Consider the following 55,334-nt stretch of genomic DNA (forward strand, 5'->3'; position numbering starts at 1 on the left):
TTCGTGACCGCGCCCGAAATCCAGTGGATCCGCGATGATGCCAGCCTGGCGCAGCAATGCCGGGAATGGCGCACACAGCCGTACCTCGCGCTCGATACCGAGTTCATGCGCGTCGATACCTTCTATCCCGCGGCCGGTCTGGTGCAGGTGGGCGATGGCCGGCAGGAGTGGCTGATCGATCCGCTGCTGATCCAGGACTGGAGCCCGTTCGCCGAGCTGCTCGAAGACGAGCGGGTGGTGAAGGTGCTGCATGCCTGCAGCGAAGACCTCGAGGTGTTCCTGCGCCTCACCGGCAGCCTGCCGGTGCCGCTGTTCGATACGCAGTTGGCCGCCGCCTATCTCGGCATGGCCCATTCGATGGGCTACTCGAAGCTGGTGAAGGAGGTGCTGGATATCGACCTGCCCAAGGACGAGACCCGTTCCGACTGGTTGCAACGGCCGCTCACCGAGATGCAGATGCGCTACGCTGCCGACGACGTCCAGCACCTCGCCCAGGTCTACCTGGCCCTGGATTCGCGGCTGAGCGAGGAGAAACGCGCCTGGCTGCTGGAGGACGGCGCCGAACTGGTCGCCAACCTCTGCCGCGAGAGCGATCCGCGCGAGGCCTACCGCGAGGTCAAGCTGGGTTGGCGGCTGCGTCCGCAGCAACTGGCGGTGCTCCGCGAACTCTGCGCCTGGCGCGAGGAGCAGGCACGCCTGCGCAACCGGCCGCGCAACCACGTGCTGCGCGAACGTACCCTGTGGCCGCTGGCGCGCCTGTTGCCGAAGAACAAGACCGACCTGGCGGCGATCGAAGACATGCATCCGCGCACCGTGCGCCAGGACGGCGACTTCCTCATCGAACTGATCGCCCAGGCTTCGCGCCTGCCGCAGAGCGAATGGCCCGAGGCGCTGCCCGAGCCGCTGCCGCCGGAGGTCACTCCGCTGCTCAAGAGCCTGCGCGCCATCGGCCAGCGCGAAGCGGAGACCCTGGGCATGGCGCCCGAACTGATGCTGCGCAAGAAGATCCTCGAAGCATTGCTCAAGAGCGGCTATCCCGACGGTCCCTACGAACTGCCCGATTCCCTCCGCGGCTGGCGCCGCGAACGCATGGGCCAGGCCCTGCTGGATGCCCTGGAGAGCGCATGAAACGAATCTGTTCCGTCTACAAGAGCCCGCGCAAGAACGAGATGTACCTCTACGTCGACAAGCGCGAGGCGTTGAGCCGCGTGCCCGAGGCCCTGCTGGTGCCGTTCGGCGCGCCGCAACATGTCTTCGACCTGCTGCTCACCCCCGAGCGCCAACTGGCCCGCGAGGATGTCGCCAAGGTCCTGGAGAACATCGAGAAGCAGGGCTTCCACCTGCAGATGCCGCCGGGCGAAGAAGAGTACATCGAGCATCTCCCGGAAGAGTTGCTGCGCATGAACGACCCGCTCTGACGCGAGCCGTACCCCGCTGGCGCCGGCTTCCCGGCGCCACTTTCACGACGTGAAACCCGCTCTGTGCAAGGCTGTGCCTTCGGTGCATGATGTCCGCAAGATGTCGCACGATAGCGGAACCCCTGGCAGCGACCGTGGTCTACCAGCGCCAAACCTGCTGCTCTCGAGGGCTTCCCTCCAGGAGCCGTGATGCATGAAAGAACAATATTCTCCGGCCTGATCGCCAGCCCTTGTCCGGCTTGGCAGTGTGACCCATGCGCTTGCTGATTCTCGAACGTGACCACGCTCTCTATGCCGCGCTGCTGATGGCGGCCGACCCCAGCCTGAAGGTGGTGGCGGGGGACGACCCCCTGCAACTCATCGACGCCGCCAGCGAGTGCTCGATCTGGCTAGGCCAGCCCGACCTGGTGGCGCAGATGCTGCGCCAGGGCGTGCATCCGGTCTGGGTGCAGTCGACCTGGGCGGGCATTACGCCGCTGCTGGCCGCCGACCTGCCGAAGGACTACAGCCTGACACGCGCGGTAGGCATCTTCGGCCAGGTGATGAGCGAATACCTGCTGACCTACATGCTCGCCCACGAGCGCCAGTTCCTCGGTCGCCTGGCCAGCCAGGTCGGTTCGCAATGGGATAGCCGCACGCCTGGCGGGTTGCGTGGCCGGCAGGTGGTGATCGTGGGCACCGGGGAGATCGGCCAGGCGGTGGCGCATACCCTGTCCGGCTTCGGCATGGACCTGACCGGGGTGGCGAAGAATCCGCGTTCGCTGGTGCCGTTCAACCGCATGGGGTCGCTCGACGACCTCGGTCGCCTGGTGGAGACGGCCGACTACCTGATCAACCTGCTGCCCGACACCCCCGATACCCACGACATCTACGACCGTGCGCTGTTCGCCCGGCTCAAGCCCACGGCGCTGTTCATCAATGCCGGGCGTGGCGTCGCGGTGGTGGACGCCGACCTGGTGGCGGCGCTGGAGAACAACCAACTGGCCGGCGCGGTGATCGACGTCTGCCGCGAAGAGCCGCTGCCGGCCAATCACCTGTTCTGGCATACCCCGCGCCTCTTGCTGACCGGGCACACCGCCGCGCCTACCCTGCCGGGGGCGATGGTCGAACTGTTCCGCGACAACCTCGCGCGCTTCTGGGCAGGCACCGCCATGCGCGGCGAGGTGGACTTCGCTCGCGGCTACTGAGCCGCCTTTCCTCAGGCGGCGAGCGGGAGCAGCGGATTCACCTCGACGGTGATGTGCACCAGCTCCTCATGCTCGGCCAGGCGGCGCTTGAAATAGTCGGCGCTGCCTTCCTTCGTGGTCAGCAGACTCAGCAGGCAGGCGTACTTGCCCTGGCCGACCTGCCACAGGTGCAGGTCGAGCAGTTCCGCCGGCAGCGGGCTGCTGGCGATCGCCGCGCGGATTTCCGCAGCCACCGGCGCGTCCATCTGCGCATCCAGCAATACCCGGCTGCTCTGTCGGATCAGGCCGCATGCCCAGACACTGACCAGTACCGCGCCGACGATACCCATCAGCGGGTCCAGCCAGGCCGCGTTCCACAGCAGGCCGCCGGCCAGCGCGACGATCGCCAGCAGCGAGGTGGCGGCATCCGCCAGCACGTGCAGGTAGGCGGCGCGCAGATTCAGGTCGTGCCCGTGGGCATGATGGTCGTGGTCGTGGTCGTGGTCGTGGTCGTGGTCGTGGCGGTGGTGATGGTGCGAGTGGCCGTGCCCGTGCCCGTGATGGGCATGGCCGTCGCGCAGCAGCCAGGCGCAGGCGAGATTGACCAGCAGGCCGAGCGCGGCGACCAGCATCGCCTGCTGGTAGTGGATCGGGCTGGGGTCGAGCAGGCGTTCGACCGATTGGTAGAGCATCAGCCCGGCCACCAGCAGGAGTAGCAGGGCGCTGGTGTAGCTGCCGAGAACCTCGATCTTCCAGGTACCGAAGCTGAAGCGCGGGTCGTTGGCATAGCGCCGCGCGGCGCCGTAGGCGAGTACCGCAAGACCCAGGGCCAGGGCATGGGAGCTCATGTGCCAGCCGTCGGCGAGCAGGGCCATGGAGTTGAACAGCCAGCCGCCGGCGATTTCCGCGACCATCATGCAGGCGGTGAGCAATACCGCCCAGCGCGTGTTGCGCTCGGCCAGCGGGTTGCCCTGGTCGAACCGATGGGAATGGCGCAGGGGCTGGGTAGTCGGGGTTCCGGGCATTTGCTACTGTCCTGTCGAGACGACGAAAATATACTATACCCCAGTATATTACCTTGAGGAGAGAGCGGTGGCCCATACCATCCATGGGAAGAAGAAACTCCTGGCGCGGGTGCGCCGCATCGCCGGGCAGACCCGGGCGCTGGAGCAGGCGCTGGAGGAGGGCAGCGAATGCGCGGCGGTGCTGCAGCAGATCGCGGCGATCCGCGGTGCGGTGAACGGCCTGATGAACGAAGTGCTGGAGGGGCACATCCGTGAACATCTCGGCGCCGAGCAGGCGAGCGCGGAGCAGCGTCGCGAAGACCTGGAACTGGTGGTGACCGCGCTGCGTTCCTACCTGAAGTAGCCGTGTGCCGGCCGGTGCTTGGCCTGGAGGGGGCGGGGGACTAGACTATCGCGCCTTTTCACCAGCTCCCGATGCCATGGCCGCCAAAGTCGAACCCTTCTGGAAACGCAAGACCCTCGCCCAACTCGACCAGGACGAGTGGGAGTCGCTGTGCGACGGTTGCGGCCTGTGCTGCCTGCAGAAGCTCGAGGACGAGGACGACGGCAGCGTCTACTACACGCGTATCGCCTGCAAGCTGCTCGACCTGCAGAGCTGCCGCTGCACCAACTACGCCGAGCGCATCCGCTTCGTCCCCGACTGCATCCAGCTCACCCCGGCGCAGGCCGACGAGTTCCAGTGGTTGCCGCCGACCTGCGGCTATCGCCTGGTTGCCGAAGGCAAGGACCTGCCGCTCTGGCACCACCTGGTCTGCGGCGATCCGGAGCGGGTCCACAAGGAACGCATTTCCCAGTCCGGGCGCATGCTCAGCGAGACCCAGGTGGCCGAGGACGACTGGGAGGACTACCTGATCTTCCGCGCCGGCTGAGCTCGCGTCCGTCGCACTTCCCTATCTTGTGAAATGATATGTATTATCATTCGCATATTTACAAGGGACTTCCGTATCCGACGGAAGCGGGGAGGCGAGGTGTTGCAGCGGGTCAACGGCGCGGGGGGCGCCGCCGGAGGATGCACGGATGGATGAGCGCTTCCGTGGGTCCGTCTCGCATGCCTATCAGGCGTTCCATGGCGAGTTGCTGCGCTTCCTGCGCAAGCACCTGGGCAGTTCGGCGGACGCCGCCGACCTCGCCCAGGATACTTTCGCCCAGTGGCTGAAATGGCCGGGCCGGCAATCGGTCGAGCAGCCGCGCGCATTTCTTTTCCAGATCGCCCGCAACCTGTTGCGCGACCATTGGCGCCGGCAGCAGAGCCGCGGCCAGGATCTCGACCGGCCGGCGGCGAACGACGAACCCGCCGCTCTGGAAGGCGAGGCGGCCGGGCCGGGCGAGCGTTTCGAACAGCAGCAGCGCCTCAGCCACCTGGCGGCCGCGCTGGCCGAACTGCCGCCGCGGCGGCGCGAAGCGTTCGTCCTGCACAAGTTCGACGGCCTGTCCCAGGTCGAAGTGGCCGAGCGCATGGGAATTTCACTGAGCATGGTGGAAAAGCACATCGCCAGCGCCTTGCTGCACTGCAAGCGGCGGCTTGGCCAGGGAGGCGAAGGATGAAGCCGCTGGAACGACTGGAACCGCTGTTCGCAGACGAAACCGAAGAGGACATCGATCACCGCGCCGCCTACTGGTTCAGCCGGCGTCGTTCCGGGCATTTCAGCGCTGCCTGCCGGGCCGAGCTGGAGGATTGGCTACGCGCCGATCCGCGCCATCGCGAAGCGCTCGAGGGCATGGAGCGGCTCTGGCGCGAATTCGACGGCCTGCCGCGCCCGGCGCTGGACGATATTCCCGAGCCGGTGCCGGCCTGGCGCCTGCCACGGGCGCTGGCGGCGGCGTTCTTCGTGTTCTGCGCGCTGCTCGTCGCCACCCTGTTCTGGCGCGACCAGTCGCTCGGGCCGAACCTCGCCTACGGCACGGCGCCTGGCGAGCAGCGCGAGGTGGTCCTGGCGGACGGATCGAAGCTGTTCCTCGACGTCGATACCCAGGTGCAGGTGCGTTACGCCGAGCGCACCCGCGACGTGCTGTTGAAGAAAGGCCAGGTGTTCTTCGTGGTCAGCCACGATCCGACCCGGCCTTTCCGGGTCGGCAGCGGCGACAGCCGGGTCACCGTACTCGGTACCCAGTTCAGCGTCCGGCGCGACGCGCAGGCCCTCGCCGTGGCGGTGAAACAGGGGCGCGTGGCGTTGCAGCCGTCCCTGGAGAAGGATGCCGAGCATGTGCTGCTGGCTGGCGACAGCGCGCGCCTGGACCTCGCCGACCAACGCCTGGAACTCGGCCATGTGGCGCCGGAGCAGGTCGCCAGTTGGCGCGATGGGCAACTGGTGTTCCGCGACAAGCCGCTGGGCGAACTGGTGGAGGAACTGTCGCGCTATCGCGCCGCGCCGATCCGCCTGGGAGATCCCCGGCTTGCCGGCAAGCGGGTCTCCGGTACGGTGCGGATCGCCCGCCCCGACGATTTTCTCCTCGCCCTGCCGGCGCTATTGCCGGTGCGGGTGCAGCCGCAGGCTGGCGGCGAGGTGCTGATCCTGGCGCGCTGAGGCGCGACGCCAGCATTAATGAAAATATTTTTCATTCGCATATGTGGGTTTTTCTCCCTGCTGCGTCTTCTCTGCTGTCCGTCGCCTCTGCCGGCGACATCCAGCAGTCACTTGGGGAGAGTTCCAGCATGACCTTGCCTTTCACCTGCGCCGCCTGGCGCCCGCTGTGTTCCGCCGCCGTGCTCGGTGCCGCGTTGTGGGCCGCCGGCGCCAGCGCTGCCGAACGACGCTTCGACCTGCCGGCGCAGCCGCTGGCCGCCTCGCTGTCGCGCCTGGCGCAGCAGGCGCAGGTCCAGGTGCTGTTCGACGAGTCGCTCCTGCGGGGCCTGCGCGCTCCGGCGTTGAGCGGCAGCTACGGGGTGCGCGAGGCGCTGGAGCGGTTGCTGGTCGGTTCCGAGCTGGAGCTGGTGGAGGCGGGCGGCGGCTACGTGGTGCGCCGGCGCCAGGTCGACGCCTATAGCGACAACGCGCTGCAACTGGACGCGCAGACCATCGTCGGCAACGGTCGCGAAGTGGACGCCAGCAACGTCGGCCGTTCGACCCTGACCCGGCGGGATATCGAACGCCAGCAGGCGGACAACATCCCCAGCCTGCTGCAGACCCTGCCCGGAGTGACCATGGGCGGCTCGCCCAAGCCGGGCGGACAGACCACCAACATCTGGGGCCTGGGCGACGCCGAGGACGTGCCCTATACCCTGGACGGCGCGCAGAAGAGCGGCTTCGAGCGCTACCAGCAGGGCACCGTGTTCATCGAACCGGAAATGATCAAGCGCATCGAGGTGGAGAAGGGACCGCACTCGGTGTTCACCGGCAATGGCGGCTTCGGCGGCACCGTGCACATGGAGACCAAGGACGCGCCGGACCTGCTGCGCGAAGGCCGCGACGTCGGCGCCATGCTCAAGTACGGCTATCACTCCAACGACCAGCAGAAGATCTACTCCGGCGCCGTGTTCGGTCGCAGCGAAGACCGCCGCGTCGATGCCCTGCTCTATCTCAACGGTCGCGACGGCCGCGACATGAAGCTGGCCGACAACCTGCCGCTGTCGCCCACCGACTACCCGATCAACCCCAAGCGCCTGCCCAACAGCGCCCAGGACGAGAAGACCGGCCTGTTCAAGCTCAACCTGCACCCCACCGAGGAGCACGACCTGGGTTTCACCTACCTGCGCTCGAAAAGCTCGCGCTGGACGCCGTTCTCCGCCAGCAGCTACCCGACCCCGCCGAGCCAGTGGACCATCGACCGCTACGGCTACGAGCTGGGCCTGACCCGCCTGCTGGCCCACCGCGATACCACCGACACCACCTGGACCGGCAAGTACAACTACCATCCGCTGGACAACCCCTGGATCGACCTGCAACTGAGCTATTCCGACGCCCGCACCGAGCAACTCGACCGTCGCGAGGACACCGCCTTCTACCAGCTCGCCACCGGTGGCAAGCGGATGCGTACCGAGTACCAGGACAAGGTCCTGGAACTGCGCAACACCAGCCGTTTCGATACCGGAGCGCTACAGCACGAGCTGACCCTGGGCGCGGCGCTGCACAAGCACAAGCGCGACATCCTCATGCACATGCCGGGCAAGACCTACGAGACCCCGCGCTACAATTACGGCTGGCTGCAACCGGCATTCATGCCGGCCGGCAAGCAGGACACGCAGAGCTTCTACATCCAGGACGCGATCACCTACGGCAGCCTGACCGTCACCCCATCGATGCGCTTCGACAGCGTGCGCAACGACGGCCAGGCCAACCTGGCGCCGATCTACGACAATCCCAAGCTCGGCCATGACTATCGCGCCCAGACCTACTCCGGCTGGTCGCCGCGGCTGTCGGTGTTCTGGACCGCGACGCCGAACCTGGCGTTCTTCGCCGACTACACCGAGACCTGGCGAGCGCCGGTGATCGATGAGCAGTACGAAGTGCAGAACAGTTCGACCATCGGTGGCAGCAGCCGCGACCTGGACGCCGAGCGCATCCATGCGATCCGTGGCGGCAGCGTGATCAACCTGCCGGACCTGCTGGTCGCCGGCGACAGCCTGCAGATCCGCACCACGTTGTTCCAGAACCGCATCAAGGACGAGATATTCCGCACCCGCAGCGTCGGCTGCCGCCAGCAGTCGATCGACAACGGCAGTATCGGTGGTAGCTGCGGCGACATGCTGCCGCTGAGCAACTACCGCAACCTGCCGGGCCTGACCATCAAGGGCTTCGAGATCGAGAGCTTCTACGACAGCCAGCGGCTGTTCGCCAGCCTGTCCTACTCGTGGATGACCGGCAAGCACGATGGGGCCTACAGCAATCCCTGGGGACCGAACGTGTGGGCGCGCGACATCCCGCCGCCGAAATGGGTGGCCATGCTCGGCCTGAAGGTTCCGGAATGGGATGCCAAGCTCGGCTGGCAGGGCGAGTTCGTGCGCAAGACCGACCGCCTGCCCAGCGATCGCTACAGCGGCGGGATGGGTACCGGTTCCGGTGATATCTACTGGGATCACGCGGCCAACGACAGCTACGACACCCATCGGCTGTTCGCCGAGTGGGTCCCGGCCAAGCTGGGCCTGAAGGACACCCGCATCGACTTCACCGTGGACAACCTGTTCAACCGCTCCTATCGCCAGCCGCTGGGCGGCGACCTGGTCTACAGCCAGGGACGCAACGCCAAGATCAGCGTCACCCAGTTCTTCTGAGGGGCATCAGCGCACCGAACCGATGCGCCGGGTGTCCTCGGCATACCAGACGGCGAACACCCGGCCGACCAGGTCGGCGCGCGGTACGTAGCCCCAGTAGCGGCTGTCGTTGGAGTTGTCGCGGTTGTCGCCGAGCATGAAGTAGTGGCCGGCGGGGACGGTCCGCTCGACCATGCGCAGGGAGTCCGGCTGGCGCAGCGCCTGCTGCGCCAGGTAGGGCTCGGTCACCTGGTGGTCATTGACGTAGAGCCGGCCGCCATCGATCCGCACGCGATCGCCCGGTATCCCGGCGATGCGCTTCACATAGGCGATGCTGCGCTGCGGCGGGAAGCGGAACACCACCAGGTCGCCGACCTGCGGTTCGGCGAAGGCGTAGCGCGCGGCGTTGGCGAGGATGAAGTCGCCCTGTTGCAAGGTCGGTTCCATCGAGCGCGAAGGGATCTTGTACAGCGCCACGCCGAGGAGCCGTGCGCGCGGGTCGAGACTGGCGGTGCCGAACGGATTCGCCAGGTAGACGGCCAGCATGATCGCGGCGAGCAGGCCCATGGCGGGCCAGAAGCGTCGTTTCACGAAGGTTCCCTTTTTCGTGGCGGAAGGCCGGCGTCGCCGGCCCCCGCGGTCGTCATACCAGGCCGAGGACCTTGAGCAGGAAGGCGTATTCCAGCGCCACGTCCTTCAGGCCCTGGTAGCGGCCGCTCATGCCGCCGTGGCCGGCGCCGAGGTCGGTCTTGAGCAGCAGCAGGTTGGCGTCGGTCCTGGTCGCCCGCAGTTTCGCCACCCACTTGGCGGCTTCCCAGTACTGCACGCGGCTGTCGTTGTAGCCGGCGACCACCAGCAGGTGCGGGTAGTCCTGGGCCCTGACGTTCTCGTAGGGCGCGTAGGCGGCGATCCGCGCATGCACCTCGGGCTCCTGCGGGTTGCCCCACTCGTCGTATTCGGTGACGGTCAGCGGCAGGTCCGGATTGAGCATGCTGTTCAGCACGTCGACGAACGGCACCTCGGCGATCGCCGCGCCGAACAGTTGCGGGCGCTGGTTGAGCACCGCGCCGATCAACAGCCCGCCGGCGCTGCCGCCGCTGATGGCGAGGCCCTCGGGACGGCAGTAGCCCTGGGCGAGCAGGTGTTCGGCGCAGGCGATGAAGTCGTCGAAGCTGTTCTGCTTGTGTTCCAGCTTGCCGGCACGGTACCAGGCCTCGCCCAGTTCGCCGCCGCCACGGACATGGGCGATGGCGAAGACGAAGCCGCGTTCGAGCAGGCTCAGGCGGGCGTGGGAGAACCAGGGATCGAGGCTATGCCCGTAGGCGCCGTAGCCATACAGATAGAGCGGCGCGGGGCGCCCGGCGGCGATGCCGTCGAGGACTTCCTTGCGCGCCACCAGGCTGACCGGCACCTGCGTGCCGTCGCCGCTGCTGGCCCAGATGCGCCGGCTGGCGTAGGCGTCGGCGTCGAAGGGGCCTTCCACCGGGGTCTGCTTGAGGACGGTCTGCGTGCCATCGGCGAGGTTCAGCTGGCGTACCTGCGCCGGACGGTTCAGGGCCTCGTAGCGCAGTCGCACGCAGGGACTGTCGAATTCCAGGCTGTCCTGCACGTAGAGGCTGTAGGCGGCGTCCGGCAACTGCACGCGGTAGGCCGGCAGGCCTTGCGGTTGCACCTCGATCACCGGCAGGCCGCCGTCGCGCAGGCCGAGGATCACCGCTTCGGCGTTCAGGCTGACATCTTCCAGGGTCCGCTGCGGGTCGTGGGCCACGCGCAGTTGCCAGTGCTCGCGAGTCGGCCGCGACTCCTCGGCCTGGTAGAGGGCGAAGTTGATCCCCGCCTGGTTGCTGCGGATCAGCCACAGGCCCCGGCCATCGAGGCGACCGTGGTCGGGGTAGTATTCGTGGCCTTCCTCGCGCGGCGCCAGGCAACGGAACGTACCCTGCGGCTGGTCGGCGTCGAGCACCCAGGCCTCGCTGGTGGTCTTGCTGTTGAGCAGGAGGATCAGCTGGCGTTCCGAGCTGGAGCGGTAGCAGTGCAGGAAGAAGCGCCCGTCGCCTTCCTCGAACACCAGCTCGGCGCCGGCCTCGCCCAGGCGGTGGCGATAGAGCTTGTGCGGGCGGTGGGTGTCGTCCAGTTCGCCGAAGAACAGCGTGCGGTTGTCGTTGGCCCAGGTCAGGCTGCCGTCGCAGTCGTCGAAGGGCAGGGCCTGCACCGCGCCGCTGGCGAGGTCCTTGACGAACAGGCGGTAGATCTCGTCGCCGCTGGTGTCCAGGCTGTAGGCCAGCAGGCTCTGGTCGGGGCTGATGCTGAAGGCGCCGAGGGAGAGGAAGCCGCCGTCGGCCAACTGGTTGGGATCGAGCAACAGTTGCTCGGCGCCTTCGTCGACCGCCAGGCTACCGTCCGCCGGACGCGGGCAGCGGTAGTGGCGCGGGTATTCGTCGCCGGCGGTGGTGCGCTGGTAGTACAGCCACGGACCCCACGGACTGGGCAACGACAGGTCGGTCTCGCGGATGCGTCCCCTGATCTCCTCGAACAGGGTCTCGCGCAACCCGGCCTGGTCGGCCAGTTCCCTATCCAGGTAGGCGTTCTCGGCCTTCAGGTAGTCGAGCACCTCCGGGGCGTCGCGCTCTTCCAGCCAGGCGTAGGGGTCGCGTCCGGCGTCGCGGCGGGCGATGGGGGGCGGCGGATGGGGCATCGGGAATCCTCGTCGGTCCGGCCATGCGCGAGGCCGGGAAATCTGAATAAAACTGGCGGCGCGGCGTCCGCCATCGGTGGGTAGGCGCGTCGGCATGCAAAAGCGGCTATCATAAGCCCCCCATCACCGCTATCGCCACGCACGCCGCATGAATGAACAAGACTATCTGATCGCCTGGGGCGCCTACGCCATCGCCGGACTCGGCCTGATGCTGGTGTTCTGGCTGATGACCGGCTGGATGTGGCGCTGGCTGCGCGAACCCCTGCGGCTGATCGTCTTCATCCTGCTGTTCACGCCGACCCCGGTGGACCCGCAGAACGACCTCTATGCCCCGGCCATCGCCATCACCGCGCTGGATGTCGTGTTCAAGGTCGGCAACAACGCCTGGCGCGCGGTCTCCGACCTGGCCCTGGTGGCGCTGCTCGGTTTCGGCCTGTACCTGTTGATCGCCGCCATCCGCTGGCCGCTGGAGCGGGCCTGGAAGAATCGCCGGCATCCGTCGCAGGACGCCGAGGACGAGCCGACCCTGCGGCAGATGATGCAGCCCGAGTTGATGCCGGACGTCGACACCCGCACCGACGAGCACGGCGACCGGCGCATGCGCATCGAGCCGCGCCTGTAGCCTTTCGCGACGAAATCCATTCTTGCGCTACGCCCGGCAGGCGTTCAGCATGAGGCGAGGCCTATGTCGGGATTTCCCATGGATTGCGTGTTCTGCGCCATAGCGGGTGGCCGCGAGCCGGCGCACAGACTCTTCGAGGACGAGCATTTCATCGTCCTGCTGGACATCTTTCCGCTGCGACCGGCGCACGTGCTGATCGTAGCCCGCGAGCACGCCCCGCACCTGAGCGATCTTTCCGCCGGCGCCCGCGACGCCCTCCCGGCACTCGCCGAGCGTATCGGTCGCGCGTTGCGCCGGGCCGGTTTCGGCGTGGAAGGCATCAACTTGTTGCTCAACGATGGCGTGGCGGCCAACCAGCACGTGGCGCACCTGCATCTGCACCTGATTCCCCGGCGTCGCGGCGACCTGCCGCGACTGCTCTGGCGCGCCCTGACCCGTTTCCTGCCGGTCGGCCGCGCGAGCCTGCGGGCGCGCCTGCAGCGGGAACGAGAACTACTACGTACAGCCTTGCTCAGGGAGGTTTGAGCCATGTGTGAACTATTGGGCATGAGCGCCAACGTCCCGACGGACATCGTCTTCAGCTTCACCGGACTGATGCAGCGCGGCGGCGGTACCGGCCCGCACCGCGACGGTTGGGGCATCGCCTTCTACGAAGGACGCGGCGTGCGGCTCTTCCAGGACCCGCTGGCGAGCGTCGATTCGGAGGTGGCGCGGCTGGTGCAGCGCTTCCCGATCAAGAGCGAGACGGTCATCGGGCACATCCGCCAGGCCAACGTCGGCAAGGTCGGGCTGAGCAACACCCACCCCTTCATCCGCGAACTCGGTGGGCGCTACTGGACCTTCGCGCACAATGGCCAACTGGCCGACTTCCAGCCCAAGCCCGGCTTCTACCGCCCGGTCGGCGAGACCGACAGCGAGGCGGCCTTCTGCGACCTGCTGAACCGCGTGCGCCGGGCTTTCCCCGAGCCGGTGCCGGTGGAGGTGCTGTTGCCGGTGCTGATCTCGGCCTGTGACGAATATCGCAAGAAAGGCGTGTTCAATGCCCTGATCAGCGACGGCGACTGGCTGTTCACCTTCTGCTCCAGCAAACTCGCCTACATTACCCGCCGCGCGCCGTTCGGCCCGGCGCGGTTGAAGGATGCCGACCTGACCGTGGACTTCCATGCGGAAACCACGCCGGATGACGTGGTCACGGTGATCGCCACCGAGCCGCTCACCGACAACGAGAACTGGACCTTGCAGCAGAGCGGCGAGTGGGTCCTCTGGTGGGGCGGCGAGGTGTTGGCCAAGGGGCGGGTCTGAATCGCCATCGTGGACGAGGAGAGCGCATGTTCCGCAGTTACCTGAGACTGCTGCTGTTCACCCTGGGCCTGCTGCTCGGGGTGCAGGTGCCCGGCTTCATCGACGACTACGCCAAGCGCGTCGACGCCCATCGCCTGGAGGCCGCGCAGAACATCCAGGGCTTCCAGCAGACCGCCGGGCAGTTCTTCAACGGTAGCCTGGAGGAACTGGTCAGGCATTACCGCAGCAACAGCGATCCGGTGTTCCAGCGCGACGGCGAGAACCTCGACCGCCTGATGCGTCGCGCGCGCATGCTCGACGCCGAGTGGCAGGCCATGCAGGGCCCCTGGTACGCCCGCGCCTGGCACATGCTGCGCGCGCCGAACCATGAGTTGCTGATGGAAACCTATGCCAGCTACAGCTACCAGGTCCTGCTCAAGCCGGAGGTGATCGCCTGGGGCCTGGGCTGCGCCTTGCTGGTCGCCTGGATCGCCGAGCTGATCGTGTATTCGCTGGCCTCGCTGTTCGGCTTCGGCGAAGACCGCCGCACCCGCGAGCGTCACTGGAGCTGAGGCGCGACTCAGGCCGCCGCCAGTTCCAGGAATGCCCTGATCACCCGCAGGCCGCGGCGCTTCTCCAGGCAGCCGATCAGGTGGCGGTTGGTCAGCTCGGGACCGACCAGCGGCACCGCGCGAACCCGCGGATCGTTGCCGACCTCCAGGGAAGACACCACGCCGACGCCCAGTTCGGCGGCCACCGCTTCGGTCACCGCTTCCCGGCTGTCCAGCTCCAGCAGCACCCGCGGCTGCACCCCCTGGTCGGCACAGGCGCGGTCGAAGGTGCGGCGGGTGATCGAACCGGGGTCGCGCAGCACCATGATCTGCTGGTCGAGCTCTTCCAGCGGTACGCCTTCGTTGCGTTCGCACCAGGGATGCTGGCGAGGCAGCAGGGCGCAGATGCGTGAATTCACCAACTCCTCCAGGAACAGCCCGGGACGCGCCTCGACCTCGGTCAGCACGGCGACGTCGACGTGTTCGCTGAGCAGCGCCGCGAGGGTCTCCTGGGCGTTGCCCAGACGCAGGTTGACGGTGATTCCCGGATAGCTCGCGCGCAGCCGGGCGAGCATCGGCATCACCAGGTGCGGGCCGTCGGCGGCGACTTCGAGGCGGCCGGAGACCAATTGTCGATTGGCGTCGAGCAGGGCCTCGGCTTCTTCCTCCAGGGCGAACAGGGTGCGCGTGATCGCCACCAGGCGCGAGCCCTCCTCGGTCAGTTCGATGCGCCGGGCGGTGCGCCGGAACAGGGTGACCTGGTAGTGCTCCTCGAGTGCCTTGACGTGTCCGGTCACCGCCGGCTGGCTGATGCACAGGCGCTCGGCGGCGCGGGTGAAACTGCCTTCGCGGGCGACGGCGTCGAAGGCGCGGAGCTGGAAGAGATTCATGGTATCGGCCTGGCTTATGGCTGGCATCGGAACAAACAATTTGAACGATAGTAGCGCGGCGCTCACCTTATGTCTCCAGGCTTCCCTGGAACGCCGGCGCGGAACGACCGCCCGGACCGCGAAGCCCGATCCGGTTTCTTTGGCCGATTCCCGCAGAGGAAATGAGCATGAGCACTGCCGAACGCGCACCCATCCTGCTGACCCCCGGTCCGCTGACCACCTCCTACCGTACCCGTCGGGCGATGATGGTCGACTGGGGCTCCTGGGACAGCGATTTCAACGAACTCACCGCCAGCGTCTGCCAGCGCCTGCTGAAGATCGTAGGCGGCGAAGGCAGCCACACCTGCGTACCGTTGCAGGGCAGCGGCACCTTCGCCGTGGAAGCGGCGATCGGCACCCTGGTGCCGCGCGACGGCAAGGTCCTGGTGTTGATCAACGGTGCCTACGGCAAGCGCCTGGCGAAGATCTGCGAGGTCCTGCAACGGCCCTTCAGCACCTTCGAGACCGAAGAGAACGTGCCGACCACCGCCGCTGACGTCGAGCGCCTGCTGGCCGCCGATCCGGCGATCAGCCATGTGGCGCTGATCCACTGCGAGACCAGCACCGGCATCCTCAATCCGCTCGAGGCCATCGCCAAGGTCGTCGAGCGTCACGGCAAGCGCCTGATCGTCGATGCCATGAGCTCCTTCGGGGCGATCGGGATCGATGCCCGGAAAGTTCCGTTCGATGCCTTGATCGCCGCCTCCGGCAAGTGCCTGGAGGGCGTCCCGGGGATGGGCTTCGTCTTCGCCCGCAGCGCCGCCCTGGAAGCCAGCGCCGGCAACTGCCACTCCCTGGCCATGGACCTGCAGGACCAGCACGCCTATATGCGCAAGACCGGGCAGTGGCGCTTCACCCCGCCGACCCATGTGGTCGCCGCCCTGCACGAAGCGCTCAGCCAGTACGAAGAGGAGGGCGGCCTGCCGGCGCGCCAGCGGCGCTACGCGAGCAATTGCGAAACGCTGCTCGGCGAGATGGCCCGGCTCGGTTTCCGCAGCTTCCTGCCGGCGGAAATCCAGGCGCCGATCATCGTTACCTTCCACGCGCCGCGCGATCCGCGCTACCGCTTCGCCGACTTCTACCAACGCGTGCGGGAGAAGGGCTTCATCCTCTATCCGGGCAAGCTGACCCAGGTGGAAACCTTCCGCGTCGGCTGCATCGGCCACGTCGACGCCGCGGAGATGCGGCAGGCGGTCGCCGCCATCGGCGAGGCGCTGCGCGAACTGGAAGTCCTCGAGATCTGAACTGAACGACAACGAGCAAAAAAGGGTTCACGACAATGAATTACAACCAGCCAGCCACCCTCCAGGCCGCCATCCTCGACTGGGCGGGAACCGTGGTCGATTTCGGCTCCTTCGCGCCGACCCAGATCTTCGTCGAGGCCTTCGCCGAATTCGGCGTCCAGGTCAGCCTGGAGGAAGCGCGCGGTCCGATGGGAATGGGCAAGTGGGACCACATCCGCACCCTCTGCGACATCCCGGCGATCGCCGAGCGCTACCGCGCCGCCTTCGGCCGCCTGCCCAGCGACGACGATGTCACCGCCATCTACGAGCGCTTCATGCCGCTGCAGATCGAAAAGATCGCCGAACATTCGGCGCTGATCCCCGGCGCCCTGCAGGCGATCGCCGAACTCCGCGGGATGGGCCTGAAGATCGGTTCCTGTTCCGGTTACCCGGCGGTGGTGATGGAGAAGGTGGTAGCCCTGGCCGAGACCAACGGCTACGTCGCCGACCACGTGGTGGCCACCGACGAAGTGCCCAACGGCCGGCCATGGCCGGCCCAGGCGCTGGCCAACGTGATCGCCCTGGGGATCGACGATGTGGCGGCCTGCGTGAAGGTCGACGACACCTGGCCGGGTATCCTCGAAGGGCGCCGCGCCGGGATGTGGACGGTGGCGCTGACCTGCTCGGGCAATGCCCTGGGCCTCACCTACGAGCAGTACAAGGCGCTGCCGGCGGGCGAACTGGAGCGCGAGCGGACGCGTATCGAACAGATGTTCGAAGGTTCGCGTCCGCACTACCTGATCGAGACCATCGCCGAGCTGCCAGCGGTGGTCCGCGACATCAATGCGCGCCTGGCGCGCGGCGAGATGCCGCAGGGTAACTGAGCCACGTCTGTGCCGAGGCCGCCGCGGGCAATCGTGGCGGCCTCGGTTTTCTAACCGGCGTCCGGGTGCCCCAGGCGAGTCTTGAGGAAGTCGATGAACGCGCGGACCTTCGACGGCAGGTGGCGGGTCGGCGGATAAACGGCATGCACGCCCTGGAGCGGAAACCCGTGGTCCGCCAGCAGGCGTTGCAGCGCGCCGCAGCGCAAGTCGGCCTGCACCAGCCAGTCCGGCAGCACGGCGATACCCAGGCCGTCGAGGGCAAAGGCGCGCAGGGCCGCGGCGTTGTCGGCCAGCAGCATGGGATGGCGCGGTCCGCGGTAGCTGCGCAGGGCGCCGTCGGGGGCGCGCACTTGCCAGGGCAGGGAGTCCGCCAGCCGGCTGTGACCGAGATTCTGCAGGCGCTCCAGGCCCTCCAGATCGGTCGGCGGCGGTTCGCCGAGCGCCGCCAGGCAGGCCGGGCTGGCCACCGCCAGGACCTCGAAGCTGGCCAGTTGCACCGCATGGTGCGTGGAGTCCTCCAGGTACCCCAGGCGGATGGCGACGTCGAAGCGTTCGCCAATCAGGTCGGCATGCAGCGATGAGGTCGACAATTGCACCTGCAACGCCGGGTGCAGCCGGGCGAACGCCTGCAGGGCCGGCACCAGTTGGCGCAGGCCGTATTCCTGGGTGGTGGTGACGCGCAGGCTGCCACGCAGTTCGCCATGCTCGGCGCGGGCGTCGTCGATCGCCAGGCGCGCCTCGTCGAGCACCTTCACGCAGCGCTGGTAGAAGCGTTCGCCAGCATCGGTCAGGGCCATCCGCCGGGTGCTGCGGCTGAGCAGAGAAACGCCCAGCTCGGCCTCCAGCCGCTTGAGGTTGAAGCTGACTACCGCACGCGTCTGGCCGAGGGTGTCGGCGGCGGCGCTGAGCGAACCGCAGTCGACCACGGCGCGAAAGGTTTCGAAGCGGTCGAGGCTGACCATGGAAGGCGATCCTATTGTCAAATTCGATTTGACAGTCTATGCGCGATTACCCTCTCCAGATAGCGCGAGCGCCTCGCTATGCTCCCCGGCAAACCTCCGGAGAGCCCATGAATCAACCGTCCCGCCTGGCCACTTTGTACCTGCTGGGGTTCGCCCTGGACCTGGTGAACATCTTCATCGCCAGCGTCGCCTACCCGGACATCGGGCGTTCCCTTGGCGCTTCGGTGGCGACCCTGGCGTGGATCGGCAACGCCTACCTGCTCGGCCTGACCCTGGTGATTCCGTTGAGCGTCTGGCTCGCTTCGCGCCTGGGAGAACGACGACTGATGCTGCTGGCGCTGGCCGGTTTCGCCAGCGCTTCGCTGGGTTGTGGACTGGCTGGATCGGCGGCGACGTTGATCGTCTGGCGCCTGTGCCAGGGGTTGGCCGGCGGGTTACTGATCCCCCTCGGCCAGGCCATGGCCTATCGGAATGTCCCGGCGTCGGCACGGGCCGGCCTGACCGCACGGGTGATGCTGGTGGCGCTGATCGTTCCCGCCGTGGCCCCGGCCCTCGGCGGCTGGCTGGTGGACAGCCTGTCCTGGCGTGGGATCTTCTTCGCCAGTGTGGCGCCGGCGCTGCTGGTGCTGGCCCTGGCGATGCGCTGGCTGCCCAGGCACAAGCATGCGGCGCAGCGCCTGGACCTGCGCGGCCTGCTGCTCGGCTCGGCGGCGCTGGCCACGCTGCTGGTGGCGCTCGCCTGGCTGGGATCGCCCGGCGGCGGCGGGCGTGGCCTGCTCCTGGTGCTGCTGGCCTGCGTGCTGGGCTGCTGCTACTGGCGTGACGGGCGCGCTCGTACCGACGCGCTGCTCGACCTTGGCTTGCTGGAGGCGCCGTTGCTGCGTACGGCGATGCTGGTCTATCTCTGCGTGCCGGGAGCCTTCATGGGCGCCAGCCTGGTCGCCATGCTCTATCTGCAAGGTCCCCTCGGCCTCAGCGCGAGCCGTGCCGGTGCGCTGATGCTGCCCTGGGCGCTGGCGGCCGGCCTGGCCATCGGCCTGACCCGGCGACGCTTCAACCGCTGGGGACCGAAACCCTTGCTGCTGGCGGGTATGGCGATACAGGCCGGCGGTCTGCTGTGGCTGGCTCGAAGCGGGGAGGGGAGCGGCTTCTGGCAACTGGCGGGGGCCTACGCGACCATGGGGTTCGGCGGCAGCCTGTGTAGCAGCGCGGCACAGGGCATGGCCTTGCTCGACGTCCCGGCGGCGCGCATGGACCATGCCAGCGCCTTGTGGAACATCAATCGGCAACTGGCGTTCTGCCTGGGCATGGCCGTGCTCGGCGGGTTGCTCAACCTGTTGCAGGCGCGGGCCGACCCTGCGGCCTTCGTCCACTGCTTCCTGTTCGCCGCCGCTTTCACGCTATTGCCTCTGCCATGGGTGAGGCGTATCGATTCCGCCGGGGTTCGCGCCCTGGTCCAGACCTGAAAGGAGCTACACCATGACTTGTGCCTACCGCCGGGAAATCCACCATGCCCACGTGGCGATCCGCGACTGGCTGGCCGGCGACTCAGGGGCCGACGCGCTGGATGCGTTGTTGGCGCGTTTCGCCGAGGACTTCTCGATGGTCACGCCGCATGGCGTGGTCCTGGACAAGACTGCCCTGGGCGAGCTGTTCCGCAGCAAGGGCGGCACCCGCCCTGGGCTGCGCATCGAGATCGACGGCGAGAGCCTGCTGGCTTCAGGCGCGGATGGCGCGACCCTGGCCTATCGGGAAATCCAGTCCGACGCGGCGGGTCGCAGCGAGCGCCTGTCCACCGTAGTCCTGCACCGTGACGACGAAGGGCGGCTGTACTGGCGCCACCTGCAGGAAACCTTCTGCGGCTGAGCCTGCCTCAGTCGCTGGCACCGAGCAGGCGCAGGAAGGCATCGGCGAGTTCGCCGGCCAGCGGTTGGGTATCCAGGCGGCCGCCGGCGATGGCGTCGTCGGCGGCGCCATGCAGCCCGGAGTAGAGCAGCAGGGCGTTCAGCCGTGGGTTGCGCAGCGGCCAGGCGCCGGCCGCCGCGCCGTTCTCCAGTAGCTCCGCCAATTGCTCCAGCACGCGGTCGCGCTCCTGGTTGCCGCGCTGGTGGTGATGGTGCTCGCTGTAGACCACATCGTGCAGCCGGTAGCCCTCCAGGTAGCCCGCCAGGCCGCTCGCGGTCCAGGCGCGCAGGCGGCCGGGATGGTCGTTCGCCGGACAGGCCTCGACGGCATTCGCGATGCGCTGCTGGAAAGCCTGGGTGAAGCGCTCGCGCAGGGCCAGGAGGATGTCGGTCTTGGCTTGGAAGTAGTGATAGAAGGTGCCCTTGGCGACCCCCGCGGCAGCGACGATGTCGCTGATGGTGGTGGCGTCCACGCCCTTGTCTAGGAACAGTTGCTGCGCCGCCGCCATCAGTTCCTCGAGACGAACCTCCGCAGGCTTGGTGCGCGGTTGGCGGGCAGGCTGTTCGGCGTGGCGATCGGGCATGGAGCGCGGGTCCGGTGGTTGGGTTGCCGGCAGTGTAAAAGAGCGTGGAGGGGAAGACGAGGCATGACAGGAAGATGAGAATGTTTCGCGATATTTATTGACTGACCGTCGGTCAATGGATTATTCCTGGGCCAGCGCCTCTCATCGGAGTACTCCATGAACCCTTCGCGTCGTGTCGCCCTGGTCGCCGCCATCTACCTGGGAACCTTCATCGCCTCGCTCGACATCAGCATCGTCAACCTCGCCCTGCCGACGCTGCAGTACGCCCTGGATACCGACCTGGCCGGCCTGCAGTGGGTGGTCGACGCCTATGCGCTGTGCCTGAGCGCCTTCATGCTGTCTTCCGGGCCGCTGAGCGACCGCTACGGCCGCAAGCTGACCTGGCTGCTCGGGGTCGGCCTGTTCAGCTTCGGTTCGCTGCTCTGCGCGCTGGCCACCTCGCTGCCGCTGCTGCTGTTCGGGCGCGCGGTCCAGGGCATCGCCGGGGCGCTGTTGATACCCGGCGCGCTGTCGATCCTTACCCAGGCTTTCCACGATCCCGGCCAGCGCGCCCAGGTGATCGGCGGCTGGACCTCCTTCAGCGCGCTGTCGCTGATCCTCGGCCCGCTGCTCGGCGGCCTGCTGGTGGAGCACGCCGGCTGGCAGAGCATCTTCCTGATCAACCTGCCGCTCGGCCTGTTGGCGCTCGCCCTGGGCCTGTGGGGCATCGAGGAAACCGCGCACCCCGAGCACGCCGCCTTCGATCCCCTGGGGCAACTGCTCAGCGTGGTCTGGCTGGGGGCGTTGACCTACGCCCTGATCGCCGCGGGAGAGGGCGGCTGGTTGTCTCCCACGGCCTGGCCGGCGCTGCTCCTGGCCGGGGTCGGCCTGCTTGGCTTCCTCTTCGTCGAGCGGCGGACCGCCCGACCGCTGCTGCCCCTGGGGTTGTTCCGCCAGGCCGGGTTCGCCGTCTGCAACCTGGCCTCGTTCGTCCTCGGTTTTTCCGGCTACGCCAGCCTGTTCTTCCTTTCCCTGTTCTTCCAGCAGGTGCAGGGTGCCTCGGCGCAGCAGGCCGGCTTCTACCTGGCGCCGCAGTTCCTCGCCATGGGCGCACTGTCCATGCTGTTCGGCCGGTTGCAGCGGCACGTACCGCTGCGACGCCTGCTGGTGCTGGGCTACCTGGTGATCGGCCTGGCCATGCTGGCGCTGGCCGCTTGCGGTACGGGAACCGCGTATCCCTGGGTCGGCCTGTTGCTGGTGGCGCTCGGCCTGGGCATGGGCCTGGCCGTTCCCGGCACCGGTCTGGCGGTCATGGCGAGCGTGGCCCGCGAGCGTTCCGGGATGGCCTCGGCGACCATGAATACCCTGCGCCAGGCCGGCATGGCCGTCGGCATCGCGTTGCTGGGAGCGCTGCTGAGTGGGCGGGCGATCGTCGTCCTGGGCGATCGGCTGGAGGGGCTGGGGATTGCCGATGCGCAACGGCTCGCCACCCAGGCGGTCACGGCCCATCGCTTGCCTGGTTCCCTGGCGGGACTCGACGCCGAGCTGCCGGCCGCGCTGGCCGAGGGCTTCCGCCTGGCTATGCTGGTGGCCGGAGCCAGCGCCCTGCTGGCCGCCGCGCTGCTCTGGCGCCTGCGCGTTATCGCCGGACCGGCGGCGGATACAGTTGGCGCATCTGGACGAACGGCAGGGGTACAGTTGCAGGCCGATAGACGCTGACTCTCGGGTCACGATGCTGGCGCGGGGGCGATTTCCTTGCGCTATGCTGCTCGAAGCGAAGAATATTCGCGTATTCCAACTGTTGTGCTAGGGTATGACCTGCGACAACCTGTCGCAGGCAGGTAAAAGCCCTACTTTATCTATGTTTGAGAAAGTCTATTGCAAGATGTGTCATAGGCTCCTCAGCTGAAATGAATTGTAATAACTGACGCTCAGTTTCGGTCCAACGAGCGTCGCGCGAGTCTCTGCTCCGCATCGCGATAAATGGGTTCCTGCCTTGCCTGTTGCACAACAAATAGCCGACCGATAACTGCGACCTGATCACCCGGCGGGAAGGGCAATCCTCCTCGCCCAGGCATGCACGTGCCTTGGCCGCCCTTGGCCTCTTCCGGCACAGCTTCGAAAACGCTGTTCATCAAGGAACGACTCAGCGCGTGGAACGAGTCCGCCACCGGATTCGGGAAAGGTATCCGCTTGCCTTCTCCCGTGGCCGGGCAATGGCCGTTCCGTACCCCGGCGGCGACTGCATGTCTGGAACTGGCTGAAGCCAGCGGTCTCCGCCACAAGCCTTGCAAGGAGACATCCATGAGCGACCACTCGCTCCTTCCATCGATTAAGGCCGGAAGATGACCAAAGCAAACCCGTTTGCCGCATTGAAATGGCTTTCCCTGGCGCCCGCGCTGCTGCTCGGCGGCTGCGACATGACCCTGTTCAACCCGAAAGGGCAGGTTGGCATGGACGAGCGCACCCTGATCATCACCGCGACCCTGCTGATGCTGATCGTGGTCATCCCGGTGATCGTGATGACCCTGGCGTTCGCCTGGAAGTACCGCGCCTCGAACACCCAGGCCGAGTACAAGCCGGACTGGCACCACTCCAACCGCATCGAGGCGGTGGTCTGGCTGGTGCCCTGCGTGATCATCGCGATCCTCGGCTGGATCACCTGGGAAAGCACCCACAAGCTCGATCCGTACCGTCCGCTGGACTCCGAGGTCAAGCCGGTCACCATCCAGGCCGTTTCGCTGGACTGGAAGTGGTTGTTCATCTACCCGGAGCAGGGTATCGCGACGGTCAACGAGATCGCCTTCCCGAAAGACACCCCGGTGAATTTCCAGATCACCTCGGACTCGGTGATGAACTCGTTCTTCATCCCGCAGCTGGGCAGCCAGATCTACTCGATGGCCGGGATGATGACCAAGCTGCACCTGATCGCCAACGAAGAAGGCGTGTTCGACGGTATCTCCGCGAACTACAGCGGCGGCGGTTTCTCCGGCATGCGCTTCAAGGCCATCGCCACCTCCGGGCAGGGCTTCCAGGACTGGGTCGCCAAGGTCAAGGCGGCACCGGCCAGCCTGTCGATCGGCACCTATCCGGAACTGGTCAAGCCGAGCGAGAACGTTCCGCCGACCTACTTCTCTTCGGTCAGCCCGGAACTGTTCGGCCACATCCTCACCAAGTACGAGCACCACGGCGACGCCAAGGGTGCCGCGCACGGCGAGCACGCCGGGGCTGAGCACGAAGCCGCCATGACCGGTCACGACATGCAGGACATGGACATGCAAGCCATGCAGGGCATGAAAGACATGAAGGACATGCACATGCAACCGAGTACCCAGGAGTAAGCGCAGATGTTCGGGAAACTGACACTCTCGGCCGTGCCTTACCACGAGCCCATCGTCATGGTCACACTGGCCGTCGTCGCCCTGCTGGGCCTCGGCGTGGTCGGTGCGATCACCTACTACCGCAAGTGGACCTACCTGTGGACCGAGTGGCTGACCTCGGTCGACCACAAGAAGATCGGCGTGATGTACATCGTCGTCGCCCTGGTCATGCTGGTCCGCGGCTTCGCCGACGCGATCATGATGCGCGGCCAGCTGGCCCTGGCCGAAGGCGCCAACCACGGCTACCTGCCGCCGGAGCACTACGACCAGATCTTCACCGCGCATGGCGTGATCATGATCATCTTCATGGCCATGCCGTTCATGACCGGCCTGATGAACCTGGCCGTGCCGCTGCAGATCGGCGCGCGCGACGTGGCGTTCCCCTTCCTCAACTCGCTGAGCTTCTGGCTGCTGGTGGTCAGCGCCATGCTGGTCAACGTGTCGCTGGGCCTGGGCGAGTTCGCCCGCACCGGCTGGGTGGCCTATCCGCCGCTGTCGGAGCTGGCCTATAGCCCCGGGGTAGGGGTGGACTACTACATCTGGGCGCTACAGATATCCGGGATGGGCACGTTGCTCACGGGGATCAACTTCCTGGTCACCGTGTTCAAGATGCGCGCCCCGGGCATGAAGCTGATGCAGATGCCGATCTTCACCTGGACCTGCACCTTCGCCAACATCCTGATCGTCGCCTCGTTCCCGATCCTCACCGCTGCGCTGGGCCTGCTGTCGCTCGACCGCTACCTGGACATGCATTTCTTCACCAACGAGCTCGGCGGCAACGCCATGATGTACATCAACCTCTTCTGGGCCTGGGGCCATCCCGAGGTGTACATCCTGATCCTGCCGGCCTTCGGTATCTTCTCCGAGGTCACCGCGACTTTCGCCGGCAAGCGCATGTTCGGCTACAAGTCGATGGTCTGGGCCAGCGCCGCGATCACCTTCCTCGGCTTCACCGTGTGGCTGCACCACTTCTTCACCATGGGTTCGGGCGGTGACGTCAACGGCTTCTTCGGCGTCGCCACCATGCTGATCTCGATCCCCACCGGGGTGAAGCTGTTCAACTGGCTGTTCACCATCTACAAGGGTCGCCTGCGCTTCAGCACGCCGATCCTGTGGACCCTGGGCTTCATGGTGACCTTCACCATCGGCGGCATGACCGGCGTCCTGCTGGCCATCCCGGGCGCGGACTTCCTGCTGCACAACAGCCTGTTCCTGATCGCCCACTTCCACAACACCATCATCGGTGGCGCGGTATTCGGCTACCTGGCCGGCTTCGCCTTCTGGTTCCCGAAAGCGTTCGGCTTCACCCTCGACGAGAAGTGGGGCAAGCGTTCCTTCTGGTGCTGGCTGGTGGGCTTCTACATGGCCTTCATGCCGCTCTACATCCTCGGCTTCATGGGCATGACCCGCCGCCTGAACCACTACGACAACCCGCTGTGGAAGCCCTACCTGGTGGTCGCGTTCTTCGGCGCCGTGCTGATCTTCTGCGGCATCGCCTGCCAGCTGATCCAGCTGTTCGTCTCGGTCCGCAACCGCAAGCAACTGGCCGACGTCAATGGCGACCCGTGGGAAGGCCGCACCCTGGAATGGGCCACTTCCTCGCCGCCGCCGTTCTACAACTTCGCCGAACTGCCGAAGGTGCAGGACGTGGATGCCTTCCACGACATGAAGAAGACCGGCACCGCCTACCGCAAGCTGCCGGCCTACCAGCCGATCCACATGCCGAAGAACACCGCCGCGGGCTTCTCCATCGCCGTGTTCGCCTTCGTCTTCGGCTTCGCCGCCATCTGGCATATCTGGTGGCTCATGGCGGTCGGCTTCGTCGGCATGATCGGCTCCTTCATCGTGCGCAGCTACAACCAGGACGTCGACTACTACGTCCAGCCCGAAGAGATCGAGAAGATCGAAAGCGCCCGTTTCCAGCAACTCGCCAAGCAGGTCTGAACCATGTCGACGGCAGTATTGAACAAGCATCTGGCCGACGCCCACGAAGTGGGCCACGACCACGATCATGCACACGATAGCGGCGGCAACACCGTATTCGGTTTCTGGCTCTACCTGATGACCGACTGCGTGCTGTTCGCCAGCGTCTTCGCCACCTACGCGGTGCTGGTCCACCACACCGCCGGCGGCCCCAGCGGCAAGGACATCTTCGAACTGCCCTACGTGCTGGTGGAAACCGCCATCCTGCTGGTTTCCAGCTGCACCTACGGCCTGGCCATGCTCTCCGCGCACAAGGGCGCCAAGGGCCAGGCGATCGCCTGGCTCGGGGTCACCTTCCTGCTCGGCGCCGCGTTCATCGGCATGGAGATCAACGAGTTCCACCACCTGATCGCCGAAGGCTTCGGCCCGAGCCGCAGCGCCTTCCTGTCGTCCTTCTTCACCCTGGTCGGCATGCACGGCCTGCACGTCAGCGCCGGCCTGCTGTGGATGCTGGTGCTGATGGCGCAGATCTGGACCCGCGGCCTCACCGCGCAGAACAACACCCGGATGATGTGCCTGAGCCTGTTCTGGCACTTCCTCGACATCGTCTGGATCTGCGTCTTCACCGTCGTCTACCTGATGGGGGCCCTGTAATGAGCAGCGCTGCACACGACAACCACGGCGCCGGCCACGGTAGCCTGGGTTCCTACGCGATCGGCTTCGTGCTCTCGGTGATCCTTACCGCGATCCCGTTCTACATGGTCATGGACGGCGGCTTCTCGCGCCACGCGACCATCCTCACCATGGTCGTCCTCGGCCTGGTGCAGGTGGTGGTGCACCTGATCTGCTTCCTGCACATGAACATGTCGTCGGAAGGGCGCTGGAACGTGATGGCGTTCATCTTCACGGTGATCGTCATCCTGCTGGTGGTCGGTCTCTCGCTGTGGATCATCTTCAGCGCCGACATGCTGATGATGCCGATGCCCTGAGGGCCATGACGTGAAGCTGAAACGCTATCTCCTGGTGGCCAAGCCGGGAATCATCTTCGGCAACCTGATCGCGGTGGCGGGGGGATACTTCCTCGCCGCCCGCGGCAGCGTCGAGCCGATGCTGTTGCTGGCCACGGTCATCGGCCTGTCGCTGGTGGTCGCCAGTGGGTGCGTGCTGAACAACTGCATCGACCGCGACATCGACCGGCACATGGAGCGGACCCGCGGGCGGGTCACCGTGACCGGGCAGATCTCGCTGAAGGCTGCCCTGGCCCACGGCCTGGTCCTCGGGGTCGCCGGCTTCGGCCTGCTGTGGTGGCGGACCAACCCGCTGACCACCGCGCTGGCCGGCTTCGGCTACTTCGTCTACGTCGGCCTGTACAGCCTGTGGTTCAAGCGTCGTTCGCAGTACGGCACGCTGGTCGGCAGCCTCTCCGGGGCGATGCCGCCGGTGGTCGGCTACTGCGCGGTGAGCGGCCGGTTCGACGCCGGCGCCGCCTCGCTGCTGGCGATCTTCTGCCTGTGGCAGATGCCGCACTCGTACGCCATCGCCATCTTCCGCCTGAAGGACTACGAGGCGGCCGGCATCCCGGTGCTGCCGGTGGCGCGCGGCATCGCGGTGACCAAGATCCACATCGTGCTCTACATCCTCGCCTTCATGGCGGCGACCCTCGCCTTGTGCCTGGGCGGCTACGCCGGCTACGGCTACCTGCTGGTGGCGGTGGCGGTGAGCCTGTGGTGGCTGGCCATCGCCCTGACCGGCTACTGGACCGCCGATGACCGGGTCTGGGCGCGCAAGCTGTTCGCCTTCTCCATCGTCGCCATCACCGCGCTGAGCGTGATGATGTCCATCGACTTCCAGGTGGCGCCCGCCACCCATCTGGTCGCCTCGCTGTTCTGAGGCGACACGCTTCAGGGAAAGCCCCGCCGGTCGATTGGCGGGGCTTTTTTTTGTCTGAGCGATGGCCGGCGTGCCGTCGCCGCCAGGGAGAAGGGGCGTGCGGCGAGCCCTCTGTTCCGGGACTCTGCCGTTGGTTATCAGATTTTTCCGGGAGCTTTTTCGGAGCTGTCCGGCTTGTGGAAAAAAACCTCCATCAATCAAATGCTAATGATTATCAATAATCAAGATGGAGTACTTCATGAATCGTCGCAACGAGCCGTCCCCCTTGCCCACCAAACGCCCGCTGGCGCCGCTGATGCTGTTGATGGCCGCCTGCTCCTCGCCGGCCCTGGCCGAGGACGCGGCGCGCAAGGACGATCCCCTGGAACTGGGAGCCGACACGGTCACCGGCGAGCAGGCCTCGTCCAGGGTCGAACGCTCGGCCTCGGCCAAGTACGCCGTGCCGCTGCTGGATACCCCGCAGACCGTCACGGTGGTGCCGCAAAAGGTGATCCAGGAGCAGAACGCCCTGAGCCTGCGCCAGGTGCTGTCCAACGTCTCCGGCATCACCTTCAACGCCGGCGAGGGCGGCGGCGGCTCCGGCGACAGCATCAACATCCGCGGCTTCAGCGCCAACGCCAACATGCAGGTGGACGGACTGCGCGACAGCGCCCAGACCAGCCGCAGCGACCTGTTCAACTTGGAGGCGGTGGAAGTGATCAAGGGACCGAACTCGGTGTTCGGCGGCGCCGGCACCAGTGGCGGCAGCATCAACATGGTCAGCAAGCAGCCCAGGGCCGAAGCCTTCACCCACCTGGGCGCCGGGCTGGGCACGGACCGCTACCGGCGCCTGACCCTGGACACCAACCAGCCGCTGGAAGGGCTCGGCGAGTCGACCGCCTTCCGCCTCAACCTCATGGCCCACCACAACGACGTCGCCGGGCGCGAACAGATCGACAAGCAGCGCTGGGGCATCGCGCCATCCCTGACCTTCGGCCTGGACACCCCGACCCGCCTGACCCTGAGCTACTTCCACCAGCGCGACGACAACCTTCCCGACTATGGCGTGCCGGCGCTGAACGGGCGCAAGCTGGACGGCGTCAGCCGCCACGATTATTTCGGCTGGCGCAACCTGGACGAGGAACGGATCGACAACGACGTCGCCACCCTCAAGCTCGAACACGATTTCAGCGACGACTTCCAGTTGCAGAACCTCACCCGCTATTCCCACCTGCATCGGGACACGGTGATCTCCGCCTCCCACGTCAACCAGAAGGGCCTGCCGCCGGGCTGCTACCTGCCGGCGGGACCGCAAGCCTACGGGCGCGATTCGAAGACGCGGATGTGGACCAACCAGAGCAACCTCACCGCCCGCTTCGACACTTTCGGCCTGGGACACACCCTGGTCGGTGGCTTCGAGCTGACCCGCGAGACCTACGAGCGCACCACCTACTCCTACAACATCGGCAAGTACTATCCAACTGGCGGCTTCGACCTGTACAACCCGCCGGGCCATTGGTCCGGCCCCACCGACAAGCGCGACAGCGGGCGCAACCGCACCGCGCTGGAGACCAAGGGGCTCTACGCCTTCGATACCATCGCCCTGGACCCGCGCTGGGACCTGAGCCTGGGCCTGCGCTACGACTGGATCGACGGCACCTCGCGGAGCAGGCCGGTCGGCAAGCCGACGGTGCGCGCCGACAGTTCCGACGGCAAGCTCAGCGGCCGTGCCGGGCTGGTGTTCAAGCCGCGCGAGAATGGCCGGATCTACGTCTCCTACGGCACCTCCTTCAACCCCTCGGCGGAGTACCTGGTCAGCACTGGCTCCGGAGTGAGCCAGGCCACCGGCGATCTGGCGCCGGAGAAGAACAGCACCTACGAGCTGGGCACCAAGTGGGAGTTCCTCGAACGCCGCCTGGAACTGGATGCGGCACTGTTCCAGGTGAAGAAGGAGAATGCCCGTGAAAGCCTGCTCGACGGCAGCTACGTGATGGCCGGCGAACAGCGCGTGCGCGGGTTGGAGCTGAGCGCCAAGGGCAAGCTGAGCGAGCGCTGGGACCTGTTCGCCAGCTATACCTTCCTCGATAGCGAGGTGCTGAAATCGGTCAGGTATCCCGAGCGAGAAGGCCAGGCACTGGCCAACACCCCGCCACGCTCGCTGAGCCTGTGGAGCACCTACGAACTGCCCGAAGGCGTGACCCTGGGCTATGGCGCGCGCTACGTCAGCCAGCGCAACGTCACCTCGGCGAGCACCGACAAGCTGGACGCCTACTGGGTCCACAGCCTGATGCTCGGCTACCAGGCGGCCCGCGACCTGAAGCTGCAGCTCAATCTCGACAACCTGTTCGACAAGGCCTATGTCGAGCGGGTGCGCCAGGTCAGTGGCAGCCAGACGCGCTCCTCCGCCATCGAATACGGCGACGGCCGCTCGGCGATCCTCTCGGCGGTCTACGCCTTCTGAGTCTGCGGCCGCGGATTCCGGCACCTTCCACACGGGCGCCGGAATCCGCGGAGGATCGCGCTGAACTTTTTCATTGCGCCGCCAATCAACTCCTATGCACGTCATTTTTCAGGGAGCCTTTTCAGATGGCACGCAAGAACGCAGTGAAAGACAACCTCGAGCAGATCCAGCACCAGAGCTACAGCGAGCTGCAGGAACTGCTCTCCGAAGCCAACAGCATGCTCGCCGACAGCGCCGCCTTCGCCGGCGACAAGGCCGATAGCGCCCGTGCGCGGATCGGCGCGCTGCTGGAGAAGGCCAACGATGCCCTCGGCAAGGGCGGTAGCGCCGTGGCCGAACGCAGCCGCCACGCGGTGGATGCGACGGAAAGCTACATCGGCGCCAATCCCTGGCAGACGGTGGCGATCACCACCACGGTGGGCCTGCTCGCCGGCTTCCTGCTCGGTCGCCGCTCCTGAGCGCGAGGCCGGTGCCGCACAACGGACTCGTTACCTTCGCTTGAAAAAAGGAATTACCCATGCTTTCGATCAAGAAGAACCTCGGCCTCCTGGCCATGACCGCGGCCCTGGCGGCCTGCGCCTCCAATCCCAACGACCTGCCGGATTTCCCGGAGCATGAATACGCGGCGACCCAGCAGGTGGGCGAGGGCGTGATCAACGGCGACCTGTACCTGACCAGTGCGTCGGGTGCGATCCAGAAGGGGACCAACACCAAGGTCACCCTGGAGCCGGCGACCAGCTACATGAAGGCCTACTACGCGAAGTTCGGCAACCTCGATGCCGCCAAGCGTGATCCCGACGTGCAACCGCCGGTGCTCGACCCGCGACGCGCCACCTACGTGCGCGAGGCGACCACCGACCAGAACGGTCGCTTCGACTTCGACCACATCCCCAACGGCACCTACTACATTTCCAGCGAACTGACCTGGAGCGCCCAGAGCGATGGCAAGACCATCACCGAGGGCGGCACGGTCACCAAGCTGGTGACCGTAAGCGGCTCGCAGCCGCAGAAGGTGCTGCTGACCCGCTGATCTCCGGCGGCTCTCGGCCAAAACGGCAAGCCCCTGCCATCGCGGCAGGGGCTTTTTCGTGCCGGCAAGGCCGGATCGCTTGACAGCCAACCGGCCTGCGCCGTAGTTTCGATACCCATGACCTTCGCGACCCTGCTTACCCGCCGCAGCATTATTACCGCCATTCCAGCTATGGCGGGTTAGCCAGCGTCCACTCCGAACCCGCCCTCGAGGCGGGTTCTTCGTTCTGTCTCCTGGGCCAAAACCACCGAACCGGGAGAACAGCATGCAGCACCAGACCCTCCAGAACCTCGTTGGCCGGGCCGACGCCCTGATCAATGCCGGGCAGTTCGATGCCCTGATGGATTTCTATTGCGACGACGCCACCCTGGTGGTCAAGCCGGGCCTCAACGCCTGCGGCAAGGTGCAGATCCGCCAGGCGTTCGACGCCATCGCCCTGCACTTCGAGCACAGCCTGCGAGTACGCCAGCACGACCTGCGGGTGATCGAGGCGGGAGATACGGCGCTGGTCATGGCCGAGGCGGTGATCGAGTCGAGGGCCGGCCGCCTGCAACGGCGGGCCACCTACGTGTTCCGCCAGGAGCCCGGTGGCCAGTGGCGCTGCGCGGTGGACAATTCCTACGGCACCGACCTGCTGGCCTCGGTGGCGGCGAGCGCGGAGGCCGGCCGATGAGCGCCTCGACCCTCAGCGCAAGCAAACCCCTGCTCGCCGGCTACGTGGAAAGCATCCTGGCCGCGCCGGTGTACGACGTCGCCGTGGAAACCCCCTTGCAGGTCGCGCCGCAGTTGTCCCAGCGCCTGGGTAACCGGGTGCTGCTCAAGCGCGAGGACCTGCAGCCGGTGTTCTCCTTCAAGATCCGCGGCGCCTATACCCGTGTCGCGCGCCTGAGCGACGAGCAGAAGGCCCGCGGGGTGATCACCGCCTCCGCCGGCAACCATGCCCAGGGCCTGGCCCTGGCGGCGCAGCGCCTGGGCGTGCGGGCGGTGATCGTGATGCCGCGCACCACTCCCGAACTCAAGGTCAAGGGCGTGCTGGCGCGCGGCGGCGAGGCGTTGCTGCACGGCGACGCCTTCCCCGATGCGCTGGCCCATGCCCTGCAACTGGCCGAGCGCGAAGGCATGACCTTCGTCCCGCCCTACGACGATCCGGACGTGATCGCCGGACAGGGCACGGTGGCCATGGAGATCCTCCGCCAGCACAGCGGCCGCCTCGACGCGATCTTCGTGCCGGTCGGCGGCGGCAGCCTGATCGCCGGGATCGCCGCCTACGTCAAGCACCTGCGTCCGGATATCCGGGTGATCGGCGTCGAGCCGGAGGATTCCAACTGCCTGCAGGCGGCGCTGGCCGCCGGCGAACGGGTGGTGCTGGGCCAGGTCGGGCTGTTCGCCGACGGGGTGGCGGTGGCGCAGATCGGCGCTTGCAACTTCGAGGTCTGCAAGGACCATGTCGACGAGGTGATCACCGTCGGCAGCGACGAAATCTGCGCGGCAATCAAGGACATCTACGACGACACCCGTTCGATCACCGAGCCGGCCGGCGCCCTGGCCGTAGCGGGGATCAAGAAGTACGTAGCCCGCGAACGCACCGAGGGGCAGACCCTGGTGGCCATCGACTCCGGTGCCAACATCAACTTCGACCGCCTGCGCCACGTTGCCGAGCGCGCCGAACTGGGCGAACAGCGCGAAGCGATCATCGCCGTCACCGTGGCCGAGCGGCCGGGCAGCTTCAAGGCCTTCTGCGCGGCGCTGGGCCGGCGCCAGATCACCGAGTTCAACTACCGCTACCACAGCGACCGCCAGGCCCACCTGTTCGTCGGCGTGCAGACCCATCCACTCACCGACAGTCGCGCCGACCTGCTCGCCGGCCTGCGCGAGCAGGGCTTCCCGGTACTCGACCTGACCGACAACGAGATGGCCAAGCTGCACATCCGCCACATGGTCGGCGGCCACGGTACCGAGGTGCGCCGCGAGCGGCTGTTCCGCTTCGAGTTTCCCGAACGCCCCGGGGCCTTGCTGAACTTCCTCGACAAGCTCGGCTCGCGCTGGAACATCAGCCTGTTCCACTACCGCAACCACGGCGCCGCCGACGGTCGGGTGCTGGCCGGGCTACAGGTGCCGGACGAGGAGCGCGGCGAGCTGGAGGCGGTGTTGCAAGCCATCGGCTATCCGTACTGGGAGGAAACCCACAACCCGGCCTACCGGCTGTTCGCCGGTTGAGCGGCGCTCCGCCAGCGGGACATGGCCCTGTCATGTCCCTCGGCTAGACTCCTGCCAGGGATATCCGCCCAGCGAGGGACATGGCCATGCGCAAGCGCAACCCCCGGCGGGCCACGCCGGAAGAACTGCGGGTCTGCTCGGTACTGAAGGAAAAGGGCACCCGCGAGGAGCTCGCCCACCTCGCCGCCCGCGGTGAATGGAGCAACGTGCCGGCGTACAACGCCAGCCGCGAGCAGATCGCCGACCACCTGGGCAAGAGCGTGTCGCCGGAATCCGACGCCTCGTTCTTCGACTCGCGGCGCTTCAGCGAGGCGATCGTCCTGCTCAAGAGCCGGCCGGTGCTGCTGGTGAAGAACGGTATCTTCGACGAAGCGCCGCTGGCCGGCCTGGAGCAGCGCCTGAAGAAGCATCGCGCCGCGCTGGCCACGCCGATCCGCTCGGTCGGCCGCCTGGAACTGATCGACCACGACAGCATGGACTGGTGCGGTACCGGCTGGCGCATCGAGGACGACCTGATCGTCACCAACCGGCATGTCGCCAGCCTGTTCGCCGAACGCCAGGGCAGCCTGTTCCGCTTCCGTCTCAACCAGGCCGGCAAGCAGGTGCGCACCCGCGTGGACTTCCGCGAGGAATACCGCCAGCCGGAAAGCGACGAGCATGGGATCGCGCGGGTCCTGTGGATCGCCCCGGACGTCTCCGAGGCGCCGGACATGGCGATCCTCCAGGTAGTGAAGGGCGACCTGCTGCCGCCGCCGCTGGTCCTCGCGCGCCAGGATGCCGAGCCGCGCCAGGCGGTGGCGGTGGTCGGCTATCCGGCGCGCGACAGCCGCAACGACGCCGGGGCGATGGAAGATATCTTCGGCAACATCTACGACGTCAAGCGCTTCGCTCCCGGCGAAGTCGTTGGATTGCCCCATGATGCCTGGTACCTGACCCACGACTGCTCGACCCTGGGCGGCAATTCCGGCTCGGCGGTGCTTTCGATCGACGGCGGCGAGGTGGTCGGCCTGCATTTCGGCGGCCAGTTCCGCAAGACCAACTATGCGGTGAAGGCCAGCGTGATCCGCAGCCTGCTGGCGCGTCGCGCCTGGGTGCCGGTGGCCGGGGCGGAGCTGAAGCGCGGCGCGCCGCGCTTCCAGGAAAAGCAGCGCAGCGTCGCCGACCTGGCCGAGCGCAAGGGCTTCGACGAGGCCTTCCTCGGGCCGAAGGCGGCCTTGCCCAAGCCGGGCAAGAGCCACCAGGTGCTGCCGGTGGGCAAGGGCACGCGCCTGGACTACCTGCATTTCTCGGTGGTGATGAGCGCCAGCCGGCGCTTGCCGATCCTCACCGCGGTGAATATCGACGGCGCGCTCAAGCGTTCGCTCAAGCGCAAGGATTCCTGGGGCTTCGACCCGCGCATCGAAGCGGCCGCGCAGGTCGGACACAAGGACTTCTACGGCCCGGCTTCGTTCGACAAGGGCCACATGGTGCGTCGCGAGGATCCCGGCTGGGGCGACAGCGATGCCGTCGCCCGGCAGGCCGAGGACGACACCTTCGTCTACACCAACGCGGTGCCCCAGGTGGCGCAGCTCAACCAGCGCAGCTGGCTGTCGCTGGAGGACTACGTGCTGCAGAACGCCAGGAGCGAGGGCTTCCGCATCTCGGTATTCACCGGCCCGGTGTTCCGCGACGACGATCCGCTCTACCAGGGCGTGCAGGTGCCGCTGGAGTTCTGGAAGGTGGTGGCGATGATCGACGCCGACAGCGGCGAACTGGGAGTGTCCGCCTACCTGCTGGGGCAGGAAGGGATGATGCCCAGCGAAGGCTTCCGCTACGGTGCGTTCAAGACCTACCAGGTGCCATTGGCGAAGGTCGAGGCCAGCGCCGACCTGCGTTTCTCCAGCGCCCTGCGCAAGGCCGACGTGCTCGCCGGCACGCCGCTGGAGGAGGCGCTGGAAAGCGGACGCTTCATCGAGATCGACGGGCCGGACGACCTCCTGCTGAGCCGGCCGGGACCGGCCGGCAAGGGCCGCTGAGGTTCAGGCCGGCTGCCGCCACTCGCGTAGCAGTTCGATGAAGGCGCGCAGCTTGGCCGGTACGTGGCGGCGGTTCAGGTAATACAGCCACATCGGCGGCAGCGGCAGGCAACTGCCAGGCAGCACTTCCACCAGGCGCCCGGCGGCGAGGTCCGCGGCGACCCGCTCGCGGATGAATGCCTGGGCGATCCCGGCTCCGGCGCGGGCCGCCTCGATGATCGCCTCGGTGTCGGTGCTGACGAAGCGTGCCGGCAGGTCCACTTCCAGTTCCCGCCCGTCTTCCCGCAGGCGCCACTTGTGCAGGCGGCCGCTGCGCGGGAAACGGAAGCGCACGGCGGCATGTCCATCGAGGTCGGCGACGCTGGCCGGCGTACCGTGCTCGGCGAGGTAGGCCGGAGTGGCCACCAGCAGGCACGCCAGCGGCGCTGTCAGTTGCACCCCGACCATGCCCGGCTGCAGGGCGTCGGCCAGGCGGATGCCGGCATCCAGTCGTTCCCTGACGATATCCACCAACTGGTCCTCGTAGCGAATCTCCAGTTGCACCTTCGGGTAGCGTCGCACGAACTCGTTGAGCATCGGTGCGATCACCAGATTCTTCGCCAGGTGCAGGGCGCTGATGCGCAGCTGCCCGGAGGGTTCCGCGAGGCTTTCGCCGAGCGCTTCGCGGGCGCGCACCAGGTCGCGGTAGGGCTGCTCGGTCTGTTCGTGGTAGCGCTGCCCGGCCTCGCTCAGGCTGACCCCGCGGGTGGTGCGGTGGAACAGCTTGAGACGCAGCTCGGCTTCCAGTTGGTTGATCGCCTGGCTCACCGCCGCCGGCGTCACCCCGAGCAGGGCGGCGGCGCGGGTGAAGCTGCCGGTGTCGGCGACCTGCCTGAAGACGTGCAGGCCGGCGAGGGGATCGCGTCGATTCATTGTTAGAAAAACTTGAAAGTCTACGTAGGAGAAGGCCGGTTCTGTTAAAGCTTCGACCTTTCTAGACTGGCCCGCAAGCACTCGATGAGGACGCCTGCCATGGCTACCCACCTGTCTCTGCAACATGCCCAACACTGCATCGCGGCGGCCATTGCCGAAGCGCAGCGGCAGCGCCTGGCGGTCTGCGTCGCGGTGGTCGACGCCCACGCCAACCTGCTGGCGTTCGTACGGATGGACGACAGCGTTCCCGGCGCCATCGACCTGGCCCAGCGCAAGGCGCGCAGTGCCGCGCTGTTCCGCCTGCCCAGCGGCGAGCTGGGCCGACTCGCCGGGCCGGGCCAGCCGTTGTGGAGCATCGAGCAGAGCAACGGCGGGCTGGCCTGCTTCGCCGGCGGCATGCCGCTGGGCGATGCCGGCGGTTCCTGCCTGGGCGGCGTCGGCGTCTCCGGCGCCAGCGCAGCCCAGGACCAATCCATCGCCGAGGCCGCCGTGGCCATGGCAACAATCCAGAGGTAATCGAGATGAAACAGAAGCGAATCCTGGTGACCGGGGCCGGCAGCGGCTTCGGTCGGGAAGTGGCGTTGCGCCTGGCCGCCCGCGGCCATCGGACGATCGCCGGAGTGCGCGGCGCCGGGCAGGCCGCCGACCTGCGCGAAGAGGCCGGGCGGCGGGGCGTCCCGTTGCGGGTGGAAACCCTCGACATCACCGTCGCCGCCGATCGCGAACGCGCCTGGGAATGGGATATCGACGTGCTGCTGAACAACGCCGGCAGCGCCGAGGCCGGGGCCAGCGCGGAGATCCCGCTGGAACTGGTGCGCGCGCTGTTCGAGACCAACGTGTTCGCCAACCTGGAACTGACCCAGGGTTTCGTCCGGCGCATGGTCGAGCAGAAGCGTGGCGGCAAGGTGCTCTTCGTGTCGTCCATCGCCGGCCTGATCACCGGTCCCTATACCGGCCCCTACTGCGCCTCCAAGCATGCCCTGGAGGCCTTCGCCGAGGCCCTGCATGCCGAGCTGAAGCCGTTCGGCATCCAGGTCGGCACCATCAATCCCGGCCCGTACCAGACCGGCTTCAACGATCGCATGATGGAAACCTGGAAACTCTGGTACGACCCGCAGCGTCACTTCACCGACCACAGCGGCGTGCGCTTTCCCTTCGAGCAGTACGATCCGGAGGAAATGATCGCGCGGATGGTCGAGCTGGCCGAGGCCGACGAAGGCCCGTTCCGCACCCTGTTGCCGGAAGCTTTCGTCGAGGTGGTGAAGGACGAGCAGGCGCAGGCCTGGCAGCGCCGCCTGTAGCGGTCTGCCGCTGCGCCGGGGAGGGCGGCGGCCGGATCGGCCGCCGCCTCGCTCAGCCCCTGCGCAGCAGGACCCGGGTCACCCGGCGTTCTTCCACTTCCACCACCCGCAGTTCCCAGTCCTGCCACTGCAGGCGGTCGCCGATCACCGGCAGGCGGTCGAGCAGGCTCATCACCAGCCCGGCGAGGGTCTGGTAGTCCTCCGTGGCGCGCGCGTCGAACCCCACGCGTCGACGCACCTGGCTGAGGTTCATGGCACCGCTGACCAGATAGCCGTCGTTCTCCTCGACCACGTCCGGACCGTCGATCTCGCTGGCGTCGGGCAGCTCGCCGGCGATGGATTCGAGAATGTCGGTCAGGGTCAGCAGGCCGATGAATTCGCCGAACTCGTTGACCACGAAGGCCACGTGGGTCGAGGCCTCGCGCATCTGCTCCAGGGCATTGAGGATCGAACAGTCCTGCAACAGGTTCAGCGGCTGGCGGGCCAGGCTTTCCAGGTCCGGCTGGGCGCCGGCGAGCAGCTCCTTGAGCAGTTCCTTCTTGTGCACGTAGCCCAGCGGCTCCTCGACGCGCCCGTCGCGCACCAGCGGCAGGCGCGAGTAGGACGATTCGAGCAGCGCCGCGCGGATCGCCTCGCGGCCGCTGTCGAGGTCGATGCAGTCGACCTCGGCGCGTACCGTCATCAGGCTGCGGATGGGCTTCTCGGCCAATTGCAGCACGCCGCTGATCATCACCCGCTCGCGGCGGTCGAAGACCACCTGGTCGTCGCCTTCCTCGAACAGGTCGGCGACTTCCTCGCCGACCTCGTCGGCCTCCAGGCGCTGGCCGCCGAGCAGGCGCAGCACCGCATGGGCGGTACGCGCGCGCAGCGGGCGGTGGCCCTGCAGGCTCTTCTTGCGGCGCTTGCGGGCGACCTGGTTGAACACCTCGATGAGGATCGAGAAGCCGATGGCCGCGTACAGGTAGCCTTTCGGGATGTGGAAGCCCAGGCCCTCGGCGGTCAGGCTGAAGCCGATCATCATCAGGAAGCCCAGGCACAGCATGATCACCGTCGGGTGACGGTTGACGAAGCGGGTCAGCGGCTTGCTGGCGACGATCATCAGGCCGATGGAGACGATCACCGCGATCATCATCACTTCCAGGTGCTCGACCATGCCCACCGCGGTGATCACCGCGTCGAGCGAGAACACCGCGTCGAGCACCACGATCTGCGCGACGATCGGCCAGAACAGCGCGTAGGTCCTGTTGCCGGCGTGCTGGGCGACGTGGCCCTCGAGGCGCTCGTGCAGCTCCATGGTGGCCTTGAACAGCAGGAACACGCCACCGAACAGCATGATCAGGTCGCGGCCGGAGAAGCTCTTGCCGAACACCTCGAACAGCGGTTCGGTGAGGGTCACCATCCACGAGATGCTCGCCAGCAGGCCGAGACGCATCAATAGCGCCAGCGACAGGCCGAGGATCCGGGCGCGGTCGCGCAGGTGCGGCGGCAGCTTGTCGGCGAGGATCGCGATGAACACCAGGTTATCGATGCCGAGGACGATCTCCAGCACGATGAGGGTCGCCAGGCCGAGCCAGGCGGTGGGGTCGGCTATCCACTCCATGGGCGCTTACCTCGCGGCCCGGCTGGGGCGGCCGGCGAAGTGGGGGAAGGTCGAGGCGAGCTGTCCGGCATCGGCCGGCAACGCCGGGCGCAGGGAAAGACGGTGAAGCGGGGAGGGCTGTCCGGAAGGACGACTGGGGGGCTCCGAAAGGGTGGTCATGATGGCCATTGAGAGTCAAAGGGAAGTCGATCCTACTGTGTCGCGGGCCCTCGCCACAGCGGGAAACTATTACAAAACCTTAGGCGAAACCCGTGCCGGCGCTAGACTGGGCGGAACCCCGCCACTGCGAGCAGACATGAGCACCGAGGATTTCGACGCGATCACCACCGCCACCCTGGCCGACTACCAGCGCAACGCCGAAGGCTTCCGCGAGGGCACCCGCGGCCATGACGTGAGCCAGAACGTCGAGGCGCTGCTGCGCCATATCGACGGGCCGCCGCCGTACCGGATCCTCGATTTCGGCTGCGGTCCGGGCCGCGACCTGGCCACCTTCCGCCGCCTCGGCCACCAGCCGGTGGGCCTCGAAGGCACGCCGCGCTTCGTCGAGATGGCCAGGGCCGACAGCGGTTGCGAGGTCTGGCAGCAGAACTTCCTGGCGCTGCGACTGCCGGCCGGGCACTTCGATGGCATCTTCGCCAACGCGAGCCTGTTCCATGTGCCCGGCAGCGCCCTGCCGCGGGTGCTCGGCGAACTCTTCGAAGCGCTGCGACCGGGCGGCGTGCTGTTCAGCTCCAATCCACGCGGCGACAACCGCGAGGGCTGGAATGGCCAGCGTTACGGTGTCTATCACGACTATCCGGAATGGAAACGCCTGCTGGAGAACGCCGGTTTCCTCGAACTGGAGCATTACTACCGGCCGGCGGGGCTACCGCGCGAGCGGCAGCCCTGGCTGGCGAGCGTCTGGCGGCGCCCCGTCTGAAGGCGCTACAGGGTCTGCCGGTGCGGTGTGCCGAGCACGCTGCGATATTGGTCAAGGCGCTTCGGCGAGAGGTTACTGCGCTCCAGGCTGTCGAGCGCGTAGGACTTGATTTCGGCGTCGCTGTAGGGGCGCTCGCCGCTGCGCGGCGGGTTGGCGCAGCCGGCCAGGACGATCAGGCAGGCGGCCAGGGGAACGATCAGGGACTTGCTCATGACGGATTCCTCGGAATTTTCCTCAATGCTATCGGTGGTCCCCCCTGTCCAGGAAATCAGGCCTATTAATAATGAATATCTGGCGATTTGAGTCTAGGCCCCGCCATACGAGGGTTCTAGTCGACCAAAGGCCAGGTTGTGGCGGTATGTTTCACCGACCGGGCGCGCGTTGGTGCGCCCGGTCGGTGGCTTTTTTCCGTTTCAGGATTTTGACAGGCTTGGGTAATCGGTGTAGCCGGCTGCGCCGCCGCCGAAGTAGGTCGCACGATCGCCGCTGGCCAGCGCCAGATCGTGCTCCAGGCGGTAGGGCAGGTCAGGGTTGGCGATGAACGGCCGGCCGAAGCCGATCAGGTCGGCCCAGCCCCTGGCCAGGGCTTCCTCGGCGCGCGCCTTGGTGTACAGGCCGGAGTAGATCAGGCTGCCACGGTAGACGATGCGCAACGCCTCCTTGAATGCCGCCGGCATTGCCGGGGCGTCTTCCCAGTCGGCCTCGGCGATGTGGATGTAGGCCACGCCGATCTCGTCCAGTAGCCGCGCCGCGGCCAGGTAGGTGGCTTGCGGAGTGTCGTCGACCGCGCCCTGCAGGGTGGTCAGTGGCGCCAGGCGCACGCCGATGCGCTCCCTGCCGACCACCGCGGTGACCGCCTCGGCGACTTCGCGGAGGAAGCGCAGGCGGTTCTCCAGCGAGCCGCCGTACTGGTCGTTGCGCGCATTGGCCTGGGAGTCGATGAACTGGTTGATCAGGTAGCCGTTGGCGCCGTGCAACTCGACCCCGTCGAAGCCGGCGTCGAGGGCGTTGCGTGCGGCCTGGGCATAGTCGGCGACGATCTCCCGGATTTCCTCCACGGTCAGCGCGCGCGGCGCCGAGTGCTGGACCATCTCGCCGCCGCCGGCCTGCGACCCGCGGCCCTGGGGATCGACGAAGACCTTCACGCCTTCGGCCACCAGCGCCGAGGAGGACACCGGGGCGGCGTTGCCCGGTTGCAGCGAGGTGTGCGAGACCCTGCCGACGTGCCAGAGCTGGGCGAAGATGCGCCCGCCGGCGGCGTGCACCGCGTCGGTGACCTGGCGCCAGCCGGCGACCTGCTCGGCGCTGTGGATGCCCGGTGTCCAGGCGTAGCCCTGGCCCTGCCGGCTGATCTGGGTGCCTTCGGAAACGATCAGGCCGGCGCCGGCGCGCTGGCTGTAGTACTCGGCCATCAGCGCGGTGGCGACTTCGCCACTGGCGGCGCGGGAACGGGTCATCGGCGGCATGACGATGCGATTGGGGAGGGCCAGTTGGCCTAGGACATAGGGGCTGAACAGCATGATGGCGATCTCGCTCGTGAGGCCGGCCGTGGCGCGGCGTGATGGAATGGATGTGAGTGCATTATTGGCGGTTCGATTCGTGCGAAAAACTGGCCTATGGGAAAATCACACTTGCGTCTATTTCATTAATCAAGGGGCGGTCCCAGCTCCGAACGCAACGACACCGGCCAGGCAGCGACTGCCTGGCCGGTGTCGTCGAACGACCTCTGGCGGCCTTACAGGCGGGCGATCCACTTGCCCTTGCGGCTGCCGTCCCGCAGTGCGCGCAGAGCCTGCGGCAAGGCCTGGAAGTCGAAGGACAGCAACGGCGGCAGGCGCAGGTCGCCGTCGCGCAGGTCGTGGAGCAGGCGGCTGGCGGCGCGGCGCAGGTCCGCGCGGTCGGCACCGCCGGCATGGCTGTGGATGCTGTTGAGAGCCACCTCGTGCTGCGAGATCGCCGTGCCGAAGGCCGGCAGCGGGGCGCTTTCCAGGCGGTCCTGGATGCAGACCAGGTGGCCGTTGTAGCCGAGCAGGGAGGCCAGGCCCGCGGCGTGCTCGCCGCTGACGGTATCGAACACGGCGAACAGCGAACGCTCACCGAGACACTGCGCCAGGGCGTCGCGCCAGTCCGCCCGGCGATAGTCGAAGACCCCGAGCACGCCCAGGCCGAGCAAGGGTTCGCGGTGTTCCGTCGCTGCCGTGGCCCAGACCCGCCAGCCACGCCGTACCGCCAGTTGCGCGAGGAACAGGCCGACCGCGCCGCCGGCGCCGACCACCAGGACGTCGCGGGAGCCGCCGCCGGGCACTTTTTCCAGCGCCTGCCAGGCGGTCAGCGCCGGGCACGGCAGTGCCGCCGCGCGGGCTTCATCGAGCCCTCCCGGCAGCGCCAGCAGGGCGTCGGCGTCGAGCAGGGTGTATTCGGCGAAGCTGCCGTCGCGGCCCAGCCACTGGTGGTAGGCGACCCGGCTGCCGAGGGCGAGGTCGCAGCCGGCGCCGGTGGCGACGACGCGCCCGACGCCGTCGACGCCCGGGACATGGTCCTGGCTCCAGGCCGCATGGCCCCACTCGACGATCTTCCAGTCCACCGGGTTGAGGGCGATGGCACGGTTGGCCACCAGTACTTCGCCGGGGCCGGGAGTGGGCAGCGGCTTGCGCAGCAGGTGCAGGCCGTCGAGGCCGGCGCCTGGGGTCCAGCCCCAGGCGAGGTAGTCATTGCTCATGGTGGAACCTCGGTAGTACGTGTTCGGATATTTCCTCGATGACTTCCGTCAGGTCGCGCTCGCAACGGCGCAAGTGCAGGCCGATGTGCTGTACCCCTGCGTCGCGCAGCGCCTGCAGCTCGTCGATCAGCGCCAGGCGGCCGCAGCGGCCGCCGAAGCGGAAGCGTTCGAGGGGCGCCTGCGGGTCGGCCAGCAGGTCGAGGTGGAAGAAGCTGACGTAGGGCTTGCCGCCGGCGACCTCGCGCCATAGCGCCACCCGCCCGCGATGTTCGTCGGGGGTGCCCGGATAGCTGAGCCAGCCGTCCATGTGCTCGCCGACCCACTGCGGCGATTGCTGGGCCAGACCGGCCACCAGCAGCGGCGGGCGCTGCGGGCGCTCCGGCAGCAGCCGCGCGCCTTCCGGCAGGCGTGCGCGGCCCTGGTCGCGGAGCAGTTCGACGCTGTTGCGGAAGGCGGCGCCGCGGCTGGCGTAGTCGACCCCGAACAGCGGGTATTCCATCGGCCGGTCGCCGCTGGCCACGCCGAGCAGCAGGCGGTCGCCGCTCAACCGGTCGATCGAACTGGCTGCCTTCAGGGTCAGCCAGGGCTGGCGCAGCGGCAGCACCACTGCGGCGGTGCCGAGCAGGATGCGTTCGGTGATGCCGGCCAGGTAGCCAAGGTAGCTGAAGGTCTCGAAGACCTGGGCGGCATCGCCGAAGGCTGGGTCGTACAGCGGCACGTCGCGCACCCAGAGGGCGCGGAATCCGCCGCGGTCGGCGAGGCGCGCGAGCTCGGCGTGGCGGGCCAGGGCGGGGACGCCGAACGGACGCGCGTCGCGTTCGCACAAGGATTGGCCGTGGCGCGACCAGTCGTTGTCCAGCGGCAGTTCGAGGCCGATGGAAAAACCCTTGTCGCCGAGCAGGCGCTGGAAACGGGGATGCATGCTGTCACTCCATGGGCCCGCCGCCTGGCGGGCCACCGTCGGGTTGTTTCAGAGGTTGCCGGTCGCCGCGCCGGCGCCTTGCGGCTGGGCGTCGCGGCGATCGAGGCGGCCGCTCAGGACGGTCAGGCCGAAGGCGGCGAACACCACCAGGGCGGCGATCCACGGCGTATGGGCCAGGCCGAGGTGGGCCACCACCAGGCCGCCGGCCCAGGAGCCGCCGGCGACGCCGAGGTTGAAGGCGGCGATGTTGAAGCCAGAGGCCACGTCCACCGCTTCCGGGGCGACCCGCTCGGCCTGCCGGACCACGTATACCTGCAGCCCGGGCACGTTGCCGAAGGCCACCGCACCCCAGGCCAGCACGGTGAGCACCAGCAGCCACGGGTTGCCGGCGGTGACGCCGAGCACCAGAAGCACCGCGGCGAGCGCCAGGAAGATGGTTTCCAGCGCCTTGACCGGTCCCCGCGCGTCGGCCAGGCGGCCGCCCCAGATGTTGCCGACGGCGACCGAGACGCCGTAGGCGAGCAGCACCACGCCGACCATGTTCGGGCTGAAGCCGGCCAGGTCCTGGAGGATCGGCGCCAGGTAGGTAAAGGCGATCAGCGAACCGCCGTAGCCCACCGCGGTCATCGCGTAGACCAGCAGCAGGCGTGGCTGCAGGAGTACGCGGGCCTGGCGCAGCAGCGGCGCCGGCGGGGTGTGGCGGATGTTGCGCGGCACGAACAGCAGGCTGCCGAGCAGGGCCACCAGGCCGAACGCGGAGACCACCAGGAAGGTGGTCCGCCAGCCGAAGTGCTGGCCGATGAAGGTGCCCAGCGGGATGCCGGTGACGAAGGCCACGGTCATGCCGCTGAACATGCTGGCGATGGCGCTGGCGGCCTTTTCCTTCGGCACCAGGCTGGTGGCGATGATCGAGCCGACCGAGAAGAACACGCCGTGGGCGAGGCCGGTGAGGATCCGTGCGACGATCAGCGCTTCATAGCTCGGCGCCTGCCAGGCGACCAGGTTGCCGGCGGTGAACAGCGCCATCAGGCCGACCAGCAGCAGCTTGCGCGGCACCCGGCCGGTGAGGGCGGTGAGCAGCGGCGCGCCGATGGCCACGCTGAGGGCGTAGAGGCTGACCAGCAGACCGGCTGACGGCAGGTCGACGCCGAGGTCGCCGGCGATGGTAGGGATCAGGCCGACGATGACGAACTCCGTCGTACCGATGGCGAAGGCGCTGAGGGTCAGCGCCAGCAGGGCGAGAGGCATGGGGTGTGCTCCGGTGGGAAGTGCGATGGTCGGCAGTATCCGTGGGAACACTCGGAAGAAAAACGCAGGGCAGGGAACAAGAATATTGATTATTAATCACGAATCTAGTCGCTACGGCCTTGTCGGGCGGGCGCGGAAGTAACGACGGCCCTATTGCAGGCCGTACTTCTTCACCTTGTCGAACAGCGTGGTCTTGGCCATGCCCAGGTCCTGGCTGGCCTGGGTCAGGTTGCCATGGTGGCGGGCCAGGGCGTCGCCCAGCAGGGCCTTCTCGAATGCCTCCACCGCTTCGGCGAAGCGCGGGCCGCCGGTCTGTACGGCCTGTCCGCCCTTGTTGAACACCGGCAGGCCGAGGGCGAAGCGTTCGGCGACGTTGCGCAATTCGCGCACGTTGCCCGGCCAGTCGTGGGCCATCAGGCTGGCCACGGTGGCACGGTCGAGTTCCGGCGCGGGGCGGTCGAAGCGCAGCGAGGACTGCTGGAGGAAGTGTTCGAAGAGCAGCAGGATGTCCTCGCGACGGTCGCGCAGCGCCGGCAGTTCCAGGCTCACCACGTTGAGCCGGTAGTAGAGGTCGCTACGGAACTGGCCGCTCTTGCCCATGGCGGCGAGGTCTGCCTTGGTCGCCGCGATCACCCGGCAGTCCACCGGGATCGACTGGTTCGAGCCGAGGCGTTCCAGGGTGTGTTCCTGCAACACCCGCAGCAGCTTGATCTGCAGGTTGACCGGCATGCTCTCGATCTCGTCGAGGAACAGTGTGCCGCCGTTGGCATGCTCGATCTTGCCGATCCGCCGCTTGTTGGCGCCGGTGAAGGCGTGCGCCTCGTGGCCGAATATCTCGCTGTCGAACAGGTTCTCCGGCAGGCCGCCGCAGTTCAGCGCGACGAAGGCATGCTGGTGGCGCCGGCTATAGTCGTGGAGGCAGCGTGCCACCAGCTCCTTGCCGGTGCCGGTCTCGCCGAGGATCAGCACGTTGGCCGAGGTGTCGCCGACGTTGGCGATCAGCTCGCGCAACGCCTGGATCGCCGGCGAGCGGCCGATGATCCGTTGCGCCAGGTCCTGGCGGCCGGCCAACTGGCGACGCAGTGCGCTGACCTCGCGGGCCAGCCCGCGCTGTTCCAGGGCGCGGCGGGCGACCTCGACCAGGCGTTCCGGAGAGAAGGGCTTCTCCATGAAGTCGTAGGCGCCGGCATGCATCGCCTGTACCGCCATGGAGATGTCGCCGTGACCGGTGATCAGCACCACCGGCAGGCTCGGGTCGAGGGCCTTGAGACGCTCCAGCAGGGTCAGGCCGTCGATGCCGGGCAGGCGGATGTCGCTGACGACGATGCCGGCGAAGTCGCGGTCGACCCGTTGCAGCGCCTCCTCGGCGCTGCCGACGCCGATGCAGGGGATGTCCTCCAGCTCCAGCGCCTGCTGGCAGCCGAGCAAGACATGCGGATCGTCTTCGACGATCAGGACGGAAAGCGACTCGTTCATCGGGCGGGACTCGCAGTCGGGGAATCGGGAACCAGGGACAGGCTCAGCTCAAAGGCGGTTCCGCCGCTTTCGGGGTGCTGCACGCTGAGGCTGCCGCCGGCGGCGGTGGCCAGGCTGGCCGAGAGGGTCAGGCCGAGGCCCAGGCCATGTTCGCCGGGCTTGGTGGTGAAGAACGGTTCGAACAGGTGGACGCGCGCCGCCGGCGGGATACCGGGGCCGTTGTCGCGCACGCGCAGGACGTAGCGCTCCTCCTCGCGCCGGCCTTCCAGCCAGAGCTGGCGGTCGGCCTGGCCGCTCATGGCGTCGAGGGCGTTTGCCAGCAGGTTGACCAGGATCTGCTCCAGGCGGGTCTGGTCGATGCCCAGGCGCACGTCGTCGAAATGCCGGTGCAGGGTCGGTGGGTCCTGCTCCAGGCGCCCGTGCAGGATCAGCAGCGCCGCGTCCACCGCCTTGGCCAGGCTGGCCTGGCCGGCGTCGTCGCTGCGCCGGGCGAAGGCGCGCAGGCTGGCGGTGATGCGGCCCATGCGGTCGACCAGTTCATTGATGGTGGCGAGGTTGGTGCTGGCGGTCTCCAGCTTGCCGCGCTGGAGGAAGCGTACGGTGTTGCCGGAGAGCGTACGCAGTGCCGCCAGCGGTTGGTTGAGTTCGTGGGCGATGCTGGTGGACATCTGCCCGATCACCGCCAGCTTGCCGGCCTGGACCAGTTCGTCCTGGGCCTTGCGCAGGGTGTCCTCGGCCTGCTGGCGCTCGTGGATCTCGGCGGTCAGGCGTGCGTTGCTGGCCAGCAGGTCGGCGGTACGTTCGGCGATCTTCACTTCCAGCTCGCCGTTGGCTCGTTGCAGCGCCTCGCGCGCGGCGAGGCGGGTGGCGAGTACCTTGCGCCGCTCGTTCCAGGCGATCAGCAGGAATGCCAGGAGGGCGAAACCGATGGCGGCCAGCATGCCGTTGCGTACCGCGTCGCGGCGCAGGTCTTCCAGCGGGCTGAGCAGGGTCAGGTTCCACGGTGTGTCGTTCAGCGCGCGGGTCTGCGCCAGGTAGGTGACCGCTTCGCCGCGCGGATGCTGCTCATCGGCGGGGAAGCTGAGCTTTTCCACACCGGCGGCCAGCGGCTCGCGCTGCAGCGGTTGCCACTCGTTCAGCGCCCACCAGTAGTACTGCATGCTGCGCGCCAGGCGCTCCTTGTCGTCGGCGCTCAGGGAGCGCACCGCCTTCAGGCGCAGGGCGGGGTTGCTGGAGAGGATGATGATGCCGTTCTCGTCGCTGACGAAGGCTTCCAGGCGCGCCTTCTCCCAGCGTTCCTCGAGGGCGTCCATCTTCACCTTGACCACCGCCACGCCGATGATCCGGCCGCCGTGGACCAGGCCGTGGGCCAGGTAGTAGCCCGGCTCGCCACGGGTGCTGCCGATGCCGTAGAAACGGCCCGGCTTGCCCTTCATCGCGTCCTGCCAGTAGGCGCGGAACGACAGGTCCTCGCCGAGGTAGCTGTCCGGGTCGCTCCAGTTGCTGGTGGCCAGGACCCGGCCGTTGGTGTCCAGCAGGTACACCGCGCGGCTGCCGGCGCGGCGATTGAGGCCTTCGAGGTAGGCGTTGACCTGGTTGCGACGGTATGGCGTCGGGTCGGTGAGCAGGTGACTGACGCTGCGCTCCAGCTCCAGCAGGCTGGGCAGGTAGGTGTACTTGCTGATCTCGCTCTCGACCGTACGCGCATGCAGCTCCAGCTGGCGTTCGCCATTCTCGGCGAGGGCACGGATGCCGGCGCTCTCGCTGACCCGGTAGCCGCCGTAGCCGAAGCCGAGCATCAGCAGGAGCAGGGGAATGGGGAGCAGCAACTGGCGGACGAGGCGGGGCTTCACGGTCAGTGACGGAGGTACGCTGCAGGGCGGGTCGGGGGATTCCATCACAGTCGTCGCGGCTAGGCCAGCCCGCCGCCACGATGGGCGGCGGAGCGGGCGGTTTTCCGGCACGGCCGGCAGGCGGCGCCGGAAGGGTTCACTCAGTATTCCCAGAAGATCCGTTGCAGCTCCTTGCTGTCCTGGGTCTTGGTCATCGCGACCGCGGCCAGGATGCGCGCCTTCTGCGGGTTCAGGTCGTGGGCGACGATCCAGTCGTTCTTGTCGTCCGGCTGCTCGGCGTTGCGCAGGACGAAGCCGCCGGCATTGACGTGCGAGGAGCGGATGATCTGCACGCCCTGCTTGCGTAGTTCCTGCAGGGTCGGCACCACGCGCGCGGGCACCGAGCCGTTGCCGGTGCCGGCATGGATGATCGCCTTGGCGCCGGCTTGGGCCAGGGCCTTGTAGGCGGTGTCGCTGACGTTGCCGTAGCTGTAGGCGATTTCCACCGGAGCCAGCGCGGAGATCTGCTTGATGTCGAACTCGGAGTTCACCGTGTGCCGCTTCACCGGTGCGCGGAACCAGTAGCTCTTGCCTTCGACCACCATGCCCAGCGGACCCCACGGGCTCTTGAACGCTTCGGTCTTGATGTTGACCATCTTGCTCGCGTCGCGGCCGGAGAGTATCTCGTCGTTCATGGTGATCAGCACGCCCTTGCCGCGTGCCGACTTGTCGCCGGCCACCGCCACGGCGTTGTACAGGTTGAGCATGCCGTCGGCGGACATCGCGGTGCCCGGGCGCATCGAGCCGACCACCACGATGGGCTTCTCGGTGTGCTCGACCAGGGTCAGGAAGTAGGCGGTCTCTTCCAGGGTGTCGGTACCGTGGGTGATCACGATGCCGTCGACGTCGTCACTATCGGCCAGCTTGGCGACGGTCTTGCCCAGTTCCAGCAGGTTCTCGTTGGTGAAGCTTTCCGAGGCGATCTGGAACACCTGTTCGCCGCGGACGTTGGCGATGTCCTTGAGCTGCGGCACGCTGGCCAGCAACTGGTCGACCGGTACCTTGGCGGCGGTGTAGGTGGCGCTGTTGGCGGCGCTGGCGCCGGCGCCGGCGATGGTGCCGCCGGTGGCCAGGATGACCACGTTGGACAGTTTCTGTTGCGGTGCGACTTCCTTGGCCTGGGCGGCCTGCGGCAGCAGGAGCATCAGGGCCATAACACCGGGGGCGAACGCGTGGAGCAATGGCTTCATGGCGATATCTCGTGTCGGTAGGTTGGTAGGGTTATCGTCGTTGCACGCAATCAGGCGCGGGCGGCGTCGGCCGCCCGCCGTCCTGTCAGGGTCTCACCACCAGGCCGACGCCGCGGCCACGGGGATCGGAGGCGGTCTCCAGGACCTTGCCGTCGACGCGGATGGCCTGGATATCGCCCATGTTCCAGCCCTGGTCCTCCAGGGTGTAGCCCATCGCCTTCAGCTCCTCGGCGACCTTGCCGGCGAGCGGCGCGTAGGCGTCGTAGTAGATCGTGTCCTTGGGCAGCAACTGGTGGTGCACGCGCTGCGCGGCCACGGCCTTCTCCAGCGGCAGGTGGAAGTCGTAGATGTTGTTCAGCACCTGGAAGATCGAGGTGAAGATCCGCGAGCCGCCGGGCGTGCCGACCACCAGGCTGACCTTGCCGTCGCGGGTGACGATGCTCGGGCTCATCGAGGAGAGCATGCGCTTGCCCGGTTCGATGGCGTTGGCGTCGCTGCCGACCACGCCGAAGGCGTTGGCCACGCCCGGCTTGGCGCTGAAGTCGTCCATCTCGTCGTTGAGCAGGAAGCCGGCGCCCTTGACCACCACGCCGCTGCCGAAGTCCCAGTTGAGGGTATAGGTGTTGCTCACCGCGTTGCCGTCGGCGTCGACGATGGAGAAGTGCGTGGTCTGGTGCGGTTCCAGGCCGGGACGGACCTTCTCGGTCGGCGAGATCGCCGTCGGATTGACCTCGGCGGCACGCTGCTTCAGGTATGCCGGGTCGGTCAGGCGCGCCACCGGGACCTTGGAGAAGTCCGGATCGCCGAGGTAGTCGGCGCGGTCGGCGAACACGCGTTTCTCGATCTCCGCCAGCAGGTGGATATAGCGCGCGGAGTTCAGCTCGACGCCCTTGAAGTCGGCGGCACGGTTTTCCTTGATGCCCAGCAACTGGGCCAGGGCGATCCCGCCGGAGCTTGGCAGCGGCGCGGTATAGAGCGTGTTGCCCTGCCAGTCGACGCGCATCGGTTCGCGCCACCTGACCTTGTAGTCGGCCAGGTCCTGGTGGGTGATCAGTCCCTTGTCCTGCTGCATCTGTGCCACCAGCAGGTCGGCGGTATGGCCTTTGTAGAACTCGTCCGGGCCCTTGTCGGCGATACGCTCCAGGGTCTTCGCCAGGTCCGGCTGGAGGAACGCCTCGCCGGCCTTCATGTGGCCGAAGTAGTCGCCGAAATTGGTCTTGCCGTTGAACAGGGCGACGGCGTCCTGGCGGTACTGGAACTGCTTGTCGGCGACCTTGAAGCCCTTCTGCGCGTAGCCGATGGCCGGGGTCAGCAGCTCGCTCCAGGGCAGCTTGCCGAAACGCTTGTGGGCTTCCCAGAGGCCCATCACGGTGCCCGGCACGCCGGCGGCCTTGGCGCCGACCAGGCTGAGGTTCTCGATCACCTCGCCCTTGTCGTCCAGGTACATGGTCTTGCTCGCGGCCTTCGGCGCCACCTCGCGGTAGTCGAGGAAGTACGGCTTGCCGTCCATGTACAGGGTCATGAAGCCGCCGCCGCCGATGTTGCCGGCCTCGGGGTAGGTAACCGCCAGGGTGAAGGCGGTGGCCACCGCGGCGTCCACCGCGTTGCCGCCGGCCTTGAGGATCTGCGCGGCGACCTTGGCGCCGTACTCGTCGGGCGCGGCGACGGCGCCGCCGTCGAGCGTGGCGGCGAAGGCCGAGGAGGATGCGGCGGCAATGGCGACGCCGAGGGACAGGGTTCTGAAGAGCACAGCTTGCATGGGCTTTCCCTATTTATTGTTATCGCAGGCGAGGGTGGAGCAGGCCCCCGCCGGGCGGGCCGGCGAGGGCGGGTACATCAGTGCGGGAGGATCTTGGCGAGGAACTGCTGGGCGCGTTCGGAGCGGGCGCTGACGTCGCCGAAGAACTCCTCCTTCTCGCAGTCTTCCACGATCTGCCCGCGGTCCATGAAGATCACCCGGTTGGCGACCTTGCGCGCGAAGCCCATCTCGTGGGTCACGCACATCATGGTCATGCCTTCGTGGGCCAGCTGGACCATCACGTCGAGCACTTCGTTGACCATTTCCGGGTCGAGCGCCGAGGTCGGCTCGTCGAACAGCATCACCACCGGGTCCATCGCCAGCGCACGGGCGATCGCCACGCGCTGCTGCTGGCCGCCGGAGAGCTGGCCGGGGTGCTTGTGCGCGTGCTCCTTGAGACCGACGCGCTCGAGCAGGGCCAGGCCCTTCTTGGTGGCTTCTTCCTTGCTGCGGCCGAGTACCTTGATCTGCGCGATGGTCAGGTTTTCGGTGATGCTCAGGTGGGGAAACAGCTCGAAATGCTGGAACACCATGCCGACGCGCGAGCGCAGCTTGGGCAGGTTGGTTTTCGGATCGGCGATGGAGGTGCCGTCGACGACGATGTCGCCCTTCTGGAAGGGTTCCAGTGCGTTGACGCACTTGATCAGGGTCGACTTGCCCGAGCCGGACGGCCCGCAGACCACCACCACTTCGCCTTTCGCAACCTCGGTGGAGCAGTCGGTCAGGACCTGGAAGTCGCCATACCACTTGCTGACATTCTTGATGGAAATCATACGGTTAACCTTTTCTGCAGACGTTTGACGGCGAACGAGGCGGTGAAGCTTACGACGAAGTAGACCAGGCCGGCGAAAATCAGGAACTCGTTGGCCTGGCCGATGATGTCGCCGCGCGAACGGGCCGAATTGAGGAAGTCCATCAGGCCGACGGTATAGACCAGCGAGGTGTCCTGGAACAGGATGATGCTCTGTTGCAGCAGCAGCGGGGTCATCTTGCGGAACGCCTGCGGCAGGATCACCAGGCGCATGGTCTGCCCGTAGGTCATGCCCAGTGCCTGGGCGGCGCCCATCTGGCCTTTCGGGATGGCCTGGATGCCGGCGCGGACGATCTCGCAGTAGTAGGCCGCCTCGAACATCATGAAGGCCACCAGGCAGGAGGTGAACGCCCCCACCGGGGTGTCCTCGCCGGTGATCCAGCGCAGGATGAAGGGCACCGCGAAGTAGAACCAGGTGATCACCAGCAGCAGCGGGATCGAGCGGAAGTAGTTGACGTAGAAGCCGGCGATGTTCGACAGCAACTTGCTGTGCGACAGCCGCATCAGCGCCAGCACGGTACCCAGCGCGACGCCGCCGAGGACGCCGAGGACCATCAGCTTGAGGGTCATCAGCATGCCTTCCCAGAGGCTCGGCAGGGCGGGAACGATTCCACTGAAGTCCATCATTTACCTCCTACGGAGATCAGGCCCGGTACGGCGACCTTTCTCTCCACCAGGCGCATGATCAGCATCAGGCTCATGTTCAGCGTGAAGTAGATCAGCGTGGCCAGGGTGAAGGCCTCGAACAGGTTGGCGGAGAACTCGGCGGTCTGCTTGGTCTGCGCCAGCAGCTCCATCAGGCCGATCAGCGACGCCACCGAGGAGTTCTTGAAGATGTTGAGGAACTCCGAGGTCAGCGGCGGGATGATGATCCGGAAGGCCTGCGGCAGCAGCACGTGGCGGTAGATCTGCGGCAGGCGGAAGCCCATCGCGCGGGCCGCCGAGGTCTGCCCGTAGGGCAGCGCCTGGATGCCGGTGCGCACCTGCTCGCAGACCCGCGCGGCGGTGAACAGGCCGAGGCAGACGACCACGCTGAGGTAGGCCGAGGTGGTCGGGTTGAGGTCCTGCTTGAACCAGGTCTGCAGGCCCTCGGGCAGCAGGTCGGGTACCAGGAAGTACCAGATGAACAGCTGCACCAGCAGCGGCACGTTGCGGAAGATTTCCACGTAGGCGGTGGCGATCCCCGATACCAGGCGGTTCGGCACGGTGCGCATGACGCCGAGCAGCGAGCCCAGCGCCAGGGCGATGATCCAGCCGACCAGGGCGATGGCGATGGTCCAGCCCAGACCGGCGATGTACCAGTCGAGGTAGGTTTCGCTGCCGATCCCGGTGGACTTGAAGAACACGCCCCAGTCCCAGTTGTAATTCATGTTGGGGTTTCCCCTCGGTTCAATCGGTTGCAGACACTGGCGGGGAAGGCAGGCGCCGGCGCGGCCGTGCGGGCCGGCGACGCTGCTCTTCCATGGGAGACGGCTGGGGAGGGCAGGCCTCTCCCGCGTCCCCGAGGCCCCGCCGCAAGGCGGGGGCGACGCGCGAAGCGCTGGCGCTCCGGGAGGAGCGCCAGGCGCTCGTTACATCTGCTCGGCGGCCTTGTCGGTCGGACTGGCGATCAGCTTCTTCAGCTCTTCGCTCATGGGGAAGTTGAGGTTCAGGCCCTTCGGCGGGATCGGCTGGGTGAACCACTTGTCGTAGATCTTGTTGACCTCGCCGGAGGCGTAGGTATCGGTGATGGCCTTGTCGACCACTTTCTTGAACGCCGCGTCGCCCTTGCGCACCATGCAGCCGTAGATCTCGAAGGACTGCGGGGTGCCGCCGACGACCCAGTCGTCCGGCTTCTTGGCCTTGGCCATTTCGCCGTAGAGCAGCGCGTCGTCCATCATGAAGGCCACCGCGCGGCCGGACTCGAGCATCATGAAGGACTCGCCGTGGTCCTTGGCGGAGATGATGTTCATGCCCATCTTCTTGTCCGCGTTCATGGCCTTGAGCAGGCGCTCGGAGGTGGTGCCGGCGGTGGTCACCACGTTCTTGCCCTTGAGGTCGTCGAAGTCCTTGATGTTGGCGGTCTTCTTCGACAGCAGGCGGGTGCCGACCTCGAAGATGCCGACGGAGAAGTCGACCTGCTTCTGGCGCTCTTCGTTGTTGGTGGTGGAGCCGCACTCGATGTCCACGGTGCCGTTCTGCACCAGCGGGATGCGGGTCTGCGAGGTGACCAGGTTATAGCGGACCTTCAGCTCGGGGAGGTTGAGTTCCTTCTTCACCGCCTCGACCACTTTCAGTTGCAGGTCGTGGGAGTAGCCGATCGGCTTGCCCGGCTCGGTGCCGAGGTAGGAGAAGGGAATCGAAGCGTCACGGTGACCGAGGGTGATGGTGCCGGTTTCCTTGATCTTCTTCAGCGTGCCGGTGAGCTCGTCAGCGACGACCGGAGCGGACAACAGAGCGGCCACGATGGCGGTGCTCAGCAGACTGGGAGCGATACGCATGAATTTCTTCCTCGACTTGTTTTGATTTTTATTGAGCCGCGAGCGCCTGGCCTCTCCGGGACAGGGTGTTTCGCGGTTTTCCCCGGCGGGGGAAGCCACGAGAGTATCGTGCTTGCCGAACAGTGTAGTGGCAGGATGCATGCCAGCTTATGAAATCCGGCTTTTTTTAACCTAACTGTTTGAAAGTAAAAGAAATTAAATTTGGATGAAAATGCCCCGAAATGGCCTTTCGTCCGCTCTTCCGAATATTTTCGGGGCATGGCGTTCGGTTTTCCGAACGTTTCGCCAAGGTCCGTTCTTGAGCCATTCCGGGGTTTTCTGACGGTTCGTTCAGAAACTGTTCAGGCTTCGTTCAGGCCCGATTCAGGCCGGGTTCAGCAGAATTCACGCTGCGAGGCGCAAGCCGTCACGTCTTGCCTTCCTTCCCTGGCGACGGCCGCCTGGAGTCCACATGCGCTATCTCATCCTCAGCCTGCTGGCCGTGCTCGCCGCACCTGCCTGGGCTGCCGACGACGGCGACTTCTGGTACCTGCAGACCAGCGTCTACACCCGGCATTTCAACCCGGACCCGGAACACAACAATCACCAGGACCTGCTCGGCCTCGAATACAACCGCGCCGATGGCGTGCTGGCCGGCGGCGCGACCTTCCGCAACTCGTTCAGCCAGCGCTCCAACTACGCCTACCTGGGCAAGCGCTTCGACAGTGACAGCTACCCGGTCTACCTGAAGCTCACCGGCGGCCTGTTGCAGGGTTATCGC

The 55,334-nt window shown here is 67.0% G+C and carries 53 protein-coding genes (1 of these 53 only partly in view); 32 read left to right on the forward strand and 21 right to left on the reverse strand.

Features of this window, described 5'->3' with window-relative positions:
* The first annotated feature begins 3 nt into the window (after positions 1-3).
* The 3 genes from rnd (at position 4) to HMPREF2886_RS29920 (ending at position 2,605) form a co-directional block, all read left to right on the forward strand.
* Positions 4-1,128, forward strand: a complete 1,125-nt coding sequence (gene rnd / locus HMPREF2886_RS29910) for a ribonuclease D (RefSeq protein ID WP_079385159.1) — start codon at positions 4-6, stop codon at positions 1,126-1,128.
* Positions 1,125-1,418 carry a YcgL domain-containing protein gene (locus tag HMPREF2886_RS29915; protein WP_003082651.1) on the forward strand — a complete coding sequence of 98 codons (294 nt, stop codon included), beginning with the start codon at positions 1,125-1,127 and terminating at the stop codon, positions 1,416-1,418. Before rnd ends, HMPREF2886_RS29915 begins: the two co-directional genes overlap by 4 nt.
* A 254-nt stretch (positions 1,419-1,672) precedes the next feature.
* Positions 1,673-2,605: a D-2-hydroxyacid dehydrogenase gene (locus HMPREF2886_RS29920; protein WP_003082652.1), complete on the forward strand. Its 933-nt coding sequence runs from the start codon at positions 1,673-1,675 to the stop codon at positions 2,603-2,605.
* A gap of 11 nt (positions 2,606-2,616) precedes the next feature.
* On the opposite strand, the gene aitP is transcribed toward HMPREF2886_RS29920, so the two are convergent.
* Positions 2,617-3,609, reverse strand: coding sequence for a CDF family iron/cobalt efflux transporter AitP (aitP, locus tag HMPREF2886_RS29925; protein WP_058173059.1), 993 nt, complete (start codon positions 3,607-3,609; stop codon positions 2,617-2,619).
* A 67-nt stretch (positions 3,610-3,676) separates the two neighbouring features.
* Between aitP and HMPREF2886_RS29930 the strand changes: the two genes are divergently transcribed.
* From HMPREF2886_RS29930 to hxuC, 5 genes are all read left to right on the forward strand, one after another.
* The gene (locus HMPREF2886_RS29930) at positions 3,677-3,952 is read left to right on the forward strand and encodes a metal/formaldehyde-sensitive transcriptional repressor (RefSeq protein WP_003082658.1); all 276 of its coding nucleotides are present in this window, start codon (positions 3,677-3,679) and stop codon (positions 3,950-3,952) included.
* Between the two features lie 76 nt (positions 3,953-4,028).
* The gene (locus HMPREF2886_RS29935) at positions 4,029-4,478 is read left to right on the forward strand and encodes a YcgN family cysteine cluster protein (protein ID WP_003082662.1); all 450 of its coding nucleotides are present in this window, start codon (positions 4,029-4,031) and stop codon (positions 4,476-4,478) included.
* A gap of 148 nt (positions 4,479-4,626) precedes the next feature.
* A complete protein-coding gene (locus tag HMPREF2886_RS29940) occupies positions 4,627-5,154 on the forward strand; it encodes an RNA polymerase sigma factor (RefSeq protein WP_003082669.1) in 528 nt (175 codons plus the stop codon).
* Positions 5,151-6,134, forward strand: a complete 984-nt coding sequence (locus HMPREF2886_RS29945) for a FecR family protein (RefSeq protein ID WP_070748939.1) — start codon at positions 5,151-5,153, stop codon at positions 6,132-6,134. The genes HMPREF2886_RS29940 and HMPREF2886_RS29945 overlap by 4 nt, the downstream gene beginning before the upstream one ends.
* A 128-nt stretch (positions 6,135-6,262) precedes the next feature.
* The gene (gene hxuC / locus HMPREF2886_RS29950) at positions 6,263-8,818 is read left to right on the forward strand and encodes a heme receptor HxuC (protein ID WP_070748941.1); all 2,556 of its coding nucleotides are present in this window, start codon (positions 6,263-6,265) and stop codon (positions 8,816-8,818) included.
* Between the two features lie 6 nt (positions 8,819-8,824).
* Here the strand turns inward: hxuC and lepB are convergent, their stop codons facing one another.
* The gene (gene lepB / locus HMPREF2886_RS29955; RefSeq protein WP_070748943.1) at positions 8,825-9,364 is read right to left on the reverse strand and encodes a signal peptidase I; all 540 of its coding nucleotides are present in this window, start codon (positions 9,362-9,364) and stop codon (positions 8,825-8,827) included.
* 76 nt (positions 9,365-9,440) lie between these two features.
* Positions 9,441-11,492 (reverse strand): S9 family peptidase, encoded by a 2,052-nt coding sequence (locus HMPREF2886_RS29960; protein WP_070748945.1) that lies wholly within the window; start codon positions 11,490-11,492, stop codon positions 9,441-9,443.
* A 148-nt stretch (positions 11,493-11,640) separates the two neighbouring features.
* Here HMPREF2886_RS29960 and HMPREF2886_RS29965 point away from each other — a divergent pair, with 148 nt between their 5' ends.
* The 4 genes from HMPREF2886_RS29965 (at position 11,641) to HMPREF2886_RS29980 (ending at position 13,967) form a co-directional block, all read left to right on the forward strand.
* Complete coding sequence (locus HMPREF2886_RS29965; RefSeq protein ID WP_003086834.1) at positions 11,641-12,114, forward strand: hypothetical protein; 474 nt, start codon at positions 11,641-11,643, stop codon at positions 12,112-12,114.
* A 63-nt stretch (positions 12,115-12,177) separates the two neighbouring features.
* Complete coding sequence (locus tag HMPREF2886_RS29970) at positions 12,178-12,639, forward strand: HIT family protein (RefSeq protein WP_073649176.1); 462 nt, start codon at positions 12,178-12,180, stop codon at positions 12,637-12,639.
* Positions 12,640-12,642: 3 nt separating this feature from the next.
* Entirely contained in the window at positions 12,643-13,416 is a 774-nt protein-coding gene (locus HMPREF2886_RS29975) for a class II glutamine amidotransferase (RefSeq protein WP_003082680.1), read from the forward strand.
* Positions 13,417-13,442: 26 nt separating this feature from the next.
* Complete coding sequence (locus HMPREF2886_RS29980) at positions 13,443-13,967, forward strand: DUF2937 family protein (RefSeq protein WP_003082681.1); 525 nt, start codon at positions 13,443-13,445, stop codon at positions 13,965-13,967.
* Between the two features lie 8 nt (positions 13,968-13,975).
* Here HMPREF2886_RS29980 and HMPREF2886_RS29985 read toward each other — a convergent pair whose 3' ends face one another.
* On the reverse strand, positions 13,976-14,836 hold the full coding sequence (locus HMPREF2886_RS29985; RefSeq protein WP_070748949.1) for a LysR substrate-binding domain-containing protein: 861 nt from the start codon (positions 14,834-14,836) through the stop codon (positions 13,976-13,978).
* Between the two features lie 167 nt (positions 14,837-15,003).
* Here HMPREF2886_RS29985 and phnW point away from each other — a divergent pair, with 167 nt between their 5' ends.
* Entirely contained in the window at positions 15,004-16,119 is a 1,116-nt protein-coding gene (phnW, locus tag HMPREF2886_RS29990) for a 2-aminoethylphosphonate--pyruvate transaminase (protein WP_003086851.1), read from the forward strand.
* A gap of 35 nt (positions 16,120-16,154) precedes the next feature.
* Positions 16,155-16,982: a phosphonoacetaldehyde hydrolase gene (gene phnX, locus HMPREF2886_RS29995; protein ID WP_042164823.1), complete on the forward strand. Its 828-nt coding sequence runs from the start codon at positions 16,155-16,157 to the stop codon at positions 16,980-16,982.
* Between the two features lie 50 nt (positions 16,983-17,032).
* On the opposite strand, the gene HMPREF2886_RS30000 is transcribed toward phnX, so the two are convergent.
* Positions 17,033-17,944 carry a LysR family transcriptional regulator gene (locus tag HMPREF2886_RS30000; RefSeq protein WP_070748951.1) on the reverse strand — a complete coding sequence of 304 codons (912 nt, stop codon included), beginning with the start codon at positions 17,942-17,944 and terminating at the stop codon, positions 17,033-17,035.
* Positions 17,945-18,051: 107 nt separating this feature from the next.
* On the opposite strand from HMPREF2886_RS30000, the gene HMPREF2886_RS30005 reads away from it, so the two are divergent.
* Positions 18,052-19,410, forward strand: coding sequence for an MDR family MFS transporter (locus HMPREF2886_RS30005; protein ID WP_070748953.1), 1,359 nt, complete (start codon positions 18,052-18,054; stop codon positions 19,408-19,410).
* Positions 19,411-19,423: 13 nt separating this feature from the next.
* The gene (locus HMPREF2886_RS30010; protein ID WP_033969024.1) at positions 19,424-19,810 is read left to right on the forward strand and encodes a DUF4440 domain-containing protein; all 387 of its coding nucleotides are present in this window, start codon (positions 19,424-19,426) and stop codon (positions 19,808-19,810) included.
* Positions 19,811-19,817: 7 nt separating this feature from the next.
* Here HMPREF2886_RS30010 and HMPREF2886_RS30015 read toward each other — a convergent pair whose 3' ends face one another.
* The gene (locus tag HMPREF2886_RS30015; RefSeq protein ID WP_033969021.1) at positions 19,818-20,432 is read right to left on the reverse strand and encodes a TetR/AcrR family transcriptional regulator; all 615 of its coding nucleotides are present in this window, start codon (positions 20,430-20,432) and stop codon (positions 19,818-19,820) included.
* 156 nt (positions 20,433-20,588) lie between these two features.
* Here HMPREF2886_RS30015 and HMPREF2886_RS30020 point away from each other — a divergent pair, with 156 nt between their 5' ends.
* The 12 genes from HMPREF2886_RS30020 (at position 20,589) to HMPREF2886_RS30075 (ending at position 35,306) form a co-directional block, all read left to right on the forward strand.
* Entirely contained in the window at positions 20,589-22,130 is a 1,542-nt protein-coding gene (locus tag HMPREF2886_RS30020; protein WP_033969020.1) for an MFS transporter, read from the forward strand.
* A gap of 626 nt (positions 22,131-22,756) precedes the next feature.
* Positions 22,757-23,752 (forward strand): ubiquinol oxidase subunit II, encoded by a 996-nt coding sequence (cyoA, locus tag HMPREF2886_RS30025; RefSeq protein WP_033969019.1) that lies wholly within the window; start codon positions 22,757-22,759, stop codon positions 23,750-23,752.
* 6 nt (positions 23,753-23,758) lie between these two features.
* Positions 23,759-25,735 (forward strand): cytochrome o ubiquinol oxidase subunit I, encoded by a 1,977-nt coding sequence (gene cyoB / locus HMPREF2886_RS30030; RefSeq protein WP_003086857.1) that lies wholly within the window; start codon positions 23,759-23,761, stop codon positions 25,733-25,735.
* 3 nt (positions 25,736-25,738) lie between these two features.
* On the forward strand, positions 25,739-26,368 hold the full coding sequence (gene cyoC / locus HMPREF2886_RS30035; protein ID WP_003086858.1) for a cytochrome o ubiquinol oxidase subunit III: 630 nt from the start codon (positions 25,739-25,741) through the stop codon (positions 26,366-26,368).
* Positions 26,368-26,703, forward strand: a complete 336-nt coding sequence (gene cyoD / locus HMPREF2886_RS30040; RefSeq protein WP_003109258.1) for a cytochrome o ubiquinol oxidase subunit IV — start codon at positions 26,368-26,370, stop codon at positions 26,701-26,703. Before cyoC ends, cyoD begins: the two co-directional genes overlap by 1 nt.
* A 10-nt stretch (positions 26,704-26,713) precedes the next feature.
* Positions 26,714-27,604, forward strand: a complete 891-nt coding sequence (gene cyoE / locus HMPREF2886_RS30045; RefSeq protein ID WP_033969017.1) for a heme o synthase — start codon at positions 26,714-26,716, stop codon at positions 27,602-27,604.
* Positions 27,605-27,842: 238 nt separating this feature from the next.
* Complete coding sequence (locus tag HMPREF2886_RS30050; protein ID WP_070748955.1) at positions 27,843-30,044, forward strand: TonB-dependent receptor; 2,202 nt, start codon at positions 27,843-27,845, stop codon at positions 30,042-30,044.
* 125 nt (positions 30,045-30,169) lie between these two features.
* Positions 30,170-30,502, forward strand: coding sequence for an ElaB/YgaM/YqjD family protein (locus HMPREF2886_RS30055; RefSeq protein WP_033976787.1), 333 nt, complete (start codon positions 30,170-30,172; stop codon positions 30,500-30,502).
* Positions 30,503-30,561: 59 nt separating this feature from the next.
* Positions 30,562-31,074 (forward strand): hypothetical protein, encoded by a 513-nt coding sequence (locus tag HMPREF2886_RS30060; RefSeq protein WP_003123080.1) that lies wholly within the window; start codon positions 30,562-30,564, stop codon positions 31,072-31,074.
* A 265-nt stretch (positions 31,075-31,339) separates the two neighbouring features.
* Positions 31,340-31,747 carry a YybH family protein gene (locus tag HMPREF2886_RS30065; protein ID WP_033976788.1) on the forward strand — a complete coding sequence of 136 codons (408 nt, stop codon included), beginning with the start codon at positions 31,340-31,342 and terminating at the stop codon, positions 31,745-31,747.
* Positions 31,744-33,291, forward strand: a complete 1,548-nt coding sequence (gene ilvA, locus HMPREF2886_RS30070; RefSeq protein ID WP_071575226.1) for a threonine ammonia-lyase, biosynthetic — start codon at positions 31,744-31,746, stop codon at positions 33,289-33,291. The genes HMPREF2886_RS30065 and ilvA overlap by 4 nt, the downstream gene beginning before the upstream one ends.
* Positions 33,292-33,377: 86 nt before the next feature.
* A complete protein-coding gene (locus HMPREF2886_RS30075; RefSeq protein WP_058173081.1) occupies positions 33,378-35,306 on the forward strand; it encodes a DNA/RNA non-specific endonuclease in 1,929 nt (642 codons plus the stop codon).
* 3 nt (positions 35,307-35,309) lie between these two features.
* On the opposite strand, the gene HMPREF2886_RS30080 is transcribed toward HMPREF2886_RS30075, so the two are convergent.
* Positions 35,310-36,218 carry a LysR family transcriptional regulator gene (locus HMPREF2886_RS30080; RefSeq protein ID WP_003109254.1) on the reverse strand — a complete coding sequence of 303 codons (909 nt, stop codon included), beginning with the start codon at positions 36,216-36,218 and terminating at the stop codon, positions 35,310-35,312.
* A gap of 84 nt (positions 36,219-36,302) precedes the next feature.
* Here HMPREF2886_RS30080 and HMPREF2886_RS30085 point away from each other — a divergent pair, with 84 nt between their 5' ends.
* Both HMPREF2886_RS30085 and HMPREF2886_RS30090 read left to right on the forward strand, forming a co-directional pair.
* Positions 36,303-36,734 (forward strand): GlcG/HbpS family heme-binding protein, encoded by a 432-nt coding sequence (locus HMPREF2886_RS30085; RefSeq protein WP_073649503.1) that lies wholly within the window; start codon positions 36,303-36,305, stop codon positions 36,732-36,734.
* 5 nt (positions 36,735-36,739) lie between these two features.
* Complete coding sequence (locus HMPREF2886_RS30090) at positions 36,740-37,519, forward strand: SDR family oxidoreductase (RefSeq protein WP_070748957.1); 780 nt, start codon at positions 36,740-36,742, stop codon at positions 37,517-37,519.
* Between the two features lie 52 nt (positions 37,520-37,571).
* Here HMPREF2886_RS30090 and HMPREF2886_RS30095 read toward each other — a convergent pair whose 3' ends face one another.
* Positions 37,572-39,119 (reverse strand): TerC family protein, encoded by a 1,548-nt coding sequence (locus tag HMPREF2886_RS30095; RefSeq protein ID WP_033969011.1) that lies wholly within the window; start codon positions 39,117-39,119, stop codon positions 37,572-37,574.
* A gap of 295 nt (positions 39,120-39,414) precedes the next feature.
* Here HMPREF2886_RS30095 and HMPREF2886_RS30100 point away from each other — a divergent pair, with 295 nt between their 5' ends.
* The gene (locus HMPREF2886_RS30100) at positions 39,415-40,038 is read left to right on the forward strand and encodes a class I SAM-dependent DNA methyltransferase (RefSeq protein ID WP_033969010.1); all 624 of its coding nucleotides are present in this window, start codon (positions 39,415-39,417) and stop codon (positions 40,036-40,038) included.
* 5 nt (positions 40,039-40,043) lie between these two features.
* Here HMPREF2886_RS30100 and HMPREF2886_RS30105 read toward each other — a convergent pair whose 3' ends face one another.
* The 13 genes from HMPREF2886_RS30105 to HMPREF2886_RS30165 form a co-directional block, all read right to left on the reverse strand.
* On the reverse strand, positions 40,044-40,250 hold the full coding sequence (locus tag HMPREF2886_RS30105; protein ID WP_033969009.1) for a hypothetical protein: 207 nt from the start codon (positions 40,248-40,250) through the stop codon (positions 40,044-40,046).
* 201 nt (positions 40,251-40,451) lie between these two features.
* A complete protein-coding gene (locus HMPREF2886_RS30110) occupies positions 40,452-41,558 on the reverse strand; it encodes an alkene reductase (RefSeq protein ID WP_033969008.1) in 1,107 nt (368 codons plus the stop codon).
* Between the two features lie 215 nt (positions 41,559-41,773).
* Positions 41,774-42,757 carry a zinc-binding dehydrogenase gene (locus HMPREF2886_RS30115; RefSeq protein ID WP_033976791.1) on the reverse strand — a complete coding sequence of 328 codons (984 nt, stop codon included), beginning with the start codon at positions 42,755-42,757 and terminating at the stop codon, positions 41,774-41,776.
* Positions 42,747-43,679: a TIGR03571 family LLM class oxidoreductase gene (locus HMPREF2886_RS30120; RefSeq protein ID WP_033976792.1), complete on the reverse strand. Its 933-nt coding sequence runs from the start codon at positions 43,677-43,679 to the stop codon at positions 42,747-42,749. Before HMPREF2886_RS30120 ends, HMPREF2886_RS30115 begins: the two co-directional genes overlap by 11 nt.
* 48 nt (positions 43,680-43,727) lie before the next feature.
* A complete protein-coding gene (locus HMPREF2886_RS30125) occupies positions 43,728-44,927 on the reverse strand; it encodes an MFS transporter (RefSeq protein WP_070748959.1) in 1,200 nt (399 codons plus the stop codon).
* 150 nt (positions 44,928-45,077) lie between these two features.
* Complete coding sequence (locus HMPREF2886_RS30130; protein ID WP_042165829.1) at positions 45,078-46,403, reverse strand: two-component response regulator AauR; 1,326 nt, start codon at positions 46,401-46,403, stop codon at positions 45,078-45,080.
* Positions 46,400-48,301 carry a sensor histidine kinase gene (locus HMPREF2886_RS30135; protein ID WP_070748961.1) on the reverse strand — a complete coding sequence of 634 codons (1,902 nt, stop codon included), beginning with the start codon at positions 48,299-48,301 and terminating at the stop codon, positions 46,400-46,402. Before HMPREF2886_RS30135 ends, HMPREF2886_RS30130 begins: the two co-directional genes overlap by 4 nt.
* A 95-nt stretch (positions 48,302-48,396) precedes the next feature.
* Positions 48,397-49,485, reverse strand: coding sequence for an asparaginase (locus HMPREF2886_RS30140; protein ID WP_003104093.1), 1,089 nt, complete (start codon positions 49,483-49,485; stop codon positions 48,397-48,399).
* A gap of 85 nt (positions 49,486-49,570) precedes the next feature.
* Positions 49,571-51,244 carry a gamma-glutamyltransferase gene (gene ggt, locus HMPREF2886_RS30145; protein WP_070748962.1) on the reverse strand — a complete coding sequence of 558 codons (1,674 nt, stop codon included), beginning with the start codon at positions 51,242-51,244 and terminating at the stop codon, positions 49,571-49,573.
* Positions 51,245-51,321: 77 nt separating this feature from the next.
* Positions 51,322-52,056: an amino acid ABC transporter ATP-binding protein gene (locus HMPREF2886_RS30150; protein ID WP_003082761.1), complete on the reverse strand. Its 735-nt coding sequence runs from the start codon at positions 52,054-52,056 to the stop codon at positions 51,322-51,324.
* On the reverse strand, positions 52,053-52,721 hold the full coding sequence (locus HMPREF2886_RS30155) for an amino acid ABC transporter permease (protein WP_003082765.1): 669 nt from the start codon (positions 52,719-52,721) through the stop codon (positions 52,053-52,055). The genes HMPREF2886_RS30150 and HMPREF2886_RS30155 overlap by 4 nt, the downstream gene beginning before the upstream one ends.
* The gene (locus HMPREF2886_RS30160; RefSeq protein ID WP_003082767.1) at positions 52,718-53,464 is read right to left on the reverse strand and encodes an amino acid ABC transporter permease; all 747 of its coding nucleotides are present in this window, start codon (positions 53,462-53,464) and stop codon (positions 52,718-52,720) included. The genes HMPREF2886_RS30155 and HMPREF2886_RS30160 overlap by 4 nt, the downstream gene beginning before the upstream one ends.
* Before the next feature lie 201 nt (positions 53,465-53,665).
* On the reverse strand, positions 53,666-54,574 hold the full coding sequence (locus HMPREF2886_RS30165; protein WP_003082770.1) for a glutamate/aspartate ABC transporter substrate-binding protein: 909 nt from the start codon (positions 54,572-54,574) through the stop codon (positions 53,666-53,668).
* A 451-nt stretch (positions 54,575-55,025) separates the two neighbouring features.
* Here HMPREF2886_RS30165 and pagP point away from each other — a divergent pair, with 451 nt between their 5' ends.
* Positions 55,026-55,334 carry the 5' portion of a palmitoyltransferase PagP gene (gene pagP, locus HMPREF2886_RS30170; RefSeq protein ID WP_033968998.1) on the forward strand. Its footprint extends 150 nt past the window's final position, so 309 of the gene's 459 nt are visible here — the first part of the coding sequence; its start codon is at positions 55,026-55,028; its stop codon lies beyond the right edge, outside the window.

Origin of the sequence: Pseudomonas sp. HMSC066A08, assembly GCF_001813025.1 — a bacterium.
GTDB lineage: Bacteria > Pseudomonadota > Gammaproteobacteria > Pseudomonadales > Pseudomonadaceae > Pseudomonas > Pseudomonas aeruginosa.

Bases quoted from the DNA above. Each gene is read 5' to 3' on its own strand.
- HMPREF2886_RS29915 (WP_003082651.1), top strand. From the start codon at position 1,125: ATGAAACGAATCTGTTCCGTCTACAAGAGCCCGCGCAAGAACGAGATG.
- HMPREF2886_RS29920 (WP_003082652.1), top strand. From the start codon at position 1,673: ATGCGCTTGCTGATTCTCGAACGTGACCACGCTCTCTATGCCGCGCTG.
- aitP (WP_058173059.1), bottom strand. From the start codon at position 3,609: ATGCCCGGAACCCCGACTACCCAGCCCCTGCGCCATTCCCATCGGTTC.
- HMPREF2886_RS29935 (WP_003082662.1), top strand. From the start codon at position 4,029: ATGGCCGCCAAAGTCGAACCCTTCTGGAAACGCAAGACCCTCGCCCAA.
- HMPREF2886_RS29940 (WP_003082669.1), top strand. From the start codon at position 4,627: ATGGATGAGCGCTTCCGTGGGTCCGTCTCGCATGCCTATCAGGCGTTC.
- HMPREF2886_RS29945 (WP_070748939.1), top strand. From the start codon at position 5,151: ATGAAGCCGCTGGAACGACTGGAACCGCTGTTCGCAGACGAAACCGAA.
- hxuC (WP_070748941.1), top strand. From the start codon at position 6,263: ATGACCTTGCCTTTCACCTGCGCCGCCTGGCGCCCGCTGTGTTCCGCC.
- lepB (WP_070748943.1), bottom strand. From the start codon at position 9,364: ATGGGCCTGCTCGCCGCGATCATGCTGGCCGTCTACCTGGCGAATCCG.
- HMPREF2886_RS29960 (WP_070748945.1), bottom strand. From the start codon at position 11,492: ATGCCCCATCCGCCGCCCCCCATCGCCCGCCGCGACGCCGGACGCGAC.
- HMPREF2886_RS29965 (WP_003086834.1), top strand. From the start codon at position 11,641: ATGAATGAACAAGACTATCTGATCGCCTGGGGCGCCTACGCCATCGCC.
- HMPREF2886_RS29970 (WP_073649176.1), top strand. From the start codon at position 12,178: ATGTCGGGATTTCCCATGGATTGCGTGTTCTGCGCCATAGCGGGTGGC.
- HMPREF2886_RS29975 (WP_003082680.1), top strand. From the start codon at position 12,643: ATGTGTGAACTATTGGGCATGAGCGCCAACGTCCCGACGGACATCGTC.
- HMPREF2886_RS29980 (WP_003082681.1), top strand. From the start codon at position 13,443: ATGTTCCGCAGTTACCTGAGACTGCTGCTGTTCACCCTGGGCCTGCTG.
- HMPREF2886_RS29985 (WP_070748949.1), bottom strand. From the start codon at position 14,836: ATGAATCTCTTCCAGCTCCGCGCCTTCGACGCCGTCGCCCGCGAAGGC.
- phnW (WP_003086851.1), top strand. From the start codon at position 15,004: ATGAGCACTGCCGAACGCGCACCCATCCTGCTGACCCCCGGTCCGCTG.
- phnX (WP_042164823.1), top strand. From the start codon at position 16,155: ATGAATTACAACCAGCCAGCCACCCTCCAGGCCGCCATCCTCGACTGG.
- HMPREF2886_RS30000 (WP_070748951.1), bottom strand. From the start codon at position 17,944: ATGGTCAGCCTCGACCGCTTCGAAACCTTTCGCGCCGTGGTCGACTGC.
- HMPREF2886_RS30005 (WP_070748953.1), top strand. From the start codon at position 18,052: ATGAATCAACCGTCCCGCCTGGCCACTTTGTACCTGCTGGGGTTCGCC.
- HMPREF2886_RS30010 (WP_033969024.1), top strand. From the start codon at position 19,424: ATGACTTGTGCCTACCGCCGGGAAATCCACCATGCCCACGTGGCGATC.
- HMPREF2886_RS30015 (WP_033969021.1), bottom strand. From the start codon at position 20,432: ATGCCCGATCGCCACGCCGAACAGCCTGCCCGCCAACCGCGCACCAAG.
- HMPREF2886_RS30020 (WP_033969020.1), top strand. From the start codon at position 20,589: ATGAACCCTTCGCGTCGTGTCGCCCTGGTCGCCGCCATCTACCTGGGA.
- cyoA (WP_033969019.1), top strand. From the start codon at position 22,757: ATGACCAAAGCAAACCCGTTTGCCGCATTGAAATGGCTTTCCCTGGCG.
- cyoB (WP_003086857.1), top strand. From the start codon at position 23,759: ATGTTCGGGAAACTGACACTCTCGGCCGTGCCTTACCACGAGCCCATC.
- cyoC (WP_003086858.1), top strand. From the start codon at position 25,739: ATGTCGACGGCAGTATTGAACAAGCATCTGGCCGACGCCCACGAAGTG.
- cyoD (WP_003109258.1), top strand. From the start codon at position 26,368: ATGAGCAGCGCTGCACACGACAACCACGGCGCCGGCCACGGTAGCCTG.
- HMPREF2886_RS30050 (WP_070748955.1), top strand. From the start codon at position 27,843: ATGAATCGTCGCAACGAGCCGTCCCCCTTGCCCACCAAACGCCCGCTG.
- HMPREF2886_RS30055 (WP_033976787.1), top strand. From the start codon at position 30,170: ATGGCACGCAAGAACGCAGTGAAAGACAACCTCGAGCAGATCCAGCAC.
- HMPREF2886_RS30060 (WP_003123080.1), top strand. From the start codon at position 30,562: ATGCTTTCGATCAAGAAGAACCTCGGCCTCCTGGCCATGACCGCGGCC.
- HMPREF2886_RS30065 (WP_033976788.1), top strand. From the start codon at position 31,340: ATGCAGCACCAGACCCTCCAGAACCTCGTTGGCCGGGCCGACGCCCTG.
- ilvA (WP_071575226.1), top strand. From the start codon at position 31,744: ATGAGCGCCTCGACCCTCAGCGCAAGCAAACCCCTGCTCGCCGGCTAC.
- HMPREF2886_RS30075 (WP_058173081.1), top strand. From the start codon at position 33,378: ATGCGCAAGCGCAACCCCCGGCGGGCCACGCCGGAAGAACTGCGGGTC.
- HMPREF2886_RS30080 (WP_003109254.1), bottom strand. From the start codon at position 36,218: ATGAATCGACGCGATCCCCTCGCCGGCCTGCACGTCTTCAGGCAGGTC.
- HMPREF2886_RS30085 (WP_073649503.1), top strand. From the start codon at position 36,303: ATGAGGACGCCTGCCATGGCTACCCACCTGTCTCTGCAACATGCCCAA.
- HMPREF2886_RS30090 (WP_070748957.1), top strand. From the start codon at position 36,740: ATGAAACAGAAGCGAATCCTGGTGACCGGGGCCGGCAGCGGCTTCGGT.
- HMPREF2886_RS30095 (WP_033969011.1), bottom strand. From the start codon at position 39,119: ATGGAGTGGATAGCCGACCCCACCGCCTGGCTCGGCCTGGCGACCCTC.
- HMPREF2886_RS30100 (WP_033969010.1), top strand. From the start codon at position 39,415: ATGAGCACCGAGGATTTCGACGCGATCACCACCGCCACCCTGGCCGAC.
- HMPREF2886_RS30105 (WP_033969009.1), bottom strand. From the start codon at position 40,250: ATGAGCAAGTCCCTGATCGTTCCCCTGGCCGCCTGCCTGATCGTCCTG.
- HMPREF2886_RS30110 (WP_033969008.1), bottom strand. From the start codon at position 41,558: ATGCTGTTCAGCCCCTATGTCCTAGGCCAACTGGCCCTCCCCAATCGC.
- HMPREF2886_RS30115 (WP_033976791.1), bottom strand. From the start codon at position 42,757: ATGAGCAATGACTACCTCGCCTGGGGCTGGACCCCAGGCGCCGGCCTC.
- HMPREF2886_RS30120 (WP_033976792.1), bottom strand. From the start codon at position 43,679: ATGCATCCCCGTTTCCAGCGCCTGCTCGGCGACAAGGGTTTTTCCATC.
- HMPREF2886_RS30125 (WP_070748959.1), bottom strand. From the start codon at position 44,927: ATGCCTCTCGCCCTGCTGGCGCTGACCCTCAGCGCCTTCGCCATCGGT.
- HMPREF2886_RS30130 (WP_042165829.1), bottom strand. From the start codon at position 46,403: ATGAACGAGTCGCTTTCCGTCCTGATCGTCGAAGACGATCCGCATGTC.
- HMPREF2886_RS30135 (WP_070748961.1), bottom strand. From the start codon at position 48,301: ATGGAATCCCCCGACCCGCCCTGCAGCGTACCTCCGTCACTGACCGTG.
- HMPREF2886_RS30140 (WP_003104093.1), bottom strand. From the start codon at position 49,485: ATGAAGCCATTGCTCCACGCGTTCGCCCCCGGTGTTATGGCCCTGATG.
- ggt (WP_070748962.1), bottom strand. From the start codon at position 51,244: ATGCAAGCTGTGCTCTTCAGAACCCTGTCCCTCGGCGTCGCCATTGCC.
- HMPREF2886_RS30150 (WP_003082761.1), bottom strand. From the start codon at position 52,056: ATGATTTCCATCAAGAATGTCAGCAAGTGGTATGGCGACTTCCAGGTC.
- HMPREF2886_RS30155 (WP_003082765.1), bottom strand. From the start codon at position 52,721: ATGATGGACTTCAGTGGAATCGTTCCCGCCCTGCCGAGCCTCTGGGAA.
- HMPREF2886_RS30160 (WP_003082767.1), bottom strand. From the start codon at position 53,464: ATGAATTACAACTGGGACTGGGGCGTGTTCTTCAAGTCCACCGGGATC.
- HMPREF2886_RS30165 (WP_003082770.1), bottom strand. From the start codon at position 54,574: ATGCGTATCGCTCCCAGTCTGCTGAGCACCGCCATCGTGGCCGCTCTG.